We start from the raw sequence: 57,671 nt of genomic DNA, 5'->3' as shown, positions 1-57,671 counted from the left end.
TGCTAAGCCGTTACAACGTAATTTTAGCAATGGCATTGATGGTCTACATTCTGATTTTTGGTCCAACGAACTTCATCTTCAATGGCTACATCCAAGGTGTAGGCAGCATGATTGACAACTTCATCCCAATGGCGACTTACCGTGGTGACGAAGGTTGGTTGAGCTGGTGGACAGTGTTCTTCTGGGGCTGGTTCCTAGGTTACGGACCAATGATGGCAATCTTCATTGCTCGAATTTCACGCGGTCGTAGTATTCGTCAGTTGGTGACAACTATTAGTATTGTTGCTCCGTTTGTTACTTGTTTTTGGTTCACGATTGTTGGTGGTTCAGGTCTGGCATTTGAAATCGCAGATCCGGGCAGTGTAAGTAAAGCATTTGAAGGTTTTAACTTACCAGGCGCTCTACTGGCGGTAACTCAACAGCTACCAATGCCAATGCTTACGTCTATCTTGTTCTTGATTCTGACGACGATCTTTATCGTGACGACAGGTGACTCAATGACTTACACCATCAGTGTTGTTGTGAGTGGTGAGACAGAACCCAATGCAATTATTCGTACTTTCTGGGGTGTGATGATGGGGGTAACAGCTTTAATTCTGATTTCCCTTGGTTCAGGCGGAATTTCTGCGCTGCAATCGTTCATTGTTATCACTGCGGTACCTGTTTCCTTAATCTTACTTCCTTCACTTTGGAATGCGCCTCAAATCGCAATCAAGATGGCAAAAGAACAAGGTCTATAGAAAGCAATAACGACCAAATGCGGGCTTTGTAATTAAGGCCCGCAAAAATTCCGAAAGGAACAGCAAAACCGTACTGGTGAAGATACACCGGACGGCAACGTATTTAGGTCAATCGATCTAGTCAGGACAAATAATAAGGGGCGAGCTCGCTTGCCCCACATAACGTGAAAGCTAACCAGCATACAGTAATAACGAATGCTTCAAATGACGGCAACGATCGGTTCTGAATGGCTAGCAAAATCCTATAACTATAAGGTGGTGAGCAAAATGGATGCACATCGTTCTACCTACACTGAATCAGCATTACGTGACGCAACGGTCGTCATGGCACCGGAAAGGCTAGGTGCGATGCACCAAACACGTATCAGCTTTGTAAGAACTCTGATTCGTAAAATGGCGCAGCAAGAATGGAAAGTGACGAAACATGAATGGCAATTAGACGCTCAGGGTTTTGGTCATGTTATCTATAAACTAGCGACGCCAAACCATGTTTATCATTTGGTTGTTTTTTGCGATGAAATTGCAGATGACGAACGAAATGACCGTGTAATTGCTGAAAAGTGGGACGTAACGTTTGCGCTTGTTCTTGGTGATGTTGATGTCACCCTACTTGAAAGACTTCGTGCGAATGTACCGCTTCAAGAAGCCGGCCGTAATCCAAATAACGTACTTGTTTTAGCGCGTGCAAACAAAAGTGTACGTGTGTTTGAACACATCGTGAGTCACTTGGCGAAAGGTGTTCAACCAACGCCAAAAGAACTGGCTGAAGTAGGCTACATCCTAAGAACCACTGCCGTTTATGGTAATGGCAAATTTGGCATTGCAGACTTTAAAATCTTGGAGAAAAATGAAGATTTTAATCAGTCATTTAGTGCGCAAATGTGTGCAGTTTATATGCTGCGTGAGTTCAGCCTAGATTGGGTTCATTACCTAGCCGAACAACAGGGCGGTGAACAAGCGATTACCTTGCATCGAGGATTACAACGTTACCTTGGTGTTGGCAATGCGACTGGCTTGGGTATGGCGCCATACCTTATTAACCACCCTAGTATTGTCGATCAGTGGATGACAACCCGTGAACATGCATTGGCGGACGTGTTGTCCAATCAGACTGATACGTCGTTGATCGAGCCACTACGTACCTTAGTTAAAAAAGCGATTTGTCATTTAGAACAAGTCGTTACCATCAATGAAACACAGCAAGAGCTGAACAAAGCCGCTGTTGATGATTTGAAAGAAACAGAGCAATCGCTAGAAACGTCTGTCAGCCAGTGTGATACATGGTTGCAGTTAGTCGAGCAATCTAAGCAAATGAGTATGGAAGCCCAAGAAATCCTTATCTCATGTTTGATGGAATTGTACCCAGAGTTAGTGGACGCCCATCAAGAGCAAATGAATTGCAGCGAAACATTGTCACTTCCTAGCGGCAAAAAGATTCAAGACCTTCTTGTTGTATTAGAAGAAAAGTACCGTTGGGCGATCACGACTGACTTTACTAAAGCAGAGAACAACTATTGGTTCTGGTATCGCTCTCAAGACAAAGAAGAGCCAAGACTCGGAGTTCGAGGCGAAGAGCTAGGTGAAGAGCGTGAATTGCCTTTAGATATCGGCCGTCAAGCTTACCGTTTGTACCACGCTTTATTGCAATTCGCGCCTGAGCTTTCATTGGCTGAATTCCTTGTTAAACAGCCGCAGCATCGTGCAATCGCACGCCGTGTGTGGACGCTAGGTAACAAAGCGATGGGCGACATTCAAATGAATGTGTTGCATCAAGATTCACCACCAATGCACTTGTTGCGCTGTAAGCTTGCGATGTTTGGTGCAACAAAATTTGATCCTCGCTCAGATCGCTGGGTACGAGTGACGTTTTTCCAAGGTGCACCATTGCTTGATGAAATTCATCAGGACGAATGGGTGTTCCCAATATTACCAAGTGAAGCTGAACTGTCTGGTTCGCAAAATGTTTCAATTCACAGCACAAATGCGAAAGGCCAACATGGAGGTAAATCGTTATGATCGTTTCTCACAATGAACTGGTAGCGGCCGTCAATAAAGCCTTTTTGGGTATGCGTCGTACATGTGGTGAAGCTGATGTGATAGCGAACATGGTGGCAGATTTACAAATGGTCGGTTTGGATGGAGTTCGTCATTTTAACAATGCGAGCAACTTTATGGGTCTTGAAGACGATTGCCCTGTAGACATTCAAGTGCGCAGCGATAATACCGTTGAAGTTGACCTACACAAGGCGAGCTTAGCCTGTCATCTTCCTGTGATTATGGACTATTCGATTGAAAAAATGGTTGGTAAGAAGACGCTGAAAATTGAGCTAAATAACTGCCACAACCGTTGGTTGGCGTATAGCGAGCTTGTAAAACTGGCTGCGAAAGGCATCGCGTGCATGGCACGTTGGGATAACGGCTCTAGCCCTAAGAGCACTTTGTATGTGCTTAATCGTGGTTGCGTTGCACCAGAACTGTTTTTATCAGATTTGCCACTGGCATCGGTCGAACATATCCACAATATGACCATCGAACTTTCCGTCCAGGATTTCGATATCGAACGTTTGTCAGATGGCTACCAAACACACATTGAATCAGAAGCGCTTTTTAAAACTCAAGAGAAAGCATGGAACGATGGCATTGAGGTGGATGATGGAGAGTGGGCGGCACTGAAAGAGACCGCTACCGCAATCCTAGTTCAGAGCAGCGAACGCTCGACTCAAGGTGCCGGTGAACTGACGGCTTCGTAGTCGCTAGATTTATTAGGATCATTAGAACTAACAGGTTCGATAGATTAACGGCAAATAAGCGAGTTAGTTTATCAACACAGATAAAACCAAAGAGCTTAACGTATCCTCACCTCGTTAAGCTCTTTTTATTTGCCTCGCGCTTTGGATTTTCTTTACCTCATTCTTTTGCTCTCTCGCTGGATCAGCCTCTTCTAAACTGACTGTTTTGACACACGTTGTTACCCGTTGAGAGGTAATTGAACAATTAAACGAAGCACGTTCACATTCATGTTAAACAAACGGTTTCATTTACAAGCTACTATGCGTATCTTGCTCATATGGGTGCCAAAGGGCGCCATTTTTATTCGTACCAATGACTTTAGAATCAGATAAAAAGGAATGAAGCGTGCAAGCTAACTTTATTGATGGAACCACCCTGTATCGTCAGCACTCTTTCGAGTTGCCACTTGATTATCAAGCCAAAGATGGACAACAGATCCAAGTCTTCGCACGTGAGTTGGTTGATGTTACAAAAGACGCACAAGAACTGCCGTGGTTGATCTATTTTCAAGGTGGGCCAGGCTTTCCTTCTCCACGAGTAAGCGGTCAATCAGGCTGGCTAAAGCGTGCATTGCAAAACTATCGTGTTCTGCTTCTTGACCAACGCGGCACAGGCAACAGCACGGTTATCAGTCATGAAACGTTGGCGCACCTTTCTCCAGAACAACAAGTCGAGTACTTAACGCATTTCAGAGCCGACAATATCGTTCGTGACGCTGAAGCGATTCGTGAGCAGTTTGGTGTTAAACAATGGTCGACGATTGGTCAAAGCTTTGGTGGCTTCTGTACACTGAGCTATTTGTCACTGTTCCCACAGAGCTTGCAGCGTTGTTATGTGACGGGCGGCATTCCTTCTATTGAACGAGAAGCTGACGATGTTTATCGTGCGACTTACAAGCGTGTAGAAGACAAAAACAGAGCTTTCTTTGCTCAGTTCCCACAAGCACAAGCTATGTGTCGCGAGATCTCTGATTACCTGCTCAACAACGATGTGAGACTGCCAAACGGTCAGGTGTTCACAGTTGAACAGTTCCAGCTAATAGGTATTAATCTTGGTGGCGGCGAAGCAAACCTTCCAATGTATTTCACACTGGAGAGTGCGTTTGTTGAAGTGAACGGAAGCAAGCAGCTGAGCTACAGCTTCTTAAATCAAATGCAGCAAGAGCAGGGTTACCTAACGAACCCAATCTACGCTATTTTGCATGAATCGATTTACTGCCAAGGTGCAGCGTCAAAATGGTCGGCTCACAGAGTTCGTGAACAGTACCCACACTTTAACTACCAATCGGGTAGCGAGTTCTGGTTTACCGGAGAAATGGTGTACCCATGGATGTTCGACCAACTAGAAACGCTGAAGCCATTACGTGAAGCGGCAAACATGTTGGCTGAGAAATCAGATTGGGGTTCTTTGTATAACGCAGAGCAACTGAGCAAGAATACGGTTCCGATGGCATGTGCGGTTTATGCGGATGATATGTATGTAGAGCTGGATTACAGCCGTGAAACGCTAGCCAATATTCCAAACTCAAAAGCGTGGATCACTAACGAGTACGAACACAATGGCTTGAGAGTCGATGGCGAAAGAATTGTCGATAAACTAATGACGATGGTTGAAGCGTTAGAAAACCTGCCAAAATAATTAGACGATTTACGTTAGAAGCTGTTTACGTTAAAGCTGTCTACGTTAAGAGCTATGTACGTTAGAGGCTATCTAAGTCAACGTTAAAAGCTATCTACGTTAGAAACAAGAAAACGCTGCATCCGTGCAGCGTTTTTTTTATGTCATCAAACTCTGTTTTTCTCAGTATCGTATTGATAACTAAAGCGAGTAAAGCAGAGAATTTAAGAACCGGGAGGGATAGTTCCTAAACTCATTAAGGTTGGATGACGATATCTTGATTTTCAGTGGTCGATAAGCTGGCGCGGTTCTGTTCGATAAGTTGAGCCGCATAAGAGGGAGTCACAGCTTGAATTTCGCCTTTTGAACGAATAGTTAGTGCTTCCCACGCATGATCACGGTATTTGCCTGTTTGTGTATATTCAATAAGTACTCTCATGATTCTTCCATCCGATGTGTGGTTAACGTGCTACTAACATTAGCGCCATTGTTGAGGTTGCACACCTGTTAAAAATGGAACATAAGATTAACCAAATGAGAATGCGTGTAACTTGAAAAACAGGCCCGACTGCACTTATCGTACTTAACCGTACTTATCGTAACCAACCGTCCTTATCGTAAATAGCGTCCATAAAAAACGCTGCACAATGGCAGCGTTAAAGTTGAGATAGGTTGAAGGTTGTTTAGCTGTTTTCTAAGCCAACAATCTTGCGTGCAGACATCACTGCACTATCCAAGTCGGTCAATCTACCAGCACTTGCTGGACCAAGAACTGATGAATATAAAGCCAACTGCTTCTCAAATGATAAATCTAATTGGTTATATAGATTTTGGCGGATTTGAGCGTGTTGCTGTGGCTTTGCGCTCGACAGGCCTTCCAACGTATCGTAGATGAGTGTAGTTGTATCCATAACTGTCCTTAGTACATCTTTAGAAAATTTTGCGTATTATGCACTTGGTATCATCTTTGTTCTGCGAGATTGATCGCATTATGTGCAGCTCTGCTTAATTGTGTAATCAGTTAGTTACAATTGTGTTGTACGGCAAAGTGTCGAAAACTCGGGTTATGGTAAAAAGAAAAGGAGACGCACTGGTCTCCTTTGGGTTTATTAATCAATATTAAAACTTACTTGCTACTTGCTGAGCTAATCGAATACGTCGAGAAACTAGCGAATGTTAATGTTCTTATCTCGATTTTCGTACATTTCAGGTGTGGTGTGTAATCCTCCAGCGTAACCTGCTGCTTCAAGTGTTTCTCTTACCTCTCGTACGTGCTCCGCCGTGACGGGTTCCTCTCTATCTCCAAGGTGCAATCGCACGAAGGTGATCAACTCAGCCAACCTTTGATCCGACAGCACATCTTCAAAGCTTGCCATTGGCATGAAGTTTCTGTCTTTGTCGAGATAGGTGGGTTGTAGGCCGCGCACAGTCACCGCAATAGTGTTAAATGGGTCGCTGTGCATGATAATGCCGTTATTCAATAGCGTAGGGGCGATAGGGTCGCGACCTTTACCATCGTCACCATGACACGCTCCACAGGTTTGACGATACGTGGTGTAAATATCAGTCGCGTAAGAGTCTTCATCAAACCCTTTAGGCTGTAACTGAACGGCATCACTGGCAATGGTGTTGTTGATATCCCCACTGAGTAGGTAATAGGACATCGACTCGATATCTTCACGTGTCATCAAGCTTAGGCTGTTTTTCACTACATCAGCCATACCTGCAAAAGCTGTGCCTTTGTCTGAATGTCCTGTGTGTAAGAAATCGGTGAGCGTTGCTTCATCCCAACCATCGACATACAGTTCATTGGCCGTGATATCGGGCGCATTCCAACCGTCAATCAAGTTACCTTGGAAAATACGTTCTGGTATCAGTGCTTGGGCAATGTTTCGTGGCGTATGGCACTCCGAACAGTGACCAAGCCCCGCTACCCAATATTTGCCTTGTTGCCACTTATCGACATTCTCAATTTCTCCTTTGAGCTCTTCTGGTACTTCATAATCAATCGGGTCGGTATCCATAAATACGATATTCCAGCCAAGCAAACCTAAGCGAATGTTGGATGGAAACATCATGCTGTTGTCATCATTGCGTCGTGGCACGGCGGTGATTGACTGCATGTATTCCCACAAATCGACCATGTCTTGGTCGGTGAGGTATTGATAAGAGGTGTAAGGCATTGCAGGGTACAGGTAACCATTCTGACCTTTACCTGCAACTAACGCGGCTCGGAAGTCATCAAAGTCATAAGTCCCAATCCCTTCGGTGGTGTGTGGCGTAATATTGGTTGAATACACGGTGCCGAAAGGGGTCACAAACGGTAGGCCGCCAGCAAAGGGTTCGCCACCTTCTGCACTATGACAAGCTACACAGTCACCGGCATACGCTAGGTATTCACCACGTTCAACAGACTGAGCTTCTAGGTTCGCGAGTCTTTGTTGCTGCTCTGAGCCCGCATGTCTAATGTAAGCACCCAGTGCGAGTATTTCGTTCTCGGTGAGCTGCTCATCAAACGCAGGCATTAGGTTGTTCAAGCCTTTGTTGATAGTGTGTTGTATCTCTTCAATACTGCCGCCGTGCAACCAAATATCGTCTGAGAGATCAGGCACGCCAATCTCTGGGTTCGCAACAGAACCATCAGCGTGACAAGACGAGCAGTATTTTACAAACAGCTCTTTGCCGACTTTAACTTTTACTTCTGGAACATCGGTATGGCGTTGATTGAGGGAAGCTAAGTAGTAAGAAACCTTAGCCACTTCATCGGGGCGCATGATTTCGCTCCAACCTGGCATAGCACCGTTCCGACCTTTGGCGATCGAATGAATAACAGCTTCATCACTGCCACCGTAGAGCCATTCTTGGTCTATCAGGTTAGGGAAGTGTTTCTGACCTTGAGCATTATCTCGGTGACAAGCAGCGCAGTGAGTTTGGAACAGAATCCTACCGCTGTTCACGATCTCTGGGACTGCAGCTAATCCCTCTAACGTAGTTTCGCTGGTTTGTGCAAATTGCTCATTGAGAGTGGTGGATGGTGAACTGAGCTTATCATCACTTTGTTCCCAATCGACTAATCCTTCCCATTCGCCAAGCCCGGGGTAGAGCACCAAATAACCAGCAGACAAAAGAAATGCGACCGCATAGCTTACAAATAACAGCTTAGGTGGAGGCGCATCTTTCTCTTCAATACCATCAAAGGTGCCAATGGTGTGGTCGTGATCGGCCTTGTGATTGCTACGCCAGTATTTAACGACAACAGACACCATCAGAATAAAGAATATTAAGGTTAAGAGTACCGCCCATAGATTCCAGAATGTGCTCATTGTGATACCTCCTGTGACGTATCTTTACCCAGGCTTTGTAAATAGTGAATCAGCGCTTCACCTTTGGTTTTGCCTCTTACTTGCAATCGGGCGTCACCAATTTCTTGATCGGTATAAGGCACACCTAAGGTACGTAACACTTCCATTTTTGCGCTGATATCATCGCCTGTAAGCGTTTGTTCAAACAGCCACGGGTAAGAGGGCATGATCGATGTCGGTACGACTTTTCTAGGATCAGTTAGGTGAATAACATGCCACTGGTCAGAATACTTTCTACCTAAGTTAGTGAGGTCAGGACCAGTACGTTTAGAGCCCCACAAGTTAGGAAACTCATAGATATCGTCGGCTTCTTGGTTCGGACGACCATTACGTTTCACTTCTGGCTCTAGAGGGCGAACCATTTGGGTGTGACACACATGGCAGCCTTCACTGATGTAGATGTCTCGGCCTGCTAACTCAATTGGTGTGAGTGGCATCGCTAAGCTGCCTTTGGCAATATCATCGCCACGGACAATGCTTGGCACTACCCAGACCAACAAAGAGAAGGAGGCCACGACAACGGTGGTCAAAATTAAAATGACGATTGAATGTGTAAAGTCTTTACTCATCATTTAAGCCCCCTCATTAACGGTATGTTTAGCGTCGTGTACTACTGGCATACGAACCGTTTTGTACAAGTTGAATGCCATTAAGAACAATCCAAGTACAAACAGTGCACCACCAAAGAAACGCATGAATAGCCAAGGTGCTTTAAAGTCCATCGCTTCTACAAAACTGTAAATCAGTTCGCCATTTTCATTTTGAGCGAGCCACATATAACCCTCACCGATGCCTGCGATCCAAAGTGCTATCGCATAAATTGCGACGCCAGCATGAGCGAGCCAAAAGTGCCATTTAATCAGTCGTCGTGACCAAAGAGCGGTTTGGCCCCATAAGCGTGGAATGAAATAGTAAAAAACCGCTATCCCTGACATTCCAACCCATCCGAGAGCTGCGGAATGTACGTGACCGATGATCCATTCGGTGTTGTGTGCCACCATGTTGAACCAGCGAATAGCGAGTAGGGGACCTTCGAATGTCGCCAAGCAGTAGTAAAGAATTGCTGAGAAAAAGAATAAAAGAATGTAGTCGGACTTCAGCTTTTCTTTGTTTTGTAGAAGGGTCATTGCGCTATTGAACGCACCGGCCCAAGAAGGGAGCCACAGGATCAAAGACATTACGATGCCGATGTTTTGAATCCAGATAGGAACGGAAGAATAAACTAAGTGATGCGTTCCGGCCCATGTGTAAAAGCCGACTAAGCCCCAGAAGTGAATCACGGATAAACGATAGGAGTAGATAGGTCGATCCGCTGCCTTGGGTATGAAATAGTAATTCATACCAATCACACCTGCTGTCAATAAGAACCCAACGGCATTATGTCCCCACCACCATTGCACAATCGCGTCTTGAGCCCCGGCAAACACAGAGTAGGACTTCATCGCCAATACTGGCATTGCGAGGTTGTTGACGATGAAAATCATGGCAACGACGATAATAAAAGCAGCAAAGAACCAGTTAGCCACGAATATATGACTGACTTTCCGTTTCGCGAGGGTACCAAAGAAGAGCACCGCGTAGAGCACCCAAACCAAAACAATCAGTAAGTCGATTGGCCATTCAAGTTCTGCATACTCTTTTGAGCTGGTGTGGCCTGCGGGTAAGGAAATGACTGCAAGCAATAAAATGAACTGCCAGCCCCAAAATACCATCCATGAAAGGCTTTTGTTGAATAAGTCACAGTGGCCTGTTCGTTGGGCAATGTACAAAGAGGTTCCCATTAAAATATTGACGACGAAGCCGTAGATTACTCCAGATGTATGCAGCGGACGTAGTCGACCAAACTGGAAGTATTGAGAGTCAAAGTTTAATACCGGCCAATATAACTGCGCGGCGAGGATCACGCCGATGATCATACCTACAATCGCCCAGATTAAAGAGGCGATGATAAAGTATCTCACGACCTTGATGCTGTACTGCGTTGTCACTTGTTCCATAACAAGGCTCCTTGCCTACAGTTTTGAATTGCTGACTTCGTCTGTATCGTTAAGCGAACTTGGGTCGTTGCCAAGCATTGAGTAGAAATACGAAATATCTCGGATGTCTTGATCGGAAAGCGTGTCGGCTTGTTGCTGCATAAGTATCGCCAAACCGCTGGTTCTTTCTCTGGTCTGGTAATCTTTTAAAGAAGAAATGAGGTAACCGACCTTCTGACCTCGAAGGTTAGGGTAGGGATCTTGTGTCGAGATACCATCTTCGCCATGACAGGTCATGCATACCTTGGCTTTTTGTTTTCCCAATTCGAATTTTTCATTATCGGTTTCCGCATAAACTGGATGCGTTACGAGCGTCATTAAAAGGACGGAAAGTGCGGTTATGGGGTTAAACTTGTGTGTATTTAAACTCATTACTGGTTCCCTTGGTTCTAAAGTTAACAAGCGATTTTTGGTTTAAGAACTGTGTTGCTTGGCTGTGACAACCTGAACGAAAGCTATTGGAAAGGCTCTAAATATAGATTCGTTCGATTAAAGGTTATGCAGCGTTGAGCATTCCCGCTACTTGTTGAGCCATATTTATTATTAAATTTACAACTTGATACGTATTTACCTGGTCAATTGGATTACTTACCGGGTTCGAAAAGTAATGTTATTGATAATAAACATCGTTAAACAGAGAATTTTTGAAGGGTAAGAAGCGTCGCACTGCGGATTTGAATACGGTATTGATGAAAAAGCAGAGGAGAGTCTTCAATTAATGTGAAAGCTATACGATTAACGTGAAAGCTATATGATTAACATGAAAGTTATGTGATTGAAAAATTAGCTAATAGCGAGGCAAGTCAAATGCTCAATATAGGCTAGACTAAATTTAGTGACCTTTTTAAATGGAGTTTAGAATGAGAACTGTACTTTTGTTTGCCCTCTCGCTTTTTTCGTTTTCCAATTTTGCCGCTTCAGAGTTAACGGTTTTCGATCACTTAGGTCAAAAACATGAGTTAAGTAGGGACCAACTTCTTTTAATGCCTCAAAAAGAAATCACCACTTTGCTACCTTGGGTTGATGGTAAGTCGGTTTATAGTGGTGTGACGCTACAAACGATTCTTGAAACCATTGATTTACCAATATCGTCGCAAGTGACGTTTGTGGCATTGAACGATTATAAAATTACCGTACCTAAAGAAGATTTTGATGATTATCATCCGATTATCGCTATCAAACAAAATGGTGAGTTTATGTCAGTAAGAGATAAAGGTCCTTATTGGTTGATCTATCCACTTTCTTCAAATCCAAGCATCAACAATACGGATTTCCATGCCAAGATGATTTGGCAGATACGAGATATTCATTTGTAAGGGATTACTATGAAAAAGCTGCTGTCATTGGCTGCCATTAAAATTGTCGTGTTATCTTTAGCGGCGGTGGTGCTCGCCGTAAATATCTACAGTGTCACGCGCATTAACGACATCAATAAGAGTTTTTCGAGTCGACAAAATGAAGCAACGTGGTTCGTTTTTCAGTTAGTAAAAGAATACGCCAACTTCTTGATGGTCAGTCGCTCTGACACCATCGATTATGATGAATTATGGTTAGCGTACGATATTACTTGGAGTCGTTTTGATATTTTAATAAACAGCACTGAATCGTCTAACTTCATTAAGTCAGCCAACTTTAGACCTTACTTTACAACAGAGTTTGAAAAGTTTAAGGCGTTAGAGTCTTCAATTAAGCTAGTCAACGAAGGCGTCCTTCCTAAAGAGTCGTTACAGAAAAAAATCGATATTTGTTATCACACGTTAGTGGGCTTTATTAATGAAAAATTTCGCCTACAAAGCCCAGTGATAGAGGAAAACACCTCCATGGTCGACAAATTGGTCATGATCCATCAAATCAGTAGCGCGTTTCTTGTTTTAATATTGATGATGACGGGAGCTATTTTTTATATCGATTTTTCCGCTAAACGAAAACTCCGTTCGACCGATTGTATTACAGGATTTCATAATAGAGTCTCGCTAATGAAATTTGTAAAAAATAATTACTCGAGAGACAACAACTTCGATCTGTACTTCGTGCGAATCAGAAATCTTAGCGAGATTAATCAAAAGTATGGGCTTGAATATGGCGACTTAGTCGTGAGTTCAGCCGCTAAGTCTCTTACGGCAAAGATCCCTGAAAGTGCTATTTCGTTTCGTAGCAGTGGTAGTCAGTTTTTGTTCTTTATCCCTGATCACTTACATGCGAGTGGTGAAATACAGGAGAAATTTAACGAGGTGCTCAGTGATTATATTTCGGCAGGTAATTTAGAATTGATGATTGACGCTGTAGTGAGACATAAGAAAAATATAAGTTCTAAAGACATGATGGAGTTGGTCACCACCATGCAAGGTTAATGCTCTTTCATGTGAGAGCATTATTGAGTTTACCTGAGCTGTTTAATTCATTCTCCCCATTCATTAATCGCTTTGCTCGGTTCCTCTTCGTTCAGCCGCGTTTAGGTTGAGCAATGTATCGCTCGTGTCCAATCTTTTATTTAGTCGTTTTACGTTTCTATTGACTACTTGATATCGCTTTAATTAGATTCTTCGTTCGTTTAATTTTCACCATAAGAGCAACGTCAGAACTGATTTGTTCACTTCGGACCTTATCTTGGATGAGATGGATGAGATGGATGAGATGGCGAACTCTCTGCGCTGCGGATAATAGTGGCAACCAATACGAATTCGAAAATATGAAGCGATGTATTGAGGTTATTTTTTCTGAGTTAGAGAAACAATTCTTTCGTCAGGACTAGAATCTACAGTGGATTGAGGGTCTAAGATTTCCTGAGGATTATGGTCTCGAACAAACTCGATAAATTGAAGGTATGTTAATGGTTGGCTGAATAAGTAACCTTGTATCAAATCGCAATTCGCCTCTTTGAGATGTCGATATTGCTCTATTGATTCCACACCCTCACCGACAACTAAAGTGTCACAAGAATGGCCTAAGTTAATCATTGATTCGACCATCTTGCGGCCGGCTTTGTCGTTTACGATATTATCGATAAAACTCTTATCCACCTTTAACTCATCCACAGGGTAGTGGAGAAGTTGATTAAATGCGGTGTAGCCAGTACCAAAATCATCGAGGGACACTTTTAGTCCTAAGCCTCTGAGGTTTTCAATAGTTTGAACCGTAAGTTTTGTACTTTTGACATAACTGGTCTCGGTAATTTCGATAATAATCTTGGCCGGAGGCACTTGATATCGTTCAAGAACTTTACGAATGTTATTTGCAAAATTGCGGTTATATAACTCCATTGCTGAAATGTTGATGGATAAGGTACCTTCGTACTTGTGAACCTCTGACAGCTCTTTATAGCTCTTGATTGCGGTACTAATCACCCACATGTCGAGTTTTGAAATTAGATTACTTTTTTCAGCGACAGGAATGAATTCATCGGGTCCGGCATTAATACTAAACAAAGCAGGGCAACGGATAAGGCACTCTGCGCCATCGATGTGAAGTGTTTGGGCATTGAGAATAGGCATGAAACGGAGTTCAAAATTGTCACTTTCACAACATTCCAAAAGCCTTTTCTCGATGACATCATGTCTCTCTAATGTGTGTAATAACTCTTCGCCGTAAATAACGCGACTTTCGCCATCACTGTGAGACTTAGCATTGATCAACATCTCATCAATACATCGATGCCAAATCTCTTCAAATTTTGGTGTGTCGACAGGCAATACGCCTGTTGCAACCGAGAGCCTAAATCCATAGTAATCAAGGAAAGTGGTTCCGGTCAGTGTGTTGTTGATGTTCTCAATTTCTTCGCTTATCGATTGATGTTCATCGATTTCCAATATGGCAATAAACTGGTTTCCCCCGAGCCTTGCAAGAGAATAATCACTACAACTAAAGCCCAAAGACGATTGTTGGTTCTGTAGCGTTTCTCTCAATGCTTTAGCTAGGCTAATTAGCACATTATCACCTACTTTTGCACCGTATAAATCATTGATTTTTCTGAAATCGATGATATCCCAACAAACCAGATAGCAACGTGAGTTCATTGAACTTTTTAAACGTACATCAAGGTGACGTATGAACGAACGTCGGTTGGCTAACTTAGTGAGTTGATCAAACTCAGCTTCGAATTTTAATTCCGTCAACGAGTCAATGTACGCGTTCTTTAAGCCATCAATTTCACTTTGCCCAGACGACCGCTTGAAATAACGAAGCTTTAACCCACCGATAGATATCTCGTGCAATAAGCCTTTGAGGGGCCGCACAAGTTGGTATCGCACAACCAGGTGGACAATTAACATGATTATAAAGAGAGTAGCTAAGCAGCCAAGTAGGGTCTGTTTGGCGATGATGGCTTTCTCATGATTAAACTTTTTCTCGCGAATGTTAACTTGAGCAATGAGATGACGGCTTGTCATCTGTACATTGATGCTTTCGTTAGTTTGTTCAATGGACTTGATGACGAACTGAGTATTTTCGATGTTGGCAACGTCTGATGAAGGTTCAATCAATAGCTGCATATTGTCATCATCGTTGTATTTGATTAACAAGCTAGAGAGTTGCTTTAAGGGCCCGTCGGCAATCAATATGTATCGATTTAAACTGTTATTTGCACGTTTATCCTGGGGGAGTAAATAAGGATCAATTGCAGCAACATAAGCGTACCTAAGCTCACCACTGACTGAGATATAAGAAAAACCTTCGTTTGATAGTTCCTTCTTATTTATCAATGAAGTATATATGTCGAAGATTTTTTCATAAATATTATCGGGAATTTTTAACCCTTCGAAAGGGTCGGCTCTCAATGTAGACAGTGTTAATTTAAACTTGGGATCTATGATGTAGATATTACGTTGTCCAAACTGGCTAACGTGGTTCTGGTTTATTACGCGCAGTACTCGTTTTTCAAGGAGAGACAGGGTGGTGTAATCACTAGGGTTTTGAATGTAGCGAAGAAACTGTAACGACGACCCGATATCTTTAACTAACAAAGACAAACCGAGTTGTTCATACTCAGCAGCAACTAACGCAGTGTTAACGTCAGATTGTACTTTGTCGAGGTACATGTGTTTCGCATGGTTTGATGCGAAATTATAGGTGACCATTCCCGCTATCGTAAAGACAAATAGCAGTGTTGGTATGAGTACGAAATACAGCTTTTTCAATACTGGCATCAATTATCTCAGACTGTCGACAATACGGTTACGAATTTGAATGCTATTAGGTTCTAATTGTTTATATAGGTAGCTGCGATCTAATATCTCTTTACTAGGAAAAAGTTCAGGGTCATTTTGATACTCTTGAGAGGTCAACTCTTTTGCTTTTGTACTAGGGGTTGCAAACCATGAATCCATCGCGTTTTGAGCGGCGATATTGGGTTGAGATAAGAATGTCATTATTGTGGTGGCTTGTGAAGATAACGCTCCGTTGTTAATTGCTGCGATACACTCTAGCCACAAAGTTGTTCCTTCTTGAGGCACGACATATGCCCAAGATGAACCAGGCTCGGCATCATTGAGCGCATAGCTATCGCCTGAATAACCGTAGGCGAGGTCAATGTTTGAGAGGCGTTCAGGCTGGTGAATATAATCGATAACGTATTCGTTGCTTTCAAGATGCGGCTTCTGTGTTTGTAGGGTTTTATACGCAACGCGCAGTTCTTGTTCGTTGTTCGTGAACGGATCAAATTGATGTGCCAACAGTGCAGTGCTCACTAAATCTGTTGCTTCGTAATACATACTTATTTTGCCACTGGCTTTTGTGTCGGGATCAAGAATGGCATTCCAAGATTCGGGAGTAGTAACTTTATCGCTTCGATACAAGATACCTGATGTCCCCCAAGCATAAGGGATACCGTAATCTCCACATCCATCAACCCATCTAGAATCAAAGTTTCCTGCAATGGATTGTTGCAAGTCTTGGAGGTTGTGGAATAGATTTTGTTCGGCTAACGCTTTAAGTTTTACACTTTCTACAATAACTAGTTCAAAAGCGCCTCGACGTTCGCTCAATAAAACTTCATCTCTTATTGACTCATCAGAGAAGTACTGTTGTTTCAGCGAAATATCGTAAGTATCGCGTAACTGAGTAATGACACGATCAGATAAAAACTCATCCCAATTGTAGAGGTAAATTTCATGGGTTTGGCCAAGTGCAGAGCCAGTTAAAAAGGATGATGATGCAACAATTGAAACATAGAATGTTTTCACTGACGGATTCCTTTCGTACTGTGATTAATTAAATCGTAGCCCAATTCTTGAGACATAGTTCAAATTTAGGCCTCTTATTTTAGTACAACCTAATGCATTGCACGTGAACAACAATTTTCTGACTCCAAATAAGCGAGTTATTGAGCCTTGGTCAAAAGCTCACTAAGCTAAATCGTGGTTTGATAATCTAAACATTGAAAAGCTTATTATTAGGAAGTCTCGTACCTAACAAGACTGATTAAAACGTGTTGTCTGTCTGATCCTCTTAGTATCTAAACATTAACAGTTAACCAATAAAACCCAGTATCCAATTATTATGCAATAATAATGCATTAAATTTTACAATAAGGACATTGGTTTATGGATGCGGGTTTAGTCGGAATTTTTGTTACCGTGGCGATTGCTCACTTTCTAGCGTTATTGAGTCCCGGGCCAGACTTTGTGATTGTGGTGAAGAGTGCTGTTCGAAATAAGGGAAGAAAAGCATTAGGCGTTGCATTCGGTATTGCCAGTGCGAATGCGGTTTATATTGCTTTGTGCTTGGTTGGAGTAGGGTCTATTCTAGCGGCTTCCGTTTCCGTTATGATTGTACTGAAGATCATTGGTGGTGTGTTTCTTGTTTATCTTGCTGTGCAAGCGATAAGAGCGAAGAAATGTAATTACAGCAATATGGATGTTACCGAAGGAGATAGCTTCAACCAAACGACTTTTCTTAAAGAATTCATCACGGGTTTTCTATCAGGAATTCTTAATCCCAAAAACCTTTTGTTCTATTTGAGCTTATTCACGGTTGTGTTGAACAATGACATTGGCTTCATGTTCAAGCTCGGGCTGGGAGTTTGGATGACGGTGGTTGTCTTTGTGTGGGATGCAGCAATCATATTCCTTTTATCGGCACCTAAAGTTCGTCGAGAGTTCACACGTGTTGCTTACTATATTGATAAAGTGACAGGAGTCATGCTGGGTCTGCTTGGCTTGACCATTGTGAAATCTGCTTTGGTACGTCAGTAGATTCATCATTACTGAGTAACATACGCTTGTGGCACGATACAATGCCTATGTGCCGCGAATGTGTGCTTGTTACCTACCAGGCTGATACGTTTTAGCTCTTATCTGCCCGATATTAAACCTTCTGCTTAATCCGCCTATTATTTTCATAACTCTTTGTTTATCATTCCTTACTTCTTAAATAAGTATTAATTATGTTGCTGTTGAACACTTGTAGCACGGGGTGTTTGTGCTTATTGTAGGCAATAATATTTATCCAATATAAGAGCTAGGAACTATTGTGAATTTAGATATATATCAAGTGGACTCGTTCACAGCTCAAGCTTTTAAAGGAAACCCAGCTGGGGTCTGCATTTCTCAAGATCTACTTGATGAGTCACTCATGTTCTCAATCGCTGAAGAGATGGCGGTATCTGAAACCGCTTTTCTCGCGCTTAACACTATGACGCTTAAATGGTTCACGCCAGAAGTAGAAGTGAAACTATGTGGACATGGTACTTTGGCAACCGTCCACGTATTGAAAGAGCAAGGGTTAGTGAAAACGGGTGATAAGGTAGTATTTGATACTTTGTCTGGTGAGTTATCTGCCACGGTTCGTGAATCGTCTATCGTGCTTGATTTTCCTAGCACTCATTTATCGCCGAGTCTGGAACCCGATCAAGAATTGCTCGAACACCTTGGCTTGGAGTTCAACCAAGTTGTTTCATTTAGAGAGTTTGATTCAAAGCAGTTGATCGAAGTCGTTGATGAGCGCGTTCTATTGGATTTGTCGCCAAACTTTGATTCCTTGAAACGCATGGATGGTAGAGGTGTTGTGGTAACGGCAGTTCCATCAAATCCTGAACTTGATTTTGTTTCTCGCTACTTTGCGCCATGGGTGGGTGTTAATGAAGACCCCGTCACTGGTTCGGCACATTGTGCATTGACGCAGCACTGGGCAGACAAGCTAAACAAAAGTAGTTTCAATGCTTATCAGGCGTCTCGTCGTGGTGGCTATATGTCGACAGAGTTATTAGCTAACGGGCGAATAAAGTTAATCGGTTCTGCTATCACTGTGATCAGTGGTGTGTTGAAACTTTAGTTCTCTGTTGAAGCTTTAGATCACTGCTGCCGTATTTTTGAATTAACCAAGAGAGTTTCTTTGGCTATTCATGGTTGAACGAAACGGCTCGGCGTAATGTTATTATTGAAGGAATCACCGTGTCAGCCTTTTATCTTTCTCAAGTATTAGTCGCGATTGCGATCTGTTTCGATCTTTTGTCATTCCAGTTTAAGGAAAGGAAGAAAATCGTCACTTGTCTGTTCTTTGCTGGTGTGCTTATTTCGAGTCACTTTATTCTTCTCGAACAATGGACAGCGGCGAGCCTAATGACGATTGCCACTGTTCGCTATTTAACGAGCGTGTTTTCTACATCGTCTAAGTTTAAATATTTGTTCTGTTCCATGTCGGTGGTCGCAACGGCCGTGACTTACTCAGGATTAACCAGTGTATTGAGCTGTTTTGCCTCGGTGTTTCAAACCTTTGCCGCCTTCAATAAAGATGACCGTCGATTAAGAGAGTTGATGATCATCGGAACCAGCTTTTGGCTAGTTCACAATTACTTAGTAGGCTCTCCTACTGCTGTACTGATGGAAGCACTGTTTATCTGCAGTAACTTGGTGGGTTATTACCGTTTTTACTTCAAAAAGAGTGTTGCTGCCTAGGTTTCGGCTTTCTACGGTTTATTAAGTTAAAGAACCACAAGATTTAAAGCGCAGCACCAGATTACAGTTAACAAGGATTAGGATAGTTCGATGTCTAATATTTACGCTGATGTTCCTTCGTCGATACCCAATGAAATCTTCAATGACCTGATCGCTAACGACAATGTTCGAATTGAAAGGATACTGTCTCACGGGCACAGTTCTCCTGAAGAAGGTTGGTATGATCAAGATGAGCATGAATGGGTGATGGTTATTGAAGGGCAAGGGGTCATTGAATTTGAAGATGGACGCGTTGTGACTTTATCAAAAGGGGATTACATCAACATTTCCGCAAGAGAAAAGCACAAGGTTATTGGTACGGACAAAGACATGGTGACGATCTGGTTGGCTGTGTTTTATCGTTGAAACTCTTTGTTCTATAGTCGACTCATTCAGAGAGCACATAGGGATAATACTTTACCTGTCCAATACACTAGATACATGAAAGGACTATGTCGTGGTTAGAATTCGAAATTACCAAACCAGTGATGCTAAGGCGTTGTGGGAGATTTACTTTCATACCGTTCGCAATGTTAATGTTCGAGATTATTCTCAGCAGCAAGTAGAAGCTTGGGCACCAAGTAGCTTTGACTCTGAGCTTTGGCAAAAGCGTATGAACGAGTTACTACCTTTTGTGGCTGAGCTAGATGGTTGCGTTGTTGGTTATACTGACCTGCAACCCAATGGCTTGATTGATCATTTCTTCTGTCATCATGAATGCCAGGGTAAAGGCGTTGGAAGAGCGCTAATGGAACATGTTCTTGCTGTTGGTCGTGTTCGTGGTGTATCGCGGTATTTCTCTGAAGTAAGTATTACCGCAAGGCCTTTCTATGAACACCTTGGTTTTAAGGTCGTTAATGAGCAGGAAGTTGAAATGCGTGGCGTAAAACTCACCAATTACGTGATGGAGAAGGTAGTGCCTTCAGACGAACGGTAATCTCATTTTTGTTACAGTTTTCACCTGTTTTTGGTTCTCTTCTTAAAGAAAAATCATCACTTTAGCGATAATATTCACTGCAACTAATTTGAGTGAAGGAAGTAATGTGGGAATTGAAGCTTTAGCGTTTGTGATGGACGCATTAATAACAGCATGCTGCATGTATATCGCCTCCAAAATGTCTTTCGTGGTCGCAGACTTTAAATCCCTTCTTACTATTGCTGTAATCGTTGCTTTGGTGTCATTGATTCCGACAGTGGGTTGGGTGTTGGGGTTGATTCTGTTTGTGTTCCTTCTCGGGAAAGCGACGCACTCTAGTATTGGTGATTGCATCTGGGTGGTGGTCTTCACGAAGGTGGTGTCGATGGCGGTATTTCTAATATTCGGCCGCTTGTTTGTGTAACTCGGGTTCTTGTTGATATAGTTCTTGATGATATAAAGGCAGCCTAGGTTGGCTTGAGACCGTTATTAACTTTTTAGTTAAAAGATGAAAAGGGCGTGACCTGTCACACCCTCTTAAAAGACTTTGACCGATATTGTGTTTCTTATTTAGGCAACAGCACAGCGTCAATCACATGGATAACACCGTTGCTAGCCTCAACGTCTGGCATAATAACTTTGGCGTTGTTTATCATTACGTTGCCGTCATCTATCGCTATCATTACCGCACCGCCTTGAACCGTCACTGCGCTATTTAACTTCATAACTTCAGCGGCCATGATTTTACCTGGTATTACATGGTATGTGAGCACTGCAACTAATTTGTCTTTGTTTTCTGGCTTCAACAACATGTCGACCGTTCCTTCTGGTAACGAAGCAAATGCCTCATCAGTGGGAGCTAATACGGTGAAAGGGCCTTCACCTTTCAATGTGTCAACTAAGTCCGCTGCTTTTACTGCCGCCACTAAAGTATTGAAAGAGCCGTTTTCAGCCGCAACATCAACGATGTCTTTCTTCATCTCGTGGTGGTTAGCGTGAGCAAAAGCCGTAAAAAGAAGCGTCGCAACTAGCACTGATGTGGTTTTGATTAATTTGTTAAACATATTGTCTTCCTTTGAGTTTTGTCCGTTATTTTCGAGAAGTTCTACGAAAGCTTAAAAGCGATAGATCAACTTATTGCACCTTTGAACCTATTTTTTAGACACCCAATTCGTCAGCTGAATGAATGTCTCCGTTAAATAGTTGTTATAATTTTAATTTAATACATATAGTTAACGGGTGATTATTCAATTAATGGATGTGAATATGAGGTTTGTTTTACCAGTTGTATTTTCGGCATTCGCTTCAATGCCAGCTTATAGTGGCCTTGCACCAACGGAAGGTTTCAGTGGTAACTTCAGTGTCTTGACGGGTGTATCTTCTGACAGCAGTAACTTGAGCACCGAGCAAGACGCGAATCAAGCAACTAACACCAAGGAGGGGGACAGCGAAAATCTAGGGCTACTCGGTTTTTTGGGTACGGTTCAATATACCTTTGGTGAGTCACTGACTCATCAAGTGTATGCGGGTACCACTCGAGAGGATATTGCAACAGGTACCATTGCTTTTGAGATTGGTTATCGACATCAGCTATCTGGAGGCACAATATTGGATTTTTCTGTTCTTCCTACGCTTATCTCGGGCAAGGCTTGGACGGATCCGTATGCTGTTGGCGTTAATCGAAATGAAACGGATGTGAAAGGTAATGTAGGACGACTGCAGCTCACTAATATCGGTGGAACTGGTTTTCGAACGGATCTCGCATTTGGGCAATCTGATGTTGATGAAGAGCTATCTGGTAGCCAAGGCTTATCTCCGGAAAATGCTGTGCTGCTGGATAGGGAAAGAACCTATGTGTACGCCAAAGCAGGGTACCGCTTTATCTTGCCAAACCAAGCAGGTTTATTTGTTCCTTCAATGGTGTATTTCCACTCAGACGCAGAAGGAGGAGCACTCAGCTTCGATAGTTATGGTATTGAATTAAACTACGCGAAGAGAATCGGTCGTCATGGTTTTGTTGTCACCCTAGATGCAAGTGATCGTGAATATGATGAGTCGAATCCAATTTACGGGCAAGTACGTGAAGAGAATGAATTCGGTGCATTCTTAGCTTATGAGTTTGGTGGCTTAATGGGTTATGAAGATTGGTCGTTTATTTCATTACTCGGTGTAAGGTCGATTGACTCTAAGATTGACTTTTACAGCTCTGAACAAGCATTAGCGAGTGTTGGTGTTGACTACAAATTCTGATATTCACACTACGTCAACAAAACTAATCAAAGCAGAAGCTCAGTCTTTCTATTTGTTTAATTATTTCGAGCACTTACACCTCAAAGGTTGTAGGTGCTCGTTGCTATCCGTAATATGAAAATCAGCTTATGGACAAAAATAATATGATAAGGAAACGTTTTGGATATACAAATTAGACATTTAGAAGCAACGGATAGCCACGATATTTTTGATATTTATCGCCGCCCTTCAGTTTCAGAAAATACCTCACAAAAGCCTTATCTTAGTTCTGACCAAGTGGAGCGACTGTTTGGCCATTCTGATCATTTCACATTGGTCGCCGAATTATCAGAGAAAGTCGTAGGACACATTACGCTATTCATGACCACAAAGGTAAGAGACAGGCACTGTGCTGGGCTTGGTATTGCGATTCACCCTGAAGCTCAAGGGAAGGGGATAGGAAAGGCTTTGATGCAAGAGGTGGTTAATCAGGCCGATAATTGGCTAAATCTAGTTCGTCTTGAGCTTGAGGTTCATGCAGATAACCACTCCGCGATTGCTTTATATGAACGAGTGGGTTTTCAGTTAGAAGGCACCAAAAGGCTGAGTACATTCAAAGCGGGTAAATATATCGATATGTTGCTGATGTCGAGAATTCGACCGGATTATCGTTGATATCGAGCTAAACGGGTTCCTGCTATATAAATCGGTTTTTACTATGTTAATGAGTAATTGATTAGTGAAATTCACACTGAACTCTGTATAGTGGCAACCGTTTGCTTCGTATAACCCCAATGATATGGTTTGGGGGTCTCTACCAGCTCCCGCAAAGTGCTGATTACGAAGGGTTTAGATCACAATTGTGTTCTTACTCTTTGTAATGGCGTTCAAGAAAACCTCCTGTCTATTATTCAGAGTAAGTGCACACCTAAAATCCATAGTAGGTGAAATATGAACGCATTTATTCAAGGGCTTCCAAAAGTAGAGTTGCATTTACACATTGAAGGTTCGCTCGAACCTGAGTTACTTTTCCAACTTGCTCAACGCAACGGCATTGATCTGCCTTATTCATCCCCAGAGCAGCTAAGACGCGCATACGAATTTGATGACCTGCAGTCATTTCTTGATATCTATTATCAAGGTGCGGATGCATTGCGCACTGAACAAGACTTCTATGACTTAACCTGGGCGTATTTAGAACGTTGTAAAGCCGACAATGTTATCCATACTGAAATTTTCTTTGACCCTCAGACACATACCGATCGTGGCATTGCATTCGACACCGCTATTAACGGCATTCATCGTGCGCTTGAACAGGGTCATAAAGAGATGGGCATCACATCTCAAATCATCGCATGTTTTCTGCGCCATTTATCTGAAGAGAGCGCCATTCAAACGTTCGCCGATGTGTTGAAGCATCAAGACAAGATCATCGGAGTTGGCCTAGACTCTTCTGAATTAGGGCACCCACCAGAGAAGTTCAAGCGTGTATTCCAGCAAGCAAAACAAGCAGGTTTCTTAACGGTTGCCCATGCAGGAGAAGAAGGGCCTGCTCAAAACATTATTGATGCGATTGAAATGCTCAGCGTGAGCCGAGTGGATCATGGTGTGCAGTGTATGACCGACGAAGCTCTGATAGCCGAATTGATTGAAACCAAAATGCCGCTGACCGTGTGCCCACTGTCTAATATTAAATTGCGTGTATTCGATGAGATGGAAGACCACAATATTGTTGAGCTGTTAAGACGAGGCGTAGCGGTGACGATTAACTCGGACGACCCCGCATACTTTGGTGGTTATATGTCGGATAACTTTAACGCGGTGAGCTTAGCTCATGAGATGACGGAGCAAGAGCTTGCTCAATTTACTTTAAATGCTATAGAAGCGAGCTTTATTGAAGAATCATTGAAACAGCAATATCGTGATGTTGTTTTGGCGTATCTCGCTTAAGTTAAAAGTTAAAAGTTAAAAGTTAAAAGTTAAAAGTTAAAAGTTTCAGTATGAAGCTAAAGGCGAAGTTTAGGGTATAGGTGAATGCGAACGAACTCTCGGCATTCTGCGATTTAGAAAGCTTAAACGGCCAACAAGTGTTGGTCGTTTTTATTTTGGTTCTCAAGCGGGTTTTAAGCTAGATAAGTGGCTTAAGACATTAAGAAATATGATTTTATTTGGGTAAAAACATCTTGTCTTAAGCTTTAATGAACTACATTTAAACGAGGTGTAGATATACAGTGTCACGCTGTATTGAAATAGAGATTAACTTAAGCATAAGCGTATAAAAGCAGACACAGAGATTGTCTGAGGAGGAACAAACTGTTGTTAGATCCAACAATCAGTGAACAAATACAATGGCCGTGTGAATTGTCTGCGGACTTGATAGAAAGCTTGCTTGATATTGCCGTTTTTAAATCGGGTGTCGACAGCTTTGAGATTACAAAAAAGTTTCAGAATTTGCCCGGTGTCTTTTATATTTTAAGTGGCTCCGCTGGAATCTGTTTTTCTACAGAAAACATGAAAAGCTTATCTGGTGGTGTTATTGGAAGGGGAGATTGGATGGGGGCTTTGTCTATACATGCTGACTACAACCTCTTTGCCGTGGCAGAAGAAGTCGAGCCTATTACTATGGTACTTTTTCCTGCAAGCAAGGTATTAGAGCTCGCAGAGCGGAAATGCATGGTTTACAAATGGCTACTTCACTGTGGAACCAAAGCGCAATCTATTTGGATGCAGGCTTACTTATCCTCGATTCATGAAAAAGAGCAGAAAACCATTTACGTCTTGTTGGAACTTGCGGCACGCCAGACCAATATCGCGGGGGCAACCGTCAGCATTAATATTTCACAAATTCAATTGAGTTCGATAACTGGCATATCAAGACCTAGGCTAAACGAAGTTCTTAAAGGGATAGAGCAGCAAGGCTTGGTTAAGATACAAAGAGGAAAGGTGTTTATCACCGATGTCAAGGGCTTGTATGAGCATATTTCACCGATGAATTTGATGATACGAGACCCTGTTTCTGAAATTAAGGCATGAATCTTTAACACTACGAGCTAACGTTTGGATTACTAGATTTCAGTGTTTATTAGATATCTCAAAAAAATTATGCACAGTGTTCTTTTAGGAACATACATTACAAGAGAACATCTATAATGTTCATTCTAGATTTATAAATTGAATTAGAGCGGAATAGAATTGTTATGAAAATGGCTGTATTGGAATATAAAGTATTGGGGCTTGGTGATTGGATTAAAACAAGAGTTTCTAGCCGCTGTGCGCACTTACTGGCAGCAGAATACAAAGCTCTAGGATGGCCAACAAAAGTAGATGGGAAAGTGTTATCTGCTGAGCCTGTTTAGTTTACGTAGCTTAAATTCGCTAGATAAAGACAGAAATCAAGAAGCTGGCAAAGTGCCAGCTTCTTTCGTTTGAACGAGAGATCTTAGTCTACTTGTTTGTAATTAAATCTACTTGTTCACGTAGTCTTTGAATTTCTGCTTCGTTTCAGCATCCGCTTTTTCGTACCAGAAATACAACATTTCTTCAGCTGTATTCGCCGCATTTCCGTCAATCTTTGCTGGAAGCGTTACGGGTTGTACTACAGCAGCCGCTGCACCCGCGCTAGCACCTAGTGTAAGTGCAGCTATGCCGCCTTTCTGGTTGTATTCTTTAGCTTCTTGAGGGTATTTACGACCAATCTGCATGCCATCTTTGATTAGCTTATCTTGCTTAACATTGATTGCATTTTGGTTTTCATCAACCAGTTTCCAATCTAAGTTTTGAAGGCCTTTTTTCGCTTCGTTGGTGTTGCGGAACTTAGGCATGTCGAACGTCAATGCGGTGTCTGTCGCGTCAAAAGTAGCAATAATGGTGTCGCTATCGACAAACTCGCGGTCGTTACCTTGGCTAAAAGCGAGTTGATATTTGAAAACGATTTGGTTCACACCATCTGGAACGGTTATCGTTTTGCTCGAAGAGAAAAAGCCACCGTCAAGATCAGGCTTAGCCTCATTTACAGCTAAGACTTCGACTAAAGCATCTGCGCTAGAAGGAACTTCAATTGTCACGTCAGCTAACACGTTTGGTGCTACGATAATTGTGGAAAGCAGCGCGATGGATTGTAATGTTTTCATAATCATACAGTTGTTTATGGATAGTTAAATTACAATCGCATGGTAAGAACTCCAATTCAAGTCAAGTTATAAGGATTTGAAAAAATTTGCAAAATCTTAACGCAACGGTCATATATTAAGGTTCACATTGACTAGTGTGAGTTTTATTTTTGAAAAATGAGCGGATAGGTTGGGGATGAATTATGCTAGTTGGCGGTTCGCGCCTCATGTTCTTTGTATTGGATACTAAAAAGCCGAGATAACGTTTGAGTTATCACGGCTTTGTTTGGCTTTACTAGGGTTGTGAGCGTTAGCTAGCTATTATTTAGCTTGCGCTGCTGCCGCTTCTAGTTGCTTAAGTTTACCTTGAAGCATGTAAGCATTCTGGTTGAAGTTACCAGGGTTCAACACTTGGCTTTGCTGCATTGGGTAATCAGGTAGCGTGTTCATGAACTCTTGTACTTTGCCGCCTACTGGTACGAATAGCCACATGTTGTCTGCCATCCAGCGTAGGTACATGCCCGATTCGTGTGGTGCTTTTTCGAATGGGTCAGCACGTAGGTGAACAACTTGAGGCCAGTTTGGTTGGAAGCGAACCGCATCAACGATGTTACCGTCCATCACTGCGAACGAAATCTTGAAGTCATTCCAGCGAACTGCGTTTAGCTCAGCGTTAGCAGAGAAGTAAAGCATGCTGTCACGAGGTCCTTTTTCTTCTTTACCTTGGAAGTAAGGTAGGAAGTTGTAACCATCTAGGTGAACACGCCAGTTTTTACCGTTGTAAGTTGCACCTTTATCAGACGCTAGCTTCTCAACCACTTTATCATCACCAGCGGCTGCGAGTAGAGTAGGGATCCAGTCTTGGTGCCCCATGATATCGTTGATCTTAGTTCCCGGTTTGATAGTACCAGGCCAGCGAACTAGCTGAGGAACACGCATGCCACCTTCGTAAGTTGTACCTTTCTCACCGTGGAAGTAAGTAGCACCACCATCAGGCCAAGATACGGTTTCTGCACCGTTATCGGTAGAGTAGATTACGATAGTGTTGTCTGCGATTTTAAGCTCATCAAGCTTGTCTAAAAGGATACCCACTTGGTCATCGTGCTCTAACATGCCATCAGCGTAGATGCTGATACCAGATGCGCCTTGGTATTTTTCTTGTAGACGAGTCCACACGTGCATACGAGTTGTGTTGTGCCAGATGAAGAATGGTTTGTCAGCTTTCACGGCTTTTTCCATGAAGGCTAGAGATTCTTCTAGGAACTCTTCATCCGCATGCTCCATACGCTTACGCGTCATAGGGCCTGTATCTTCAATCTTACCGTCAGAAGTCGATTTGATTACACCACGAGGGCCAAAGTTTTTACGGAACTCAGGGTCTTTAGGGTAGTAGTATGTCTCTGGCTCTTCTTCTGCGTTTAGGTGGTACAGGTTACCGAAGAACTGGTCAAAACCGTGGTTCGTTGGAAGGTGTTTGTCTTGGTCACCCATGTGGTTCTTACCGAACTGAGCTGTCATGTAGCCTTGTTCTTTAAGAAGGTCTGCGATCGTTGGAGCCCAATCAGGGATACCGTGGTCCGAACCTGGCATGCCGATAGTCAATAGACCAGTACGGAAAGGTTCTTGACCTGTTAGGAATGCAGCACGACCAGCAGTACACGATTGTTGACCGTAGTGGTCAGTAAATAGTGCGCCTTCGTTAGCAATACGGTCGATGTTAGGTGTTTCGTAACCCATCATACCGTTGTTGTATGCACTGATGTTGAATACACCAATGTCATCACCCCAGATAGCAAGAATGTTTGGTTTTTCTGCTGCTGTTGCCGCTGAAGAAGCTGCTAATAAGCCAACACCTAATGCTAGTTTATTAATTTTAGTACCCATAAGGACTCCGATTCACTTTTAAGATTAATGCGTTAGAACAACGCATCGATGAGCAAATATTATTCTCAAAACTCCGTTACGTCCTTTTATAGTGCTTATAACCAATCGTTATGATGCATGGTTAACTTGCTGATTAAATTGAATTTAGGCTGATGGTTACCAGAAACCCTTAGATAACATGTGTGATCCTTATCATGTTTGTCGCCGTAAACCTTATCGATAACTTCTGCACCTGTATCTGAATAAAAAATGACAAAAAGATTAATAGCTTAGCGAACCTCGCGCATGCTTAAAAAATGGACTATACGTTGTAGGGCAGGATGCAAATAACTTACGAAGAGGTTTCTATGACAGCGAAATATGGCGTTAAACGTCGTTTAGCGATTTTGGGTACGGCGATGATGGCGGCTTCCACCACCACATTTGCAGCTGAAAAACCAAATATTCTCGTGATTTGGGGGGATGATATTGGACAGTCTAATGTTAGCGCATACACCTTTGGTTTAATGGGTTACAAAACGCCTAATATTGATAGCATCGCCAAAGAAGGGATGATGTTTACCGATTATTACGCTGAACAATCGTGTACTGCGGGTCGCTCTACCTTTATTACGGGACAAAGTGTATTACGAACGGGTTTGAGTAAAGTAGGTTTGCCGGGCGCGGACATTGGCTTGCAAGCGGAAGACGCGACAATTGCAGAAATGCTAAAACCTATGGGTTACATGACAGGTCAATTTGGTAAAAATCACCTTGGCGATAAAGATGAATTCCTTCCAACAGCACACGGGTTTGACGAATTTTTTGGCAACCTTTACCACCTGAATGCTGAAGAAGAGCCAGAGAATGAAGATTACCCAACCGATCCTGAGTTTCGTAAGAAGTTTGGTCCGCGTGGTGTCATTAAGTCATTCGCTGATGGCAAGATTGAAGATACGGGTCCACTGACGCGTAAGCGTATGGAAACGGTCGATGAAGAAACACTAGACGCGGCACTTGATTTCATGGATCGCGCAGTGAAAGCGGACAAGCCATTCTTCGTTTGGTGGAACGCAACACGTATGCACTTTAGAACGCACGTGAAAGCCGACAGTAAAGGTGTGACCGGTGTCGGTAACTACGCTGATGGTATGGTTGAGCACGATCGACACGTTGGGCAACTATTGAAGCAAGTGGATGAGTTGGGAATCAAAGACAACACGATTGTTTTCTACTCAACGGATAACGGCCCACACATGAACTCTTGGCCAGATGCGGGTACAACCCCGTTCCGTGGTGAGAAAAACACTAACTGGGAAGGCGCATACCGTGTACCAGCAATGGTCCGTTGGCCTGGTAAGATTGAACCTGGAACAGTATCCAATGAAATCATGCACCACATGGACTGGATGCCAACCTTCGTTGCCGCTGCTGGTGATGACCAAATCAAAGAGAAACTACTTAAAGGTCATACTGCTGGTGATAAAACGTTTAAGGTTCACTTAGATGGCTATAACTTCCTTCCTTACCTAACGGGTGAAGAAGAAAAAGGCCGTCGTTCAGAGATCTTCTACTTTACCGACGATGGCGATTTAGCGGCGCTTCGTTACAACCAATGGAAAGCGGTGTTCATGGAGCAACGTGCAACGGGCACCATGCAGATTTGGTCAGAACCGTTCGTGACGTTACGTCTTCCTAAGCTGTTTAACCTGCGTATGGACCCATACGAAAATGCAGATATTACGTCGAATACCTATTATGACTGGTTGTTAGACCATGCTTATATGTTCGTTCCTGCGCAAGCGTATGTAGGCGAGTTCTTAGAAACGTTTGCCGAATACCCACCACGCCAAAAAGCAGCAAGCTTTAGCTTGGATCAGGTTATGGAGAAACTTCAAGAGAACCATAATAAGTAAACTATTGCCTTAGCTAAACTGATAACACGAAAGAGCTCCTAGGAGCTCTTTTTTTATGCGCATATCGATGAGTAAATCCCGGTCGTGAATATGAATCACAACTATCGTGCTCATTGCCACTAAATAATTGTATTTTAGTCGTTTTTACGTCTACCTTAGTAAGCATAAGGATGTATAAAAACAAGGAATGTTATGTCTGCATGGTTGTGCTCGCTAGTGAACGGATTGAAACACCAGAGAGTCGCAGTATTATCCGTAATCTTGTCTCCACTTATGTTGTCGCTGTTCAGTTTGAGCACCTATGCCAACGAGCAAGCTCCTAATAGCAACACTGAGACTTCAAAACTCAGTTCTGTAGCTTCACACGCTAGCTCTGATGTTTTACCTATCGGCTCTAAAGCCACCTATGTTGGATCGGAAGCTTGTGTTGATTGTCATAGTGAAGAAGTCGAAGCGTGGCAGGGCTCTCATCATGACATGGCGATGAAACACGCTACAGATGAATCTGTATTAGGCGATTTCAACGATCAAACGGTCACTCATGGCGGTAAACCCACCCGATTTTTTCGCAAGGGTGAAGAGTTCTGGGTCAATATCGAAGGCCCAGACGGGCAATTCAAAGATTACAAAATCAGCTATACCTTTGCCTTTGAACCATTACAACAGTACATGGTTGAGTTTGAAGACGGTCGAGTACAGTTGATTCCTTTCGCTTGGGACTCTCGCACTGAGGGCGAAGGCGGTCAACGCTGGTTTAACCTCTACCCGGATACCACCAACACTGATGAATTCTACTGGACCAATAGCGGTCAAAACTGGAACTTCATGTGTGCCGATTGCCACTCAACGAATCTAGAGAAAAACTACGACAGCGCGAGTAATACCTATAACACTACTTGGTCTGAGATTAATGTCGGTTGTGAAGCCTGTCATGGCCCTGCAAGCGAGCACGTTAAACAAGCCCAGCTAGCAAAAGCCAACGGCGGAAAGGATGCTCAAGTCTCGTCACATTATGGCTTTGATCGCGACTTGTCGAAGTCGGTGAAAGAATGGGTTTACCAAGAGGGCAACTCAACCCTGCAACCAAAAGACATCATCCATACTAACCAAGTTCAAACCTGTGCTCAATGCCACAGCCGACGTACTCAGTTAAATGAAACGGGTGACCACGTGAACGGTTCATTCTTCGATAAGTATCGTTTGAGCTTGATTACTCCTGAGCTTTACCATAACGATGGTCAAATCTACGATGAAGATTATGTTTACGGATCTTTCTTGCAATCAATGATGGCTGAAAAAGGCGTCACATGTACTAACTGTCACGATCCACATACCGCTGAACTAAAAATTGCCGAAGAAGCGGTGTGTAGCCAATGTCACATTGCATCAGAGTACACGCCTGAAAAGCACACCTTCCACGAGGCGAATACCGAAGCTTCACAATGTACGACTTGTCACATGCCTGAGACGACTTACATGGAGGTCGACCCAAGACGCGACCACAGTTGGCACATCCCGCGTCCTGATGTTAGCCAACATATAAAAACACCTAACGTGTGTACCAGTTGTCATGAAGATCAAACCGACCAGTGGGCCGATAAGCAGATTAGCGAATGGTTCCCGGATTCTAGGTATCGTAATCAACAGCATTTTGCCGTCGCCTTTTATGCCGATTCAATAGGGCACAGAGGGGCCGAAGATGCATTGGCTTATTCTGCTCAGGATTCGAGTCTGAGCAATATTATTCGTGCATCGAGCTTAGAACGCTTAGGTGGTAACACGGGCAAGAACACACTTATCTCACTTGCCAGAGCAGTTAAACACGATAATGAGATGATTCGTTTAGGGGCCGTGGTAGGTTCATCTGGATTCTCATTTAGCGACCGCTGGCAAATTCTCGAACCACTATTAACTGACCCTGTATTGTCGATTCGTTCAGAAACCGCAGGTGCATTAGTGCGTTATTGGGGGGAAATGAATCCTCTACAGAAAGATCAAATCAAGCCAACATTAGAAGAGTACATCGAGATACAACGCTTCAATGCTGACAGAGGGTTTGGTCGTACTAATTTAGGTAACGTTTATCGAGATTTAGGGCAGCATCAAAAAGCGATAGAGTTCTATCAAGGTGCTATCAAAATTGAACCTTACTTCGAAAACAGCTACGCCAACTTGGCCGACTTGTATCGTGCACTTGGTGATGAACCAAAGGCATTTTCGACATTGAAACAAGGTATTCAAGCGCAACCAAAATCGAGTGTATTACCATACAGTGCAGGCTTATCTTTGCTTCGTGTGAAAGATTACGACCAAGCAACCGACTACCTAAAACAAGCAGCTGAAACAGCGCAAACTGACCCACAATATTGGTATGTGTACGGCTTGGCTTTAGAGAAGTCTGATGTGCTTGCTGCAAGTAAATCGCTGAACAAGGCTTACCAATTTAGCCGTAACCCACAACACTTGTATGCACAGTGTGAGATTTTGGCTCGAAATTACCAGAAACCGGGTGTACCAAAAGCATTTGAGCAATGTATTTCATCATTGAGTAAGGTGGCACCACCGGAAGCCATTAACCAATTGAAAGCTATGCTGAAATAAAGCACCAGACTTGACGTGGCTATGGTGTATATAACTAATAGTTATAGAGCTTATGAGTAGGATGTTCACAGCCAGATTGAATTAAGGGAAGACCTATGAACCATGCGCAACAAGCAATAAACCAACTGATTGAACAAACAGAGAAAAGTGTTATCGGCCAGAGCCACGTCGTTCGGGCTCTGGTGATAGGGTTATTGACTAATGGGCATGTGCTTTTAGAGGGACTTCCCGGTACAGCGAAAACTCGTTCAGTGAAATCGCTGGCGAACCTACTGAACACCAGTTTTGGTCGAATTCAGTTTACGCCTGACCTGCTGCCATCAGATGTAACGGGTACTGAAGTGTATCAAGAGCTAGATGGTAAACCTCAACTGCATTTCCAACCGGGTCCCATTTTTAATAGCATTGTTCTGGCCGATGAAGTGAACCGTGCTCCAGCGAAGGTGCAAGCGGCACTGCTTGAAGCCATGGCGGAAGGGACGATAACCGTAGGCGGTCAAACTCATATTCTGCCAGATCTATTCATGGTGCTAGCCACTCAAAACCCAGTAGAGCAAGAAGGTACGTATCCACTGCCTGAAGCACAAATGGACCGTTTCATTATGAAAGTGACGGTCGACTATCCAGAAGATGAAGCTGAACGCGACATCATTCGACTTGTGCGCAGTGAGGAACTCGGTAGCGAGACGAGTTCAGAGCTTATAACTCCGCAGCATATTGAACCTGAATTAGTGCTTGAAGCGCGCCGCCAACTTCCTGATATTGCGGTTTCTGATTTAGTCGAAAACTACATTGTGGCCTTGGTGATGGCGACTCGTAAGCCAGAGCGTTACCCTGAATCAAACTTGTCTAAATGGATTGAGATTGGTTCAAGCCCACGAGCGTCAATCTCCTTGGATAAATGTGCTCGCGCTTATGCTTGGCTACAAGGGCGTGACCACGTCACATTAGACGATGTACGTGCCATGCTACCCACCGTATTAGGTCATCGATTCTCATTGTCTTATGACGCATTGGCTGATGGTGTGAACCATCAACGAGTGGTTGAAGAGCTGCTTGATAATGTTGAGATCGGATAACGAGGGGGCGTCATGGCGAAGCCAACACAAGCTCCCAAACCGCAAGGCCTTGATCCACGATTGTACTGTGACTATTCAAGGTTAGTGCGAATTCAGACTCAAGCTGAGTCATTTTCTCTGTTGCCTCATCTTAAGGCGGGCAGTGTACTGTCGGGTCGACATAATTCTCTGTTCCGTGGTCGTGGTTTGAACTTCGAAGAATTACGTCATTACCAATTGGGTGATGATATCCGTAATCTCGATTGGAAAGTGACAATGCGAACGGGGAAGCCTCATGTTCGCAGCTATACCGAAGAGAAAGACCGTAATGTGATGATCTGTGTCGATCAGCGCAGTTCGATGTTCTTTGCCTCTCAAAACACCATGAAATCCGTTGTGGCCGCCGAAGTCGCTGCATTGTGTGGATGGCGAGTGCTGAAAGATGGTGACCGTGTCGGCTTTGTTTTAGCCTCACATCAAAAGCTCTTTCATACCAAAGCACAACGTTCACAGTCTGATTTATTGGCTCAGTTAAAGCATCTTACCAAGGCTAATCAAAGCTTAGACGTGAGTGTGAGTGACAGCGAGGGTGTTGGGTTTAATCAGTGGATTGAACTGATAAAACGAATGAGACTCAAGCAGTCGACCTTAATTTTTATTAGTGACTGGCGTGACTGTCAAGAGCAGCACCTTGATCGATTAAAGCAACTGCAACAACACAATGACATCCTAGCCATTATGGTGACTGATCCATTAGAACAATCACTGCCTCATGATCTTGCGAGCGCAAATTGGGTGGTGGGTGATGGTCGCTTTCAACTTAATCTTGATAGCCAATCTAAGGTCAACCTTGCGAGCGAGAGCCTTGCTCAAAAAGCGGCACTCCAAAAACAATCTCTTGCTAAATTGATGGCGATGAAAAACCTCCCTTATATCGAATTAGACACATCTGGTCATCATATTTCACAGCTTCAAAAGTTAGTGGGAGGGCGCTAGATGGCCGTTGAACATACGCCTCCAAGTACTTATATCCTTCGCGACCTACATGATGTCGCCATTCCCGAGAGCGTGAGCTGGGTTCCCCAAACGATCGGCTGGAAGATCCTCGGCGTTGCCTTGTTATTGGGCGCTTTTTATTTGGCTTACCGTTTGTCGCTAAGGTGGTGGAATAACCGATATCGAAAAGAAGCGCTTCAAGAGCTCATGGTATTGGATGCAAGAGACAAGAACTCAACTGAACGAACCTTTAAAGTCCTCAAAGTGGTACTTCGTTACCTAGACAGCAGTAATGCAAAGCTGTTTGGAAAAGCCTATGTAAACCGTCTGAACGCTTATCTGCCTGTTAGCGCTAACACAAGTGAAAACAGCAATGCGTTCTTTGCCGATGAAGTTTCGGAATTATGGATGCAAAGCCTAATTGACCCTAATGTGCGTTTGAGCTTTGAACAGCGTTTAGAGGTAATTCAAACCGCGATGATGTGGCTAAAACTTCACAAGCCGAATGTAAAGGTAACGGTTGAGGGGCAAGACAATGTTTGATGTTTTATCTTCCAGCTTTGAATTTGCGCATCCGCTGTGGTTTATCGCGTTACCTCTGCCTTTGTTGGTCTACTTTGCAGTGCCTGCTTATCGCACCAAACAAATGGCCATCAAGGTGCCATTTTTCAGTGAATTGGTTGAAGCGATAGGTGAAGCACCGTCTGAAGGGGCAAGCCAGCTAACACCAAGCTGGTGGCAACGAACCACACTCATTATTACTTGGGTACTCGTGGTTTGCGCGTTAGCTAAACCAACCATCTTAGGAGAGCCACAAGTTCGTGAACAATTAGGTCGTGATGTGATGGTCGTGGTCGATTTATCTGGCTCAATGGCAGAACAAGACTTTACCTCTAAGCGCGGCGATAAAATATCTCGTTTGGACGCGACCAAAGAAGTGCTGGCTGATTTTGCGACTACCCGAAAAGGGGACCGACTCGGTTTGATTCTTTTTGGTGATGCAGCGTTTGTACAAACACCGTTTACAGCTGACCAAGATGTGTGGCTTGAACTGCTTAATCAAACCGATGTCGCGATGGCAGGGCAAAGCACGCACTTAGGTGATGCAATTGGCTTGGCGATTAAGGTGTTTGAACAAAGCGAAAAGCAAAGTGCCGCCACTCAAGATTCAAGTGTTGATGTCAACGAAAAAGAGAAGGTCGTGATCGTATTAACCGACGGTAATGATACGGGAAGCTTTGTTGAACCGATTGATGCAGCCAAAGTTGCGAAGGCGAAAGGCGTTCGTATTCACGTGATCGCCATGGGTGACCCACAAACCGTTGGTGAAGTGGCTTTGGATATGGAAACCATCAAACGAGTGGCTCAAGAGTCTGGTGGCGAAGCCTTTGAGGCGCTTAACCGCGACGAACTGACCAAAGCCTACGCTCAGATTGGTGAGCTAGAACCACAATTATATGAAAGTACCACTTATCGTCCTAAACAGGGGCTGCACCATTACTTAATGGCGATTGTTGTTGTGATGTATCTGACTGCCTTTAGTCTGGCGACTTTACGTAGAAGGTCGCTTTTGACTTCTAAAACTAAAAAATTGAAAGGAGAGGATGATGCCTGATTCTCTCACTCTGCAACAGTTCTTTACCCAGTTTCATTTTATCCGACCTTTGTGGTTGTTGGCCTTTATTCCGATGTTCTTCCTGCTATGGGTTCGTTGGAGAGAAGAGACCAAACCAACGTGGAAAGACATTCTACCTGCACACTTACGTGATGCATTGACGATTGGCGAAACAGGCTGGCGTAAGCAGCTACCATTGAAGCTATTGGTGGTGATTGTAACTATCGCCATCATTATCTGTTCTGGCCCAACATGGCAGCGTGAGGCTTCGCCTTTTGGTGAAGACAAAGCGTCGATGTTGGTTGTGCTTGATAACAGTGAATCTATGCTCGCTAAAGACTTACCACCGAGTCGCTTGGAACGATCTAAGCAGAAGATTAGAGACTTATTAGCAGCTCGCAAAGGCGGTAATACGGGCTTAGTGGTTTACGCAGGCAGCGCACACGTCGCGATGCCCGTCACTCAAGACAGCAAGGTATTCGAACCGTTTCTAGCGGCTATCACACCCGATATCATGCCGGTATCAGGTAAGTCAGCAGAAGAAGCCCTGCCATTGATCAATCAACAACTGTCTAGTGAATTAGGCTCTTCTGTACTGTTGGTATCAGATGGTGTAAACCCAAGTACCATTAGGGCGTACGAGAGTTTCTTTAACGACAATCCGTATCAGTTGCTCATTCTAGCCGCAGGAAACAGTAATGTAGTGAGCGATAACCCAGTCGACCTAGATTCACTGCGTAACTTAGCGAGTAAGACGGGTGGACGAGTGATTGAGGTGACCGTTGATGATTCGGATATCCAACAACTGAACAGAGCGGTTGAAAGAAACATGCAGCTCAACGGCGAATCTTCAATGCCTTGGAAAGACATGGGCTATGGACTGCTTATTCTAATGGCTTTCATTATGTTGCTATGGTTCAGAAAAGGGTGGTTGGTGCAGTGGTGTGTCGTTGGTCTAGTGATTTCGGGCAGCCTGTATTCACCAAGCACTTTGGCGAAAACCGTCAACCTAACCGCAGAGAAACCAATTGTGGTGGAGTCGGTTACGGCTTGGGATAAGACCGCTCAATGGTGGTGGGACTTATGGCTAACGCCTGACCAACAAGGTCAACGTCTGTTGAATCAGAAAGAATATCTTCAAGCTGCCAAACATTTTACTGACCCAATGAGAAAAGGCGCGGCTTACTACTATGCTCGTGATTTTAAGCTCGCTCACAGTGCATTCCTGCAAACCAAAACTGACCTCGGTTTATACAACGCGGCGAGTGCGTTAGCCAGACAGCGTGAATATCTTGCGGCGCGAGACCTTCTGAAATCCCTAAGCGAGAAAGAGGATCTTTCACCAGAACTAAGAACGGATGTGGAAAATAACCTTGCAGTGCTTAGCGGGATTGTCGAAGAGGTAAACCGAACCAGTGAAAGTCAGTCCGGAACCACAGATGGCCCTGAAGAGTCTTTAGAACTCGAAGACGATCAGCCGCGAACGGGTGATGGCGCTGAAGAAGAAACGGTAGCGGAATTGATGCTCAAGGAAACGCTTAATGCCAATGAAATTTTGGGCAGCCAAGAACTTGCCGACAAGTGGTTGAAGCGAGTGGAAGCGGACCCTAAGTTCTTCTTAAAGTCCAAGTTCCAAATTCAATTAAGAGACCCTGCACCTTCTATCGAACAGACACCAAAACAGGAACAGGCATCAAAACAGGAGCAAACGCAATGAGTCGATATGATTTAGCTCTTGAATCGATTCAAGTAAAGGTAGGGCGATTCAGAGCCCATAAGTGGTTACTGTCGATGACTATTATATTGAGTTGGTTTTCTCCTTTTGTTGCTTCTGCTGCAGATATCTTCGATCTCCAAAAAAGTGGTGACGTTGAGCTTATTGCTTGGGTAGGGGAGAAGCCAAAGTCAGTTGATAAGATAACGCCGACCAAAGTGAGCGTTAACGAGCAGGTAATTCTGAACATTGAGGTGGCGACGCCGCGTTGGTTAACGGGAGGGACTCGAATCGGCAGTATCGAAATTCCTAACGTGATTGCTAAGCAGCGGAACCAACTCGCGACGAACTACACGGAACGAGTTAATGGCACTACATGGTCACGCCAGCGTTGGGAAGTGACGCTCTATCCGATGACTTCTGGCGAGTTTGTCATTCCAACCGTGCCGGTTCGCGTCCAAGTTTCTGCACCTGATGGCTCTAACGTTGGCGGCACGCTTTACACGCAGCCAATTAAGTTTGAAGCTTCGTTGCCTTCAGGTTTACTTGATAATGAATCGCCTTGGTTTTCTGCAACAGAAGTAGATACAGAGCAACAATGGCAACGCTCGAGTGAAAACTTAAAAGTAGGCGATGCTATTACTCGAACGGTAACCATCAAGGCAAAAGACAGCCTTTCTGTATTACTTCCGGACGTGTTGAACAATGAATCGACTCAGCAGTACCAAGCTTACCCGCAACCTAATCGTTTAGATGATACTCAAGATCGTGGTAACTACCGTTCCAGTCGAATTGAAGAGGCGGTTTATGTTATTCAGCAGGGCGGTGAATTTACGTTGCCAGAGTTTGCATTTCAGTGGTGGGACAGCAAGAATCAACGCATTGAAAACGTGGTGATAAAAGGGAATGTGTTTGAAGCAAAACACACAGTCCAATCTTTCATCAAGGCTTACATGTCAGTGTTTATTAGCGTTGGCCTGGCATTGTTGTTCAGTGTGGCGTGCTTTGTTTCTGTTAAACGTTATTATGCGAACCGCCCAACACCAGGTTGGTTGGTACTACGTCGTTTACTTAAGCAAGGTAATTGGCCTGCATTAAGAACCTTTATCTATCGTCAATTACGAAACGAAACCTCTCAGCTAGAGCTGGATAAAGCGCAACTTGGTAAATTGAATAGACAAAAGCGTTGGCTAGAAGATAGCGAAGCGCTTCAACAAGGGCGAGAAGACAAAAACGTATTTACTCGTTTGTGGAGAGGGTTACGTAACTTACCCAATGACACATCAAACTCAAGCAATTCTCGTTCAATTTTCGACCGCTTGAAAATCCCTAAAGCCTTGCCAGACTTAAAAGATAGAACTAAGTAGCAAACTTTAGTTATTCGCATCGAACAAAATCGGCAGGTTCTCTACTATAGGGAACCTGCTTCTTTAATATGGAACTGTATGAAAAGTACCGAACTCAATCTAATTCCTATATTTGTCGCTATTTATGAAGAGCAGAACTTATCTAGGGCTGCTAATCGCATGGATATAAGCCAGCCAGCTGTGAGCAAAGCGCTTGCAAGGTTGAGAGATATCTATGACGAGCCACTGTTTCATCGAACTACTTCTGGCGTAGAGCCAACCACATTCGCTATCGATATCTATCCAGCAATGGCTGCTGCGCTTAAAAACTTTACTTCTACCTTATCCGCATCAAGAGATTTTGACCCTAAAACCTCTGGCCGTGTGTTTTCAATTGCCTGCGTTTCAGCAGCGAGTTATGAAATGATGCCAAGAGTCATGCAGTTAATCAGTCAAGTCGCACCTGGTATCGCATTAGAAGTTCATCCTCTATTTACGGAAGATTACGAGTCTGATTTAAGGCTTCAAAGACATGATGTCATTATCGATATGACGCCAAGAGGAAGAACCATGCTCAAGCATGAGGTGATCTCTAAAGAGGAACTGGTGGTGGTGTGCCGTAAAGACCATCCCACGATTGGTGACACTATCGATATGGAACAGTTTTTATCACTTGATCATGTGGTTGTTTCAAGATGGCATGCACGTAGAAGCTTATTGAGTTCTGAACACTACAGTGACCTTGAAAAACGTAGAATAGTCTATCGAGCTGCTGGCGTTGTTGAGATGCTGCCTGTTATTGAGGGCTCTGATTACATTGGAGTGCTACCTATGTCATCGGTGCGTTGCTTTTCTGAAAAATATGACGTTAAAACACTTCCTTTGCCATTTGAATTGGAAGACCTCGATATGTGTATGATTTGGCACCCCAGTCGCACTAATGAACCTAGTCACAAGTGGTTGCGCACTAAGCTCAAAGCGGCAGCAAAAGAGTTATCAAGTTAGCTTCTAAAGGGCATGGTCATAGAAAGCATTCGCGCAATTTTAAATGGAAAGAAAGCCAGTATCCCTGAGCTGAGGTAAGCGGTGTTTACTACAAGGGGACGGGATATTGACCTGCAAGTTAGAGTCATGTGTGACTCGTAAGATATGTTTCGCTTGGTGCTGCCCGGAGGCAGCCCTTGTTTAAACATAAATCAGTGAAAGAATTTAACTTACTGAATTGTTTAATTTAAGTAACGGATACTAAGCCTCTTTTGGGCTCTGTTCTGAGTTAAGCAAGAAGTAGGACACCCAATCATCAATAGGCAAAGGTCGCGCGAAGAAATAGCCTTGAGCGTATTTGCAACCGATCTGGCGCAGAGTCGTTACATGATTCTGGGTTTCAAGGCCTTCTGCAATCACTGAGAAATCGAGTATTTGCGCGAGCTTCAGAACCGCGCAAGTAATCTCATAATCTACTTTTGACGAGTTAATATCTTCAATAAAGCTTCGATCTAATTTTACGCAATCGGCGGAAAGATTCTTCAACACCGACAACGAAGAATAACCCGTTCCAAAATCATCGATAGCGATCTTGTAACCCTTAGAATGAAGTACCTCGATGGTCCTTGAACAGGTCTCGAAATCTCGCATCATATCCCTTTCTGTGATTTCCAGAAGCAGCTGATGAGGCTGACAATCTGTTTCGTCGAGTATCACTTGTAACTGGTCTGCGAGATCGGTCATATAGAACATTCTCGCTGAGAAGTTGATGGAAAAAATTACGCCCTGTAGCTCCATTCCCGCGCGTTGCCATTCGGTAATCAGATTCGCTACTTTCTTAAATACCCATTTATCAATGTCGATAATGAGATCACTTTTTTCGGCAACCTCAAGGAAATCGACGGGCGGTAATAAGCCCAGTTTAGGGTGACGCCAACGTATTAGAGCTTCGGCACCAATGATGTCTTGCGAGTCTAAGTTGACTTTGGGTTGGAAGAAGACTTCAAGCTCGTCATTGGCAATGGCTTGATGAAGCCCCATGTTGGTTTCAATCAAGTCATTTACCTCGTGAGTCATTTCGTCCGCGTAGACGCGATATTGATCTCGGCCGTTTCGCTTTGCGTGATACATTGCTGTGTCCGCATTTCTGATTAGAGTTTCACGATCTAAACCATGAGTAGGGTACTCACACACACCAATACTCGCCGATACAAAGATAGAATTATCATCGATGTAATAAGGCTTTCTTAACGCTTGATTTAAGCGGTCTGCGATAGGTTCGCCTTCGTCTAACCCAATGTTTGAGTAAACAACCAAGAACTCGTCTCCGCCCATTCGCGCAACAAAGCCTTTATCACCCACTAAGTTACTCAATATGTGCCCGACATTGACTAATAAGTTGTCACCTGGTGCATGCCCTAAAGAATCATTAATGGTCTTAAACTCGTCAATGTCGAGGTAGAACAGCAAGAAAGAGGCGTTGTTCTCATAGGATTTCCTGATCTCTTCATCTAACTGTTTGGTCGCCAATAGTCGATTTGCCAAACTGGTCAGTGGATCGTGGTGGGCGAGGAAGTCGAAATTCTTTTTTTCTTCCGTGAGGTCTAGGTATGCTTTAGATAGCCTTGAAGCCATATCATTATAGGCTTTCTCTAAGTGAGACCATTCGTCACTTCGGCCCAAGTTAATGGGGTTTTTTAGGCTTCCAGACTCTAGACGATCGAAGCCATGTCTCAGTGCATTGAGTGGCTTTCGAATGTGATGTCGAACAACGTGGTGAACCAACAACATCGATAATACAACGGCTGAAAAACTGATAATAATGGCGTTTAGTCTTGATAAACCGATCTCTTTTTCAAGCTGGTCGGTTAATTCTAAGGCTTGGCTTTGTACGCGTGACTCGGTTTTTTCTACCATCTCCAATAGGTCGCTTTGAGCGACTAAGAGTGAAGCCATCACCAACCAACGCTGCTCCAGGTTAGCTCTAATGCGCTTCAAAGCAGCGTTGTATCGTTTCACCGTTCGATTGATTCTTTTCTTCTCAGCAATAACCGCCGTCGTTTCGATATCAACGTTTTCTAAGTGGAGTAAGAATATATCGAGTTCTTTCTCGACTTCGATAAGCAGTACTTTCTCCGTTTCTGGCGTGATGCGACTGTGAATGTCTCCAACCATTTTTCCTGAGGTGAGGAACGACTCTCTCAACATGTTGATAAGATCTAATTCATTGTTATAACGAATGAAATTGGGTTGGTCTAAGTGCCTAAGCTTGCTGTCGGCTATCGCAAATTCGAGCTGATCAAGCTGTTCGGCTAAGGTGGCGTCGATCTGATTGGTCTGTTTTAGAATTCGATTCAATGCGAGCGAACTGCCTAAGAAACGGTGGAAGTTATCGATAAAGGCATCAATTTTTTGCGAGAAACCTTCGTTAGTTGATAGGTCTCTGAGTCGTTGAAGCTGGAAATCCACATTAAATGCTTCTTCCGACAGTGTGGTTTCACTGAACAAAAAAGTTTGTTCAAGTAGCTTAACTCGAGAGGTGAGCGTAAATACGCGTCGGCTGATTTCAGAGTTAACAATCAAGTCTGATACGTGTGTAGAAGTTTCGTTTTTAAGCGTCGACTCGACGTAATAGAGAGATCGAATCACCATGATGACGGCAAAGCTGACAATCAAAAGCGAAAGCAGGTTCGAAATAATGAGTCGTTGGGTAATGTTTATCTGAGGTAATTTCATTGTGGCTTCCAAATTTTCAGATACGCTTCACGGTAGCCATTTTTAGGGTCGTAGATGCCTTTGTCTGACTGGCTGATGAGCTCTTCAACATTATCGGGCGTGACGAGATGCACAGGGGCAGAGTACCCACTTGGCGGCATTTGATTAAATGCTCGGTTGAGTTCGTCGACTATTTGCCAGCCTTGTAGATATAAGGGCTCAGGTACTGTTGCTAGTTGGAATTGACCGCTATTGATTCTTTTGTACGCGGCCTTGCTACCATCACCCGCTGAGATATTTTGTGGTATTAACCGGTACTCCTCTAGGTTTGATTCCAAAGAAGGGATAGCATAATCAATGTACAGGTCGTTAATTGCCAGGAGATGAGTGACTTTCTCGCCGTACTTCTCATCTAGGTTCTTTAATGTCGCAGGCATTTGCTCGGCAATTTTATCGAGCGGTAAATAGTTAAGCTCAAGTACATCACAAGTGCTGCAACGCTTGATGGTATTGACCATCGCGTTGGCTTTGATCATCGCGATTTCATAGTTAGGGTCGGTGAACACCACGGTTCTCGCTCGACCGTTTGAGTTTACAATCGCGAGTAGCGCGGCCACTTCCGCCACATCGAGAGGGTCGGTGGTGATGTTGGTGTATAAACCTATTTCTGGATTACCACCGACAAGTTCAGTCGCGTGCCATCCAATGACTACAATTCCCAAATCTTCTGCTTGTTTCAAAATGGTTTTGTGTCGGACAGCGTCAATGCCGCCCAAAACAATGGCATCGGGTTCAAAACCAATCGCTTTCCTGATAGCTGCACCTTGGCGCACTTCTGATCCTAATCCATCGATGAATCTAAGGTGCCAATTGATGTTAGAAATGGCTTCAGATATGCCTTTCCCAACGCCATAAACGCCACCATTACGTAAATCAGACGCGACAAAAATAACGTTCTTTTCATGGCGCACAGCAGGGCCTTGTGTGGGGCCTTTCCACGTTCGCTGGTTGGAAACCGCACGCATCACTTTTTCTTCAGCATATTGGAAGAAATCGTCTTCATGATTACCCGCAAAACTCTGAGAGTAGCAAGTAATAGCGAGCAACAAACTCGCAAAATTTAATCTCTTATTCATATGGCTTATAAAACGCTTTAACTTATAATCGCTCTATATTTATAATAATGTTAATAAACATTCAAACATTTGGTAACAGTTATGCCGGGTCAAATTTGTAAAAACGTCTTGCTAACCCTACTGACAGCGTGTTTTTCCCTCCCTTTGTACGCCAAGTCCGACCGTATAAGGGTGGAGGCTGATGCTCAGAAACTCGAAAAATTTCAAGAGACTGTGAGTGGCGAACCGATTCTTTTGGCTCCAATGTCGGTAGAAAAACCGGTAAGAATTGCATTAATTTACCCAAGTGCAGATATTTCTGACTTTTGGACAAGAAATTACACAGCATTGAAGCAAAGGCTCGTCGCTTTGGAGTTACCATTTGAGATCAGCGAGTTCACCTCAAGGCAAATTGAGCACTCATTGCAGACCCAATACACCGAACAAGTGTTGAACTCTGAAACCCCTTACGACTTCGTTATTTTCGGTCCTTCTGAACTGGGTATTCAAGCTGAGAATATTCAAAAATTGTCTGCTTCGACAGAGTTCAAAACGTTTATTTGGGCTTTTCACACGCCCAATGAACAATGGAAACATCAACCGGATAGCTGGTTCGATTTTTCAAGCGCGATGGGGGCCGATGTCCTGTGTGACCATGTGGTGAAAGAGCTCGGTAACGACGTAGAATTTTCAGCGAATCGTGGGATACCGGGAATAACCGATACCCAACGCTCGCAAGGTTTCATTGATTGCGTGGAAGAGAAAGGTGATTGGCTAACAGTGTATGAGCATTTTGGGCAATACCAGAAGATAGGCGGTGCCGATGGAATTCGTTTAGTGCTCGGTAATTTCCCTGAGGTGACCATGGTTCACAATGCCAATACTGCGATGACCATGGGAGCGGTGGATGCATTAAACAATGCCGACATGTTGTCTGAAATCTATGTGACAGGTTGGGGCGGTACAGCGAAAGAGATTGAAAAGATTCGTACGGATGAATTGGATGCGACTCCAATGAGAATGAGTGATGACCTTGGTGTGGCAACGGCCGAAGCGATCAAGTTTCATTTGGAAGAGCGTGAAGCAGAAGTCCCACTGGTTTATTTAGGCCGTATCACGGTTGTGCACAACAAGATGAATGATGACCAGTTGGATCAGCTGACCAGAGAAGCGTTTCGATATTCTGGTAAGAACTAGGTTAGATTCAACCTATCCTTTATCGATCAAAAAGAGCCGCTTATCTGTTTCGACTGAATCAGTCTGAATATGATAAACGACTCTTTTAATGAGTGGGTGCTGGATTTGAAATCTAGCTCACGAAACCTTAGAGGTATACTCTACTCAGTGACCTCTTGTAACACCTCTCCAATTGATCCACTTGGTTGGGTTATACCCAGTTTGTTCGAAAGTGTTGGCGCAATGTCGTATGGCGTGATTGCCCGCGAGATCTTCTGAGCTTCAACGTCGTAGCCTGCGAAGATTACAGGCACATGCGTATCGTACTTCCATGGCGAGCCATGTGTAGAGGCTATTTGAAGGCCTTCCATGTCGTTAATGTAACTACGCGGTGCAAATACCACATACACGTCACCAGAACGAGCAGGGTGGTAGTTGTTTTTGATTAGCTGCATCACATGAGTATCAGGCACTCGGTTCGCTGCAATATCGCTGCTTGATACTGCAAACGCCACACCCTTCACTTTCGCTATTTCATCGGCGATCGCTTCCTGCACTTTAGCTAGGTCAAGTTTCTTCTCTGCGATTAAATCGTGATTCAGATAGATATAAGGCTGTGCATACAAGCGAATGGCGTCTTTGGATAAACCAAATTGATCCTTCAATCTTTTTTCTACGCCACTCGAGAGCAGTGTATCTTTATTGAAGTATTGAGCTTGATTAAAGCCAAGCGCATTTGCCGCAGGTGAAGATTCAGGGACACCATGATCGGCAGATAACACAATTAATGTATTTTTTAGTCCGACTTGGTTATCAACGGTTTTCAGAAGCTTGGCGATCGTCTTATCAAGTCGAATTAGGTTGTCTTCTGTTTCTAGGCTTTCAGGGCCGTATAAGTGCACCACGTAGTCGTTTGATGAGAAACTCACAGACAGATAATCGGTCACGTCACTTTGGCCTAGCTTCTCTTGCATCAACAGTGTGCTTGCAAAGTTTTCTGTGATCTCGTCACCAGCCGGGCTAACGGTTAGCGTTGTGCTGTAGTACTTGTAACTTGCAGGACCATAAGGGTGAGGGAAGGTGCGTTGGAAGTCACCGAGTTTCACTTTGTGTTCGGTATCGTGCTCTTGCAGCGTGTACTTCTCACGTGGTAACGAGAGCTCCCACTTCTGTTTCGAATACTGAGTAGCAATCGCTTTCTCGTTCCAACGTGATACCCAATCTGGATACTCGTCGTAGTAATAGTTACTGGTGACAAACTCAGATTGCGCTTTGGAGAACCAGAAGGCTTTACCACTGTGTCCCGCCAATGAGATAGCACCGCGGTCTTTCACTGATACACCGAACACTTTTGATTTGCCACTATTGGAAATCGTCAACTCGTCACCAAACGTGGTGGAAAGTATTGGCTCAGGAGAACGTCCATCGCCCTGTGCTGTCTTCTGCGTTGGGTCGATCTCAGTTGCTTTGTCGACACCCGCACCAGAGGTCAACATTTGGTAGTTACCGTCTTCTACGTTATACACCAAACGCTCTTCGCTACGGTCATACCAAACGTTACCTACCATGCCGTGTACGCTCGGTGGCGCACCTGTTGCGAGCGACACGTGCCCCACGATCGTTTCCGTGTTGCCATGTTGGTAATTCGCATTGGTGTAGTAAGTACCATCATCCATTAAGTACCGGAAACCGCCTTCACCGAAGTTGTGCTTATATCGTTCGATTAGGTCTGCGCGCAGGCCATCTACCGTGATTTGAAGGACTAGATCTGGCTTTTCCGCAGCCGAAACAGGGAAGGCACAGAGTAACGCGAGTGTAAGTCCTGAAAGCTTGGTGTATTGCATAGAGTTTCCTTATTCAGTATTGCAGCAGAGTTCTAAGGTTTGGTCAGATTTCTAATGTTTGTACAGTGCGAATCGTATTTTTAGGATTGTTTGTGAAGATTATTGAGTCATAACCGTCGGCATCTTTAGTTAGTTCGTATCCTTAACTAAACGCAGGCCCATATCTGACATAGTGATCGATTGGCTTGCGAAGTCGCGACGGTAACTTTCAGATTCATTTTCGTCATAAGCAAAGCTGCCACCGCGAACCGATTTATGTGATAAACCAACGTCGCTGTGTTTTGCATTGTTAGGATTGTCTGTTGGACCGAATCGGTAGAAGGTGTCATCGAAGGCATCAATCACAAACTCACCCACGTTTCCGGTCATGTCATATAAGCCTAGTTCATTTGGCTTCTTTAGCCCGACTGGGTGTGCGCTATTTTTAGAATTTGCTGAGTACCACGCAACATCATCTAAGTTATTGGAACCACTGTAAGTATAGCCTTTGCTCTTGTTGCCACCTTTCGCTGCAAATTCCCATTCAGCTTCAGTCGGCAGACGGTATTCTTCACCCGTAAGTTCGTTCAATTGTTCAACGAAGTAGTTCGCCTGTTGCCAACTTAAGTTATTGACCGGAACTTGTGGATTTTGGAAATAACTGAGAGATGAACCCATCACCGATTCGAACAATTCTTGAGTTACCTCAAACTTCGCAATGTAGAAACTATCTACAGTTATATTTCGCGCTGGTCGTTCAGCTTTGGTAGCTTCAGGATCGTTCGAACCCATGGTGAATGTACCACCTTCAACTAGCACCATTTCTTGGTCGATTTGTTGGGCTATAGGATGTGTAGGCACGCTCGCACAGCCGCTTAGGAAAATAGTCATGGTGACGCTGCTGATCGCCGCTAATTGTTTGTAATTGAAAAATTTCATCACGTGCCTCGAATGTTCGAAATAGAGGGCAATTTTAACGTTTAAGGTCATTCCTATTGGTTATAAAGGGTATAACATGCCACTGACTGAAATAGGCATTATGATGGCTACAGATACTAAGATAGGTAGATAAATCATGCACATTACTCAAGGTCCACAATACAATGGTAAGGCGTCTAAACGCTTGCATGTTATGGCTAAGCCAATTGGTGCAGCGTGCAACATTGATTGTAAATATTGTTATTACCTAAGTAAGCAAGATTTGTTGGAGTACAAGAAAGGCAGTTCTCCAAGAATGGATGATGAGACGTTAGAAACCTACATCCGACAATACATCGAAGGTCAAAATACGCCTGAAATTATCTTTTCATGGCAGGGCGGTGAACCGACCATGCTAGGTTTAGCGTACTTTGAAAGAGTGGTTGAACTACAGAAAAAGTACCGACCTGAAGGTGTGTTGATCTCAAACGATCTACAAACCAATGGCACATTATTGAATGACGACTGGGGCCGATTCTTAGCAAAGAACAATTTCCTAATCGGCTTGAGTATTGATGGCCCTGAAATGCTGCACAATGCGTATCGTGTTAACAGAGCAGGCCGTGGTACATTCAAACAAGTGATGGCGGCCGTTGAACTGCTGCACAAACACCAAGTGAAATTCGCAACGCTGACTTGTGTGAATAACCTCACCAGTCAAAATGCACTTGAGGTGTATCGCTTCCTACGTGATGTGGTGAAGTCTCCACAAATGCAGTTTATTCCTATCGTTGAACAGAAAACGTTCCGAACGGTTGCACCACAAACATCCCAAGTGAGCGAGCAGCTCAAACAAGGCGACAAACGCCTGATCCCCGGCCATAAAGACTCGATCATGGAATCGTGGTGTGTGTCGGATTTGGCTTGGGGTAACTTCTTGATCTCTGTATTTGATGAGTGGGCGAAGAACGACATCGGTAAAGTGTTCGTTCAGTATTTTGAAGCAAGTTTAGAAACATGGATAGGGCGTCCTAACCCGCTTTGTACTCTGAATGAGATATGTGGAAAGGGTTTGGCAATGGAGCCAAATGGCGACGTTTTCTCATGCGACCACTATGTCTACCCAGAATACAAAATCGGCAACATCCACCACGACAAGCTTGATGAGTTGGCGTATAGCGCGCCACAACAGAAATTTGGTTTTGCTAAATCACGCACATTGACCAGTCAGTGCCAGCAATGTGACTACAAGTTTGCTTGTCATGGTGAATGTCCTAAAAACCGCTTTATCAAAACTCGTGCCGGTGAACCGGGCTTGAACTACTTATGTGCAGGTTGGCACAAGTTCTTTTCTCATGTCGACAAGTCGATGGCGTATATCGCTCGTGCGATGGGGCACCCAGTGGCTCATGGCAAATTTAGCGATTCAGTATTGATAGCGCATCGAGCAAAACAGGCGCAACAAGCTACGTTCGAGACCAAGTTTTAACTCGTTTTTTGGGTCAACAGGTCCAAAACAAATTTAATCAGATACGAGTCTAAGGACAGGCTAAGTTCTCCAGTTTAAGGTAATACTATGATGAAGAAGAGTTTAGCGACGGCTGTTGCTCTATTAGTTTCAACGTCCGCAATGATTTCAACGTCTGCGATGGCAGCGAATAGCGTTCAGCAAACTGTTGACGCACCGGCACAAAATATCAATCAAGTGCTTGAAATGACGGACACACAAACCCGTATTCAACAGTTGTCTTACATGGCACAAGATCAAAATCAATCTGTTGAAAATCGTACTGGTGCACTGCAAGAGCTTGCTTCATACCCAAGCCAGAATGCGCTGGTGGCGGTGGCAAGAGGTTTGAAAGATCAAAACCCTGAAGTTCGTGAAGCGTCGGTTATCGGTTCTGCACCGTATCAATTGGAGCACCGTTGGGCGTTGGTTTTTCCTTTGCTAAAAGACAGTGATTCGATGGTGCGTCACACAGCGACATCCAATTTAGTTCGTGATTACAATACGTTAGATGACGAGCAGAAAGCTCAAATAGAACAGCCTGTTGCTGAGCTAATCACATTTTTGGAAACACAAGAATCTGAAAAGTTTCAATTGTTGTTTGCTGATGTTTTACGCTGGCATAACGAATGGGAAAAAGCGGAAACTATTTATGTTGAGCTAGTGCAGTCCCATGGCAACAACGCCCAAGTTTGGTTGAGCTATGCAGATAACTTTAGAGCGCAAACTAAAGATCAAGAAGCAGTTGCGGTGTTAGATCGTGGTATTGAGCAAGTGCCAAACAACGCGGCACTGCATTACTCTAAATCACTGACTTTAGTTCGCTTAGAAGAAAAGAAACAAGCCGCTCAAGAGATCGAGGTCGCCGCGAACCTTGCAAAAGACAACAGCTACTATTGGTACTTGAATGGGGTACTACAAGAAGAGCTGGATATCGACAAATCGACTAAATCGTTCGAGAAGGCGTATTTGATCTCTGGCTCTCCAGAGCAGTTATACGCGGTATGCGATATTTATGTACGCTATGGCAATGAAAAAACCGATGATTGCTTGGGTGAGCTAGGTAAAGTGGCTCCTGATTATGTTATTGAGCAGTTGAAAGAGAAACGAGTCGCGCCAAGCTCATAATATTTAGATGGGTTAATGGTAAGCTGACAAACCGTTATTGAGAAAGCCAGTCGAATATTCGACTGGCTTTTTTGGATCTTAATTGCTGCGAGTGACCATCGATTTGAATTCGAGCTAAAAAACAAAACTCAACATGATGGTGTAGAGCAATGCATCTTTATCGGTTTTAGGGGCGTCAATAAAGGCACCGTTTGACCTACGAGCTTCGAAGAATTGCATTTCACCATTGATAGATATATTTGACATCAAGTCGTAATCTACACCAACTAAGTAGCTATTCCCTTCTAAGTGCTCATTGGCGTTAAATTGTGCGCCGTATACCACGTAAGGTGTGAATGCTCCTAAATGGTAACCTAGGCTGGCGTACATGGATGAAGAAACGTCACTGATTTGACCTTCGCTCGCCAATACCGCTTGGCCAAATTCATATTCAGCGCCTAGCGACCAAAGTTGGATGTGTTGGTTGTCTACTGTTGGAAGCGTGCCAACGTTTTTAATTTTTGTCGTTTGATCGAAATTTGAATCAAGGAAAGATAAGTTCCAACGATAGTCATCACCACTCAATTGTAGATTGGCACCAAACATTCGATTGGTTTCAAATTCAAGCTCAGTTGTCGAATTGAAGTCGACTTCATTGTTATCTTTAATTCCGAAAAACGGAGAGAGTAGTAGGGTAGCTTCATCGCTTACATCATGAGTCCAGCTCACTTTGATACCATTGAAGGCAGTGATACCTAATACGGCGTTATATACCTCTGTAGGGGGTCTCGCCGTCATATAGGCTTGGCCGACATAGTAGTATTCAGAGGCAAGGAACAGTGGCAGCCTTAAGCGTCCAACACTGACATCGAAGTCATTAAACTCGTAACCGACGTAAGCCCACTCTAATTGAGGGTCACTCCAATCATATTGGGGTGGTTTGACAACTTGCACAGAAGCTTTGAATGAGTTGTAGAAGTAGTCTAACTGAACCCCAAATGTGGTATCACAGTCGTAACAATTTTCATCGGTAAAACCGCGGTTGATGATTAATGGATTATCGTTATCTGAGGTTGCCCAAGAAGTAGAACCGAATCCGCTTAACGAAAAATTATCGGTAAGTTCAATAATCGCAAAAGCCGGAGAGGCAACTGAAGCACACAGTACTGACGTAATTATTCTTTTCATATTATTTCTCCGAACTTATAACGTAGAGAATGTTGGCATTTTGAGGAACCGAAGAGAGTGGGGAGTAACCAATACGGTTTGGTTTGTCATCAAGCCAGTCCACTAAGCTGTCGGTTGACGCCGTTTTGATTTCTCTTGGATAACGCGCTTTTCCTGAAAAAGATAAACCAGCCCAGTGTGCATTCATTTGAGCGGCATTTTTTCCAAGCAAAAGCTGATAAAAGTCATCTCTTTCGGCACTGTTCTCAGGCCAATCAGACAGTTCAACACGTTTGCCATTGAGGCGTTTAGTTTTCCCTCTATAGAGCTTTCGCGCTTTGTTTATTGATATCTCTTCAAATCCAGAGTCTAAAGAAAATATGGCATAATCTTCAGCGGCGTGAGCAGGGCTGAGAAGAAGCAAGCTTCCTAATAGCCCTACCGCGACTGGCAACATGACTCTGCGGGGAAGTGTTTTTATTGTTCTAATCCAATCCATGGGTATCTCCTAACAAGTCGCACTTTCTATTTGATGGAATAGCTTTTCTTTTCTTACGGGCTTCGCTACATAACCATCCATGCCTGAATCAAAGCACTTTTGAATATCATCGTCGATAACACTGGCGGTTAACGCGATGATAGGAGTTTTGCTTAAGCCTAGGTTTTTCTCATGCTCTCTGATCTCTTTGGTCGCAGTGAAGCCGTCCATAACGGGCATCATGCAATCCATTAAAATAATGTCGAAGCTACTGTCGTTTTGGTACATGTCGACGGCGATTTGTCCGTTGTCGGCGATTTCAAACGCGTAGCCCGCCTTTGTTAACATCACAGAAGCGACTTTTTGGTTAACTCGATTGTCTTCGACGAGCAGTATTCTTTCAGATTTACTCGGAACCGTGTTTTGTACTCTTTCTTCTGGCAATGTTCGCTTAGCTGCAGCATTAAGAATCGGTGTTACGGTCGCGGGTTTTTTCGTAGATTTAGTTTTGTAGGCAGCAGGAAGTGGCATCGCTTCAACGGCGGCAAGTACTTTTTCTTTTAGCATTTCAAATTTGAAAGGCTTTGGTACATAGTCATCCATACCTACGTCGAAACACTTTTGAATATCATCATCAATCACACTGGCGGTTAAGGCGATGATAGGGATACGACGCGTGGCATTGGTCTCTTTTTCAACGCGTCGAATGTTGCTTGTCGCTTCAAAGCCATCCATGACGGGCATCATACAGTCCATCAGTATCACTGCGTAATGAGGATTTGCGGTGAACATGTCCACAGCTTCCTGACCATTATTAGCGAACTCGAATTCAAAACCACTTTTACCGACATGAAGCCCAGCAATTTTTTGGTTGATCTTGTTGTCTTCGACGATGAGGATTTTGTGTTGGATCTCTAGAGGTTGCTGGCTTGCCTCTGAAAGCTCAGCCAAACCCTGCGTATCACAGAGCTCAATAGCTTTAATTAAACGTAAGCCGAGTAGGGGTTGTGCGACTTGTGCAGTAACGCTGTCGCCAAGATCCGCAGGCTCACTTAAGAAAGAACGAATCAAACAGATAGTGATGCCATTTTGGTGCAGCTTAGCTAAGTTATCTGCGTGGGTATTAGCTAGGAATGCATCATCTTCAGCGAAAACGACAGTAATCGGTTTATTGTGTTTCTGAGTCGCGAGTTGTTCGGTCATCGCGGAAGAGTTATTCGTTCGCTGAGTTACCTTTAAGCCATAAAGGTTAAGGTCGCATTCTATTCGTGTAGAAAGCATGCTCTCGTTACCCAGAATATAAATGTCAGCGGTTGCCGTGCTTGGTTTCGGTAGCATCATGTCAACGGGTAATTCTAAGTCGAAGTAGAAACAGCTGCCTTTACCCTTGACTGAATCGAGCTGAATCTTGCCACCCATCAGTTCGACCAACTGTGTACTGATGGCGAGGCCAAGACCAGTACCACCGAATTGTCTGGTCGTTGAATCATCTTCTTGAGCGAACGGTTCGAATATCTGTTTCTGTTGCTGTTTATCGATACCAATACCGGTGTCGCGCACTGCGAATCGAATGGTGACATTGTCGTTAGACTGTTCGAGTGTCTTGATTGATAGTGTTACACCACCTTCGGCTGTGAACTTCACTGCGTTCGACATAAAGTTCATCAAAATCTGTCTTAATCGGTGGTCATCGATCATCACGCGTGCAGGTGTGTCGGGGCTGATATCGACGTTGACTGATATTTTTTGCTCTTTCGCTTTTGGCGCAACAATAGAGGCTATGTCGTATATCGATTCTCTAATCGACGCCGAGTGCGGGCTGATTAACAGCATGCCAGATTCAATCTTCGAGAAGTCTAAGATATCGTTGATCAAGCTAAGTAGCAGTTGGGATGAAGTTTCAATCGTATCCACATAATCACGCTGTGTGGGTGTGAGTGGGGTATCTGCAAGAATCTCGGAAATACCAATAACGCCATTGAGTGGGGTACGAATTTCATGAGACATATTGGCTAAGAAGCTGCTTTTCGCTTTGCTAGCTTGTATTGCATGATCTTTCGCTTTTTCAGCGTCTTCTTTGGCTCGCTCAGCGTCTTCTTTCGCTATCGTAAGCCTGTCTTTTGCAAGTTCTCGCTCGATGGTCAACCGTTCAACTTGCTGAGCAAATAGGCTGAGTTCATCTTTGCCTTGAATCAGCTTATCCAAAGAAGGTCGAGTTTCATCGTTTTCGCTTTTCAAGAAAGCTAACACCAAATTCAGGTTGTTGGTGACTTGTCGTGCCAAGCTTAGGGTTAATCCCATTACAATGGTCGCGAGCAAAGCAACGATGGAGATAAACAGTGTTCGTTGGATTTGCGCTTCATAGATGGCTTGCTTAACTTCCTGTTGGAACTCTTGCTTGATAACATTACCGAGGCTTTGCAATAAGCTGAGTCGAGCACTCATAGCCTCTAATCCGACTGAAATCTCTTGTGGCGTCAGTTGGCTGATTGCGTTTAGGTCGAGTAGGGCGCTGCGGATCTCTTGGCTTTGAGCAAATACATCGTTTCTAAACACTTCAACCATCAATGACACTTGATGTTCGTTGGCATTCAATGACACAAAGCGTTCTAGGAACAGTTGTTGTCTTTCACTCAGAGTTTCGATCTGTTCAGCGAGTTCTGGATCGTATTCTTGGCTATTTTGGAATATCTCAATCAATGAGGTACCCAGTTTAAATTCTTCATTTGACCAAAACATCAGCCATTCAAGCTGTTGTAACGCGGTGAGGTGCTGTTGAATTTCACGCTTGGTGTTTTCGAAAGGGACTTTTTCTATCTCAAGGAGCAACTGTTTGTACAAATCACTCTGCCATTCAAGTGCATCCAATTTATCGTAACTATCATTCGCTTCTATCGTTGATAGAGTCGCTTCGCTGAAGTCTGCAACCAGTTGGTTCATTTCATCAGAGGTGTTTAAAAATATAGCTGGAGAAAGCGTTTTTAGTTCTGCCTTTACTTGGCTGCTTTGTGTCGCGAATTCTTCAGGGCTAGAAGCCAGAGTGCTCCGATATAAGACCGAAATATCTTGAAGATACACAGATAACTGATTGGTTCGTTCAAAATCGGTTAACTGGGTCGTTAAAATATACGCTTGTCTGCCTGCTAGAAAGAGCAGTAGTGAAATGGGAAGTAGAACTAAGCCAAAGAGTTTATGTTTGACTGAAAGGTTATTCCAGACCGTAATCGCCATATAAGGATCCATCCAACTGTTTTTATATAAAAACAGTAGAATAAAAATGCGGATATGGAAACCTTGAAACGGTAAATTTAATGGAAGTGTGGGAGGGGTATAAGTTCTTGTGATTCCACAGCTTATTTTGAAATATCTTCTCTTACTAGCAACTTATAGCGATTGTCAGTCGGTTTAATTTTTATGCTTATTGATGAGTAGCTTATAAAGCGAGTTAATGAGGACGCTTTTTATCGAGACTTAGTTCAAACAGAAGTTGCTCTAACACCGTTTTTGCAGAGGGCTCTAACGCCCAAATACCAAGCATTCTATTCAGTGCAGCGCGGTACACTCTGTTTTTGAGTAGGAAAGCGAGCGTACTCGTATCGTTGCTCAAAACATGTGTTTGTACGACGGTTAGCTCAGCTTTGTTCTCGATATCGATTTTCTGAAGGTTGAAAGCAGGGAGAAAGGCACACTCATACCAAACCTCAACGATCTCTCGAAGTTCGATTTCCTCTTCAGGAACATCGCAGTCCTGAAGTTGATGGTTTTCAGGAATTGCGGATAAGTAAGCTACATCAAGCTTGTCTGCAACGAATGTGTACATTTGCTTCCTTGTTATCGGTGATTTTAGAGCGAATCATCTCTCTCACTTATGTTTTTGTCAATTACATCCATTTATCGAACGAGTAATCTGTGAGTAAGCATCGCTGTGTTTAACTTAAACTGTTTAAGTATTTGTCTGTTAAGCCAAAATATTTAAGATTCCCGTCAGGCTCTAGAACCAAACTCATATTGGAAGTGGCGATCAAGCCGGGATCATTGGTTGAAAAAATGACTGTTTTGTTCAACAACTTATCGCTGAACAACCGGTTAAAATACTGCGCGTTTTCATTTTCAGCCCCATTAAAGGGTTCATCAATGATGATCAGAGATTGCTCACAGTTGCCTAAACCAAGCGCCAAACGCAGCTTTTGCTGAATACCATTGGGAAGGCCTTTGCATTTATCGACACTCAATTGCGTTGCCAATCCTTCTGGTAGCCATTCGTCTAGTTCGAAGAAGCTCACCATTTCCTGCATTTTCTCTTTCGGAATCAACCCATTGTGCAAAATGAAGTTGGTCTCTAAAGAGCCTTCGAAAATGTGCAGATTGAAAGGGATGTAATTGATCGATGTGCGGTAGCGATAGCTGTTGAACTGCTTAATGTTATAACCATCGACAGATACGGCACCCTGATAACGATCTTCTAAGCCAGCAATAATAGAGATGAGTGTTGTTTTCCCACAGCCAGTAGGGCCGCAAATGACGACTTTTGCACTGGGTGGTATCTTAAAACCAAGGTTGGTTAAGCCGGTCGCCGCACCTGTGTAACGATGACTGACACCACTGCCAACAATACTACCTTGGAACAGACGAATCGGTGGGCTTTTCTCTAAGGTCAATTTGTCGTCATTCATCGACATTAAGTTATTGATCTGTGCTGATGAAGCCTTAATCGACTGGAATTTAGAAATTGAGTTGTAGATACCCATGATCGGACCTAACGCCTTCCAAACCAATATCACTGTCGCGAGCATGGCACCGGCATCAGAAGTCCCTTCCATTACTCCGATTACTGCGGTCACGATAC

Annotated in this window: 49 protein-coding genes and 1 riboswitch (2 of these 50 running past the window's edge); of the genes, 29 read left to right on the top strand and 20 right to left on the bottom strand. The window is 43.7% G+C overall.

Annotated features, from left to right (window positions below):
• The 4 genes from DUN60_RS21935 to DUN60_RS21920 form a co-directional block, all read left to right on the top strand.
• On the top strand, positions 1-740 hold the 3' portion of the coding sequence (locus DUN60_RS21935) for a BCCT family transporter (RefSeq protein ID WP_017074003.1). It extends 868 nt beyond the left edge of the window; 740 of the gene's 1,608 nt are visible here — the last part of the coding sequence; its start codon lies beyond the left edge, outside the window; it ends in the stop codon at positions 738-740.
• Between the two features lie 204 nt (positions 741-944).
• Positions 945-2,756 (top strand): hypothetical protein, encoded by a 1,812-nt coding sequence (locus DUN60_RS21930; protein ID WP_114635448.1) that lies wholly within the window; start codon positions 945-947, stop codon positions 2,754-2,756.
• Entirely contained in the window at positions 2,753-3,490 is a 738-nt protein-coding gene (locus DUN60_RS21925; protein WP_114635447.1) for a DUF3726 domain-containing protein, read from the top strand. The genes DUN60_RS21930 and DUN60_RS21925 overlap by 4 nt, the downstream gene beginning before the upstream one ends.
• A gap of 385 nt (positions 3,491-3,875) precedes the next feature.
• On the top strand, positions 3,876-5,168 hold the full coding sequence (locus DUN60_RS21920) for an alpha/beta fold hydrolase (RefSeq protein WP_114635446.1): 1,293 nt from the start codon (positions 3,876-3,878) through the stop codon (positions 5,166-5,168).
• Positions 5,169-5,403: 235 nt separating this feature from the next.
• Here the strand turns inward: DUN60_RS21920 and DUN60_RS21915 are convergent, their stop codons facing one another.
• The 6 genes from DUN60_RS21915 to DUN60_RS21890 all read right to left on the bottom strand — a co-directional run bounded on the left by DUN60_RS21915 (position 5,404) and on the right by DUN60_RS21890 (position 10,917).
• A complete protein-coding gene (locus DUN60_RS21915) occupies positions 5,404-5,586 on the bottom strand; it encodes a hypothetical protein (RefSeq protein ID WP_004730424.1) in 183 nt (60 codons plus the stop codon).
• 244 nt (positions 5,587-5,830) lie between these two features.
• On the bottom strand, positions 5,831-6,058 hold the full coding sequence (locus DUN60_RS21910) for a PAS factor family protein (RefSeq protein ID WP_004730426.1): 228 nt from the start codon (positions 6,056-6,058) through the stop codon (positions 5,831-5,833).
• A gap of 255 nt (positions 6,059-6,313) precedes the next feature.
• The gene (locus DUN60_RS21905) at positions 6,314-8,470 is read right to left on the bottom strand and encodes a cytochrome c (protein WP_114635445.1); all 2,157 of its coding nucleotides are present in this window, start codon (positions 8,468-8,470) and stop codon (positions 6,314-6,316) included.
• The gene (locus tag DUN60_RS21900; RefSeq protein ID WP_114635444.1) at positions 8,467-9,081 is read right to left on the bottom strand and encodes a cbb3-type cytochrome c oxidase subunit II; all 615 of its coding nucleotides are present in this window, start codon (positions 9,079-9,081) and stop codon (positions 8,467-8,469) included. Before DUN60_RS21900 ends, DUN60_RS21905 begins: the two co-directional genes overlap by 4 nt.
• On the bottom strand, positions 9,082-10,506 hold the full coding sequence (ccoN, locus tag DUN60_RS21895; protein WP_114635443.1) for a cytochrome-c oxidase, cbb3-type subunit I: 1,425 nt from the start codon (positions 10,504-10,506) through the stop codon (positions 9,082-9,084).
• 15 nt (positions 10,507-10,521) lie between these two features.
• Positions 10,522-10,917 (bottom strand): c-type cytochrome, encoded by a 396-nt coding sequence (locus DUN60_RS21890; RefSeq protein WP_114635442.1) that lies wholly within the window; start codon positions 10,915-10,917, stop codon positions 10,522-10,524.
• 488 nt (positions 10,918-11,405) lie between these two features.
• On the opposite strand from DUN60_RS21890, the gene DUN60_RS21885 reads away from it, so the two are divergent.
• Together DUN60_RS21885 and DUN60_RS21880 are read left to right on the top strand one after the other, a co-directional pair.
• Positions 11,406-11,861: a putative pterin-binding protein gene (locus DUN60_RS21885; RefSeq protein WP_065206011.1), complete on the top strand. Its 456-nt coding sequence runs from the start codon at positions 11,406-11,408 to the stop codon at positions 11,859-11,861.
• 9 nt (positions 11,862-11,870) lie between these two features.
• Complete coding sequence (locus DUN60_RS21880) at positions 11,871-12,896, top strand: diguanylate cyclase domain-containing protein (RefSeq protein ID WP_114635441.1); 1,026 nt, start codon at positions 11,871-11,873, stop codon at positions 12,894-12,896.
• Between the two features lie 357 nt (positions 12,897-13,253).
• On the opposite strand, the gene DUN60_RS21875 is transcribed toward DUN60_RS21880, so the two are convergent.
• Together DUN60_RS21875 and DUN60_RS21870 are read right to left on the bottom strand one after the other, a co-directional pair.
• Positions 13,254-15,686 carry a putative bifunctional diguanylate cyclase/phosphodiesterase gene (locus DUN60_RS21875; protein ID WP_114635440.1) on the bottom strand — a complete coding sequence of 811 codons (2,433 nt, stop codon included), beginning with the start codon at positions 15,684-15,686 and terminating at the stop codon, positions 13,254-13,256.
• A 3-nt stretch (positions 15,687-15,689) separates the two neighbouring features.
• Positions 15,690-16,721, bottom strand: a complete 1,032-nt coding sequence (locus tag DUN60_RS21870; protein WP_114635439.1) for an extracellular solute-binding protein — start codon at positions 16,719-16,721, stop codon at positions 15,690-15,692.
• A gap of 360 nt (positions 16,722-17,081) precedes the next feature.
• Between DUN60_RS21870 and DUN60_RS21865 the strand changes: the two genes are divergently transcribed.
• From DUN60_RS21865 to DUN60_RS21840, 6 genes are all read left to right on the top strand, one after another.
• Positions 17,082-17,732, top strand: a complete 651-nt coding sequence (locus tag DUN60_RS21865; RefSeq protein ID WP_114635438.1) for a LysE family translocator — start codon at positions 17,082-17,084, stop codon at positions 17,730-17,732.
• 277 nt (positions 17,733-18,009) lie between these two features.
• The gene (locus DUN60_RS21860; RefSeq protein ID WP_114635437.1) at positions 18,010-18,810 is read left to right on the top strand and encodes a PhzF family phenazine biosynthesis protein; all 801 of its coding nucleotides are present in this window, start codon (positions 18,010-18,012) and stop codon (positions 18,808-18,810) included.
• A gap of 119 nt (positions 18,811-18,929) precedes the next feature.
• Positions 18,930-19,433, top strand: coding sequence for a YgjV family protein (locus tag DUN60_RS21855; RefSeq protein WP_114635436.1), 504 nt, complete (start codon positions 18,930-18,932; stop codon positions 19,431-19,433).
• A gap of 90 nt (positions 19,434-19,523) precedes the next feature.
• On the top strand, positions 19,524-19,838 hold the full coding sequence (locus tag DUN60_RS21850; RefSeq protein WP_114635435.1) for a cupin domain-containing protein: 315 nt from the start codon (positions 19,524-19,526) through the stop codon (positions 19,836-19,838).
• Between the two features lie 91 nt (positions 19,839-19,929).
• Positions 19,930-20,409: a GNAT family N-acetyltransferase gene (locus DUN60_RS21845; protein WP_016785165.1), complete on the top strand. Its 480-nt coding sequence runs from the start codon at positions 19,930-19,932 to the stop codon at positions 20,407-20,409.
• A 106-nt stretch (positions 20,410-20,515) separates the two neighbouring features.
• A complete protein-coding gene (locus tag DUN60_RS21840; protein WP_102453607.1) occupies positions 20,516-20,812 on the top strand; it encodes a hypothetical protein in 297 nt (98 codons plus the stop codon).
• A gap of 142 nt (positions 20,813-20,954) precedes the next feature.
• Here DUN60_RS21840 and DUN60_RS21835 read toward each other — a convergent pair whose 3' ends face one another.
• Positions 20,955-21,452, bottom strand: a complete 498-nt coding sequence (locus tag DUN60_RS21835) for a fasciclin domain-containing protein (RefSeq protein ID WP_114635434.1) — start codon at positions 21,450-21,452, stop codon at positions 20,955-20,957.
• 202 nt (positions 21,453-21,654) lie between these two features.
• On the opposite strand from DUN60_RS21835, the gene DUN60_RS21830 reads away from it, so the two are divergent.
• The 5 genes from DUN60_RS21830 (at position 21,655) to DUN60_RS24615 (ending at position 25,973) form a co-directional block, all read left to right on the top strand.
• Positions 21,655-22,638 (top strand): DUF2860 family protein, encoded by a 984-nt coding sequence (locus DUN60_RS21830; protein ID WP_054546974.1) that lies wholly within the window; start codon positions 21,655-21,657, stop codon positions 22,636-22,638.
• 159 nt (positions 22,639-22,797) lie between these two features.
• Positions 22,798-23,292, top strand: coding sequence for a GNAT family N-acetyltransferase (locus DUN60_RS21825; RefSeq protein WP_114635433.1), 495 nt, complete (start codon positions 22,798-22,800; stop codon positions 23,290-23,292).
• Between the two features lie 86 nt (positions 23,293-23,378).
• Positions 23,379-23,478: riboswitch (purine riboswitch) on the top strand.
• Between the two features lie 90 nt (positions 23,479-23,568).
• The gene (locus DUN60_RS21820; RefSeq protein ID WP_114635432.1) at positions 23,569-24,567 is read left to right on the top strand and encodes an adenosine deaminase; all 999 of its coding nucleotides are present in this window, start codon (positions 23,569-23,571) and stop codon (positions 24,565-24,567) included.
• 366 nt (positions 24,568-24,933) lie between these two features.
• Positions 24,934-25,650, top strand: a complete 717-nt coding sequence (locus tag DUN60_RS21815) for a Crp/Fnr family transcriptional regulator (protein WP_004730467.1) — start codon at positions 24,934-24,936, stop codon at positions 25,648-25,650.
• 164 nt (positions 25,651-25,814) lie between these two features.
• Complete coding sequence (locus tag DUN60_RS24615) at positions 25,815-25,973, top strand: hypothetical protein (RefSeq protein ID WP_017085149.1); 159 nt, start codon at positions 25,815-25,817, stop codon at positions 25,971-25,973.
• A 108-nt stretch (positions 25,974-26,081) separates the two neighbouring features.
• Here the strand turns inward: DUN60_RS24615 and DUN60_RS21810 are convergent, their stop codons facing one another.
• Together DUN60_RS21810 and DUN60_RS21805 are read right to left on the bottom strand one after the other, a co-directional pair.
• Positions 26,082-26,747, bottom strand: a complete 666-nt coding sequence (locus DUN60_RS21810) for a DUF2057 family protein (RefSeq protein ID WP_114635431.1) — start codon at positions 26,745-26,747, stop codon at positions 26,082-26,084.
• 300 nt (positions 26,748-27,047) lie between these two features.
• Complete coding sequence (locus DUN60_RS21805) at positions 27,048-28,610, bottom strand: arylsulfatase (protein WP_004730480.1); 1,563 nt, start codon at positions 28,608-28,610, stop codon at positions 27,048-27,050.
• A 347-nt stretch (positions 28,611-28,957) separates the two neighbouring features.
• On the opposite strand from DUN60_RS21805, the gene DUN60_RS21800 reads away from it, so the two are divergent.
• The 9 genes from DUN60_RS21800 (at position 28,958) to DUN60_RS21760 (ending at position 40,840) form a co-directional block, all read left to right on the top strand.
• Positions 28,958-30,505, top strand: coding sequence for an arylsulfatase (locus tag DUN60_RS21800; RefSeq protein WP_004730481.1), 1,548 nt, complete (start codon positions 28,958-28,960; stop codon positions 30,503-30,505).
• Positions 30,506-30,697: 192 nt separating this feature from the next.
• Positions 30,698-33,106 carry a tetratricopeptide repeat protein gene (locus DUN60_RS21795; protein ID WP_114635430.1) on the top strand — a complete coding sequence of 803 codons (2,409 nt, stop codon included), beginning with the start codon at positions 30,698-30,700 and terminating at the stop codon, positions 33,104-33,106.
• Positions 33,107-33,201: 95 nt separating this feature from the next.
• Complete coding sequence (locus tag DUN60_RS21790) at positions 33,202-34,185, top strand: AAA family ATPase (RefSeq protein ID WP_054546969.1); 984 nt, start codon at positions 33,202-33,204, stop codon at positions 34,183-34,185.
• Positions 34,186-34,197: 12 nt separating this feature from the next.
• Positions 34,198-35,160 (top strand): DUF58 domain-containing protein, encoded by a 963-nt coding sequence (locus DUN60_RS21785; RefSeq protein WP_114635429.1) that lies wholly within the window; start codon positions 34,198-34,200, stop codon positions 35,158-35,160.
• Positions 35,161-35,703: a DUF4381 domain-containing protein gene (locus DUN60_RS21780; RefSeq protein WP_114635428.1), complete on the top strand. Its 543-nt coding sequence runs from the start codon at positions 35,161-35,163 to the stop codon at positions 35,701-35,703. It abuts the gene before it with no gap.
• Positions 35,696-36,775, top strand: a complete 1,080-nt coding sequence (locus DUN60_RS21775) for a vWA domain-containing protein (protein WP_054546966.1) — start codon at positions 35,696-35,698, stop codon at positions 36,773-36,775. Before DUN60_RS21780 ends, DUN60_RS21775 begins: the two co-directional genes overlap by 8 nt.
• Positions 36,768-38,492: a VWA domain-containing protein gene (locus tag DUN60_RS21770; protein ID WP_114635427.1), complete on the top strand. Its 1,725-nt coding sequence runs from the start codon at positions 36,768-36,770 to the stop codon at positions 38,490-38,492. The genes DUN60_RS21775 and DUN60_RS21770 overlap by 8 nt, the downstream gene beginning before the upstream one ends.
• Positions 38,489-39,856 (top strand): BatD family protein, encoded by a 1,368-nt coding sequence (locus DUN60_RS21765; protein ID WP_114635426.1) that lies wholly within the window; start codon positions 38,489-38,491, stop codon positions 39,854-39,856. The genes DUN60_RS21770 and DUN60_RS21765 overlap by 4 nt, the downstream gene beginning before the upstream one ends.
• A 78-nt stretch (positions 39,857-39,934) precedes the next feature.
• Positions 39,935-40,840 carry a LysR family transcriptional regulator gene (locus DUN60_RS21760; RefSeq protein ID WP_004730495.1) on the top strand — a complete coding sequence of 302 codons (906 nt, stop codon included), beginning with the start codon at positions 39,935-39,937 and terminating at the stop codon, positions 40,838-40,840.
• A gap of 240 nt (positions 40,841-41,080) precedes the next feature.
• Here DUN60_RS21760 and DUN60_RS21750 read toward each other — a convergent pair whose 3' ends face one another.
• Together DUN60_RS21750 and DUN60_RS21745 are read right to left on the bottom strand one after the other, a co-directional pair.
• Positions 41,081-43,555 carry an EAL domain-containing protein gene (locus tag DUN60_RS21750; RefSeq protein WP_054546963.1) on the bottom strand — a complete coding sequence of 825 codons (2,475 nt, stop codon included), beginning with the start codon at positions 43,553-43,555 and terminating at the stop codon, positions 41,081-41,083.
• Positions 43,552-44,670 carry a substrate-binding domain-containing protein gene (locus tag DUN60_RS21745; RefSeq protein WP_054546962.1) on the bottom strand — a complete coding sequence of 373 codons (1,119 nt, stop codon included), beginning with the start codon at positions 44,668-44,670 and terminating at the stop codon, positions 43,552-43,554. Before DUN60_RS21745 ends, DUN60_RS21750 begins: the two co-directional genes overlap by 4 nt.
• An 81-nt stretch (positions 44,671-44,751) precedes the next feature.
• Between DUN60_RS21745 and DUN60_RS21740 the strand changes: the two genes are divergently transcribed.
• On the top strand, positions 44,752-45,846 hold the full coding sequence (locus DUN60_RS21740; protein WP_029221937.1) for a substrate-binding domain-containing protein: 1,095 nt from the start codon (positions 44,752-44,754) through the stop codon (positions 45,844-45,846).
• Positions 45,847-45,986: 140 nt separating this feature from the next.
• Here DUN60_RS21740 and DUN60_RS21735 read toward each other — a convergent pair whose 3' ends face one another.
• Both DUN60_RS21735 and DUN60_RS21730 read right to left on the bottom strand, forming a co-directional pair.
• A complete protein-coding gene (locus tag DUN60_RS21735; protein WP_054546960.1) occupies positions 45,987-47,669 on the bottom strand; it encodes an alkaline phosphatase family protein in 1,683 nt (560 codons plus the stop codon).
• A 129-nt stretch (positions 47,670-47,798) separates the two neighbouring features.
• The gene (locus DUN60_RS21730; protein ID WP_054546959.1) at positions 47,799-48,587 is read right to left on the bottom strand and encodes a formylglycine-generating enzyme family protein; all 789 of its coding nucleotides are present in this window, start codon (positions 48,585-48,587) and stop codon (positions 47,799-47,801) included.
• Between the two features lie 136 nt (positions 48,588-48,723).
• On the opposite strand from DUN60_RS21730, the gene DUN60_RS21725 reads away from it, so the two are divergent.
• Both DUN60_RS21725 and DUN60_RS21720 read left to right on the top strand, forming a co-directional pair.
• Positions 48,724-50,055 carry an anaerobic sulfatase maturase gene (locus DUN60_RS21725; protein ID WP_114635425.1) on the top strand — a complete coding sequence of 444 codons (1,332 nt, stop codon included), beginning with the start codon at positions 48,724-48,726 and terminating at the stop codon, positions 50,053-50,055.
• Positions 50,056-50,142: 87 nt separating this feature from the next.
• Positions 50,143-51,201 carry a HEAT repeat domain-containing protein gene (locus tag DUN60_RS21720; protein WP_114635424.1) on the top strand — a complete coding sequence of 353 codons (1,059 nt, stop codon included), beginning with the start codon at positions 50,143-50,145 and terminating at the stop codon, positions 51,199-51,201.
• A 114-nt stretch (positions 51,202-51,315) separates the two neighbouring features.
• Here the strand turns inward: DUN60_RS21720 and DUN60_RS21715 are convergent, their stop codons facing one another.
• The 5 genes from DUN60_RS21715 to DUN60_RS21695 form a co-directional block, all read right to left on the bottom strand.
• Complete coding sequence (locus DUN60_RS21715) at positions 51,316-52,368, bottom strand: porin family protein (protein ID WP_114635423.1); 1,053 nt, start codon at positions 52,366-52,368, stop codon at positions 51,316-51,318.
• Position 52,369: 1 nt separating this feature from the next.
• Entirely contained in the window at positions 52,370-52,846 is a 477-nt protein-coding gene (locus tag DUN60_RS21710; RefSeq protein WP_065206039.1) for a hypothetical protein, read from the bottom strand.
• A 9-nt stretch (positions 52,847-52,855) separates the two neighbouring features.
• Positions 52,856-56,056, bottom strand: coding sequence for a response regulator (locus tag DUN60_RS21705; RefSeq protein ID WP_114635422.1), 3,201 nt, complete (start codon positions 56,054-56,056; stop codon positions 52,856-52,858).
• A 214-nt stretch (positions 56,057-56,270) separates the two neighbouring features.
• Positions 56,271-56,645, bottom strand: coding sequence for a hypothetical protein (locus tag DUN60_RS21700; protein WP_114635421.1), 375 nt, complete (start codon positions 56,643-56,645; stop codon positions 56,271-56,273).
• A gap of 109 nt (positions 56,646-56,754) precedes the next feature.
• Positions 56,755-57,671: the final stretch of an ATP-binding cassette domain-containing protein gene (locus DUN60_RS21695; RefSeq protein ID WP_114635420.1), read on the bottom strand. The gene runs 1,222 nt beyond the window's last position; the window shows 917 of its 2,139 coding nt (coding positions 1,223-2,139); the start codon falls outside the window, past its right edge — the gene reads right to left on this strand; its stop codon occupies positions 56,755-56,757.

It is taken from the genome of Vibrio splendidus (assembly GCF_003345295.1).
GTDB lineage: Bacteria > Pseudomonadota > Gammaproteobacteria > Enterobacterales > Vibrionaceae > Vibrio > Vibrio splendidus_K.
Note: the sequence above shows the minus strand (reverse complement) of the source record. Positions and strands in the feature narration are given on the sequence as shown.

Coding starts and splice junctions, on each gene's coding strand:
- DUN60_RS21865 (WP_114635438.1), top strand. CDS start 17,082: ATGGATGCGGGTTTAGTCGGAATTTTTGTTACCGTGGCGATTGCTCAC.
- DUN60_RS21790 (WP_054546969.1), top strand. CDS start 33,202: ATGAACCATGCGCAACAAGCAATAAACCAACTGATTGAACAAACAGAG.
- DUN60_RS21750 (WP_054546963.1), bottom strand. CDS start 43,555: ATGAAATTACCTCAGATAAACATTACCCAACGACTCATTATTTCGAAC.
- DUN60_RS21720 (WP_114635424.1), top strand. CDS start 50,143: ATGATGAAGAAGAGTTTAGCGACGGCTGTTGCTCTATTAGTTTCAACG.
- DUN60_RS21910 (WP_004730426.1), bottom strand. CDS start 6,058: ATGGATACAACTACACTCATCTACGATACGTTGGAAGGCCTGTCGAGC.
- DUN60_RS21705 (WP_114635422.1), bottom strand. CDS start 56,056: ATGGCGATTACGGTCTGGAATAACCTTTCAGTCAAACATAAACTCTTT.
- DUN60_RS21820 (WP_114635432.1), top strand. CDS start 23,569: ATGAACGCATTTATTCAAGGGCTTCCAAAAGTAGAGTTGCATTTACAC.
- DUN60_RS21780 (WP_114635428.1), top strand. CDS start 35,161: ATGGCCGTTGAACATACGCCTCCAAGTACTTATATCCTTCGCGACCTA.
- DUN60_RS21800 (WP_004730481.1), top strand. CDS start 28,958: ATGACAGCGAAATATGGCGTTAAACGTCGTTTAGCGATTTTGGGTACG.
- DUN60_RS21810 (WP_114635431.1), bottom strand. CDS start 26,747: ATGAAAACATTACAATCCATCGCGCTGCTTTCCACAATTATCGTAGCA.
- DUN60_RS21735 (WP_054546960.1), bottom strand. CDS start 47,669: ATGCAATACACCAAGCTTTCAGGACTTACACTCGCGTTACTCTGTGCC.
- DUN60_RS21905 (WP_114635445.1), bottom strand. CDS start 8,470: ATGAGCACATTCTGGAATCTATGGGCGGTACTCTTAACCTTAATATTC.
- DUN60_RS21745 (WP_054546962.1), bottom strand. CDS start 44,670: ATGAATAAGAGATTAAATTTTGCGAGTTTGTTGCTCGCTATTACTTGC.
- DUN60_RS21900 (WP_114635444.1), bottom strand. CDS start 9,081: ATGATGAGTAAAGACTTTACACATTCAATCGTCATTTTAATTTTGACC.
- DUN60_RS24615 (WP_017085149.1), top strand. CDS start 25,815: ATGAAAATGGCTGTATTGGAATATAAAGTATTGGGGCTTGGTGATTGG.
- DUN60_RS21805 (WP_004730480.1), bottom strand. CDS start 28,610: ATGGGTACTAAAATTAATAAACTAGCATTAGGTGTTGGCTTATTAGCA.
- DUN60_RS21890 (WP_114635442.1), bottom strand. CDS start 10,917: ATGAGTTTAAATACACACAAGTTTAACCCCATAACCGCACTTTCCGTC.
- DUN60_RS21850 (WP_114635435.1), top strand. CDS start 19,524: ATGTCTAATATTTACGCTGATGTTCCTTCGTCGATACCCAATGAAATC.
- DUN60_RS21925 (WP_114635447.1), top strand. CDS start 2,753: ATGATCGTTTCTCACAATGAACTGGTAGCGGCCGTCAATAAAGCCTTT.
- DUN60_RS21770 (WP_114635427.1), top strand. CDS start 36,768: ATGCCTGATTCTCTCACTCTGCAACAGTTCTTTACCCAGTTTCATTTT.
- DUN60_RS21880 (WP_114635441.1), top strand. CDS start 11,871: ATGAAAAAGCTGCTGTCATTGGCTGCCATTAAAATTGTCGTGTTATCT.
- DUN60_RS21930 (WP_114635448.1), top strand. CDS start 945: ATGACGGCAACGATCGGTTCTGAATGGCTAGCAAAATCCTATAACTAT.
- DUN60_RS21835 (WP_114635434.1), bottom strand. CDS start 21,452: ATGTTTAACAAATTAATCAAAACCACATCAGTGCTAGTTGCGACGCTT.
- DUN60_RS21725 (WP_114635425.1), top strand. CDS start 48,724: ATGCACATTACTCAAGGTCCACAATACAATGGTAAGGCGTCTAAACGC.
- DUN60_RS21775 (WP_054546966.1), top strand. CDS start 35,696: ATGTTTGATGTTTTATCTTCCAGCTTTGAATTTGCGCATCCGCTGTGG.
- DUN60_RS21915 (WP_004730424.1), bottom strand. CDS start 5,586: ATGAGAGTACTTATTGAATATACACAAACAGGCAAATACCGTGATCAT.
- DUN60_RS21795 (WP_114635430.1), top strand. CDS start 30,698: ATGTCTGCATGGTTGTGCTCGCTAGTGAACGGATTGAAACACCAGAGA.
- ccoN (WP_114635443.1), bottom strand. CDS start 10,506: ATGGAACAAGTGACAACGCAGTACAGCATCAAGGTCGTGAGATACTTT.
- DUN60_RS21765 (WP_114635426.1), top strand. CDS start 38,489: ATGAGTCGATATGATTTAGCTCTTGAATCGATTCAAGTAAAGGTAGGG.
- DUN60_RS21730 (WP_054546959.1), bottom strand. CDS start 48,587: ATGAAATTTTTCAATTACAAACAATTAGCGGCGATCAGCAGCGTCACC.
- DUN60_RS21830 (WP_054546974.1), top strand. CDS start 21,655: ATGAGGTTTGTTTTACCAGTTGTATTTTCGGCATTCGCTTCAATGCCA.
- DUN60_RS21760 (WP_004730495.1), top strand. CDS start 39,935: ATGAAAAGTACCGAACTCAATCTAATTCCTATATTTGTCGCTATTTAT.
- DUN60_RS21715 (WP_114635423.1), bottom strand. CDS start 52,368: ATGAAAAGAATAATTACGTCAGTACTGTGTGCTTCAGTTGCCTCTCCG.
- DUN60_RS21740 (WP_029221937.1), top strand. CDS start 44,752: ATGCCGGGTCAAATTTGTAAAAACGTCTTGCTAACCCTACTGACAGCG.
- DUN60_RS21700 (WP_114635421.1), bottom strand. CDS start 56,645: ATGTACACATTCGTTGCAGACAAGCTTGATGTAGCTTACTTATCCGCA.
- DUN60_RS21875 (WP_114635440.1), bottom strand. CDS start 15,686: ATGCCAGTATTGAAAAAGCTGTATTTCGTACTCATACCAACACTGCTA.
- DUN60_RS21885 (WP_065206011.1), top strand. CDS start 11,406: ATGAGAACTGTACTTTTGTTTGCCCTCTCGCTTTTTTCGTTTTCCAAT.
- DUN60_RS21710 (WP_065206039.1), bottom strand. CDS start 52,846: ATGGATTGGATTAGAACAATAAAAACACTTCCCCGCAGAGTCATGTTG.
- DUN60_RS21785 (WP_114635429.1), top strand. CDS start 34,198: ATGGCGAAGCCAACACAAGCTCCCAAACCGCAAGGCCTTGATCCACGA.